The organism is Mesotoga sp. UBA5557, assembly GCF_002425715.1.
Classification (GTDB): domain Bacteria; phylum Thermotogota; class Thermotogae; order Petrotogales; family Kosmotogaceae; genus Mesotoga.
In genome coordinates this window covers 1-57,671 of sequence record NZ_DIMV01000067.1, presented here as the reverse complement: position 1 = coordinate 57,671, position 57,671 = coordinate 1, and the positions used below count along the sequence as shown (strand labels likewise).

The 57,671-nt window shown below is 47.5% G+C and carries 55 protein-coding genes, 3 tRNA genes and 2 pseudogenes (1 of these 60 running past the window's edge); 37 read left to right on the top strand and 23 right to left on the bottom strand.

Annotated elements, in window-relative coordinates; genetic code table 11:
- Window positions 1-921: the final stretch of an ABC transporter permease subunit gene (locus B3157_RS09185; protein WP_292590200.1), read on the top strand. The gene continues 1,113 nt to the left of window position 1, outside the view; the window shows 921 of its 2,034 coding nt (coding positions 1,114-2,034); its start codon lies off the left edge, out of view; its stop codon occupies window positions 919-921.
- Between the two features lie 67 nt (window positions 922-988).
- Window positions 989-1,807, top strand: a complete 819-nt coding sequence (gene surE / locus B3157_RS09180) for a 5'/3'-nucleotidase SurE (protein ID WP_214060104.1) — start codon at window positions 989-991, stop codon at window positions 1,805-1,807.
- A gap of 15 nt (window positions 1,808-1,822) precedes the next feature.
- Here surE and B3157_RS09175 read toward each other — a convergent pair whose 3' ends face one another.
- From B3157_RS09175 to B3157_RS09130, 10 genes are all read right to left on the bottom strand, one after another.
- Window positions 1,823-3,211 carry a hypothetical protein gene (locus B3157_RS09175; protein ID WP_214060103.1) on the bottom strand — a complete coding sequence of 463 codons (1,389 nt, stop codon included), beginning with the start codon at window positions 3,209-3,211 and terminating at the stop codon, window positions 1,823-1,825.
- 143 nt (window positions 3,212-3,354) lie between these two features.
- Window positions 3,355-4,644, bottom strand: a complete 1,290-nt coding sequence (locus B3157_RS09170) for a hypothetical protein (protein ID WP_214060102.1) — start codon at window positions 4,642-4,644, stop codon at window positions 3,355-3,357.
- Window positions 4,645-4,793: 149 nt separating this feature from the next.
- A complete protein-coding gene (locus tag B3157_RS09165) occupies window positions 4,794-6,110 on the bottom strand; it encodes a hypothetical protein (RefSeq protein ID WP_099829358.1) in 1,317 nt (438 codons plus the stop codon).
- 42 nt (window positions 6,111-6,152) lie between these two features.
- The gene (locus B3157_RS09160; RefSeq protein WP_292590197.1) at window positions 6,153-7,235 is read right to left on the bottom strand and encodes a DUF362 domain-containing protein; all 1,083 of its coding nucleotides are present in this window, start codon (window positions 7,233-7,235) and stop codon (window positions 6,153-6,155) included.
- 12 nt (window positions 7,236-7,247) lie between these two features.
- On the bottom strand, window positions 7,248-7,619 hold the full coding sequence (locus B3157_RS09155) for a DMT family transporter (protein ID WP_099829356.1): 372 nt from the start codon (window positions 7,617-7,619) through the stop codon (window positions 7,248-7,250).
- A 13-nt stretch (window positions 7,620-7,632) separates the two neighbouring features.
- On the bottom strand, window positions 7,633-8,517 hold the full coding sequence (locus B3157_RS09150) for a decaprenyl-phosphate phosphoribosyltransferase (RefSeq protein ID WP_214060649.1): 885 nt from the start codon (window positions 8,515-8,517) through the stop codon (window positions 7,633-7,635).
- A gap of 152 nt (window positions 8,518-8,669) precedes the next feature.
- Window positions 8,670-11,039: an HD domain-containing phosphohydrolase gene (locus B3157_RS09145; protein ID WP_292590226.1), complete on the bottom strand. Its 2,370-nt coding sequence runs from the start codon at window positions 11,037-11,039 to the stop codon at window positions 8,670-8,672.
- 118 nt (window positions 11,040-11,157) lie between these two features.
- Window positions 11,158-12,135, bottom strand: coding sequence for a 2-hydroxyacid dehydrogenase (locus tag B3157_RS09140; protein WP_292590196.1), 978 nt, complete (start codon window positions 12,133-12,135; stop codon window positions 11,158-11,160).
- Entirely contained in the window at window positions 12,132-12,569 is a 438-nt protein-coding gene (locus B3157_RS09135) for a GNAT family N-acetyltransferase (protein WP_292590194.1), read from the bottom strand. Before B3157_RS09135 ends, B3157_RS09140 begins: the two co-directional genes overlap by 4 nt.
- Window positions 12,566-13,198 (bottom strand): tetratricopeptide repeat protein, encoded by a 633-nt coding sequence (locus tag B3157_RS09130; RefSeq protein ID WP_292590193.1) that lies wholly within the window; start codon window positions 13,196-13,198, stop codon window positions 12,566-12,568. Before B3157_RS09130 ends, B3157_RS09135 begins: the two co-directional genes overlap by 4 nt.
- Window positions 13,199-13,691: 493 nt before the next feature.
- Between B3157_RS09130 and B3157_RS09125 the strand changes: the two genes are divergently transcribed.
- From B3157_RS09125 to B3157_RS12900, 3 genes and pseudogenes are all read left to right on the top strand, one after another.
- Window positions 13,692-14,114 (top strand): MarR family winged helix-turn-helix transcriptional regulator, encoded by a 423-nt coding sequence (locus B3157_RS09125; protein WP_292590191.1) that lies wholly within the window; start codon window positions 13,692-13,694, stop codon window positions 14,112-14,114.
- 26 nt (window positions 14,115-14,140) lie between these two features.
- Window positions 14,141-15,136: pseudogene (locus tag B3157_RS09120) on the top strand (ABC transporter permease).
- Window positions 15,120-15,338, top strand: coding sequence for an ATP-binding cassette domain-containing protein (locus B3157_RS12900; RefSeq protein WP_414674291.1), 219 nt, complete (start codon window positions 15,120-15,122; stop codon window positions 15,336-15,338). Before B3157_RS09120 ends, B3157_RS12900 begins: the two are co-directional and overlap by 17 nt.
- A gap of 24 nt (window positions 15,339-15,362) precedes the next feature.
- On the opposite strand, the gene B3157_RS09115 is transcribed toward B3157_RS12900, so the two are convergent.
- The 3 genes from B3157_RS09115 to mnmA all read right to left on the bottom strand — a co-directional run bounded on the left by B3157_RS09115 (window position 15,363) and on the right by mnmA (window position 17,157).
- Window positions 15,363-15,863, bottom strand: coding sequence for a hypothetical protein (locus B3157_RS09115; protein ID WP_292590189.1), 501 nt, complete (start codon window positions 15,861-15,863; stop codon window positions 15,363-15,365).
- Between the two features lie 148 nt (window positions 15,864-16,011).
- A tRNA-Pro gene (locus tag B3157_RS09110) sits at window positions 16,012-16,087 on the bottom strand.
- A gap of 14 nt (window positions 16,088-16,101) precedes the next feature.
- Complete coding sequence (gene mnmA / locus B3157_RS09105) at window positions 16,102-17,157, bottom strand: tRNA 2-thiouridine(34) synthase MnmA (RefSeq protein ID WP_414674176.1); 1,056 nt, start codon at window positions 17,155-17,157, stop codon at window positions 16,102-16,104.
- A 287-nt stretch (window positions 17,158-17,444) separates the two neighbouring features.
- Between mnmA and B3157_RS09100 the strand changes: the two genes are divergently transcribed.
- From B3157_RS09100 to hutH, 5 genes are all read left to right on the top strand, one after another.
- The gene (locus B3157_RS09100; RefSeq protein ID WP_292590186.1) at window positions 17,445-18,167 is read left to right on the top strand and encodes a basic amino acid ABC transporter substrate-binding protein; all 723 of its coding nucleotides are present in this window, start codon (window positions 17,445-17,447) and stop codon (window positions 18,165-18,167) included.
- Window positions 18,168-18,216: 49 nt separating this feature from the next.
- Entirely contained in the window at window positions 18,217-18,864 is a 648-nt protein-coding gene (locus B3157_RS09095; protein WP_099831112.1) for an amino acid ABC transporter permease, read from the top strand.
- The gene (locus B3157_RS09090; protein WP_099831111.1) at window positions 18,861-19,613 is read left to right on the top strand and encodes an amino acid ABC transporter ATP-binding protein; all 753 of its coding nucleotides are present in this window, start codon (window positions 18,861-18,863) and stop codon (window positions 19,611-19,613) included. The genes B3157_RS09095 and B3157_RS09090 overlap by 4 nt, the downstream gene beginning before the upstream one ends.
- 5 nt (window positions 19,614-19,618) lie before the next feature.
- Window positions 19,619-20,290, top strand: coding sequence for an amino acid ABC transporter permease (locus B3157_RS09085; RefSeq protein WP_300980089.1), 672 nt, complete (start codon window positions 19,619-19,621; stop codon window positions 20,288-20,290).
- Window positions 20,291-20,386: 96 nt separating this feature from the next.
- Entirely contained in the window at window positions 20,387-21,871 is a 1,485-nt protein-coding gene (gene hutH, locus B3157_RS09080; protein WP_292590181.1) for a histidine ammonia-lyase, read from the top strand.
- Window positions 21,872-21,970: 99 nt separating this feature from the next.
- On the opposite strand, the gene B3157_RS09075 is transcribed toward hutH, so the two are convergent.
- Window positions 21,971-22,058, bottom strand: a tRNA-Leu gene (locus B3157_RS09075).
- 49 nt (window positions 22,059-22,107) lie between these two features.
- Here B3157_RS09075 and B3157_RS09070 point away from each other — a divergent pair.
- Both B3157_RS09070 and B3157_RS09065 read left to right on the top strand, forming a co-directional pair.
- Window positions 22,108-22,851 (top strand): type 1 glutamine amidotransferase, encoded by a 744-nt coding sequence (locus B3157_RS09070; protein WP_292590180.1) that lies wholly within the window; start codon window positions 22,108-22,110, stop codon window positions 22,849-22,851.
- 333 nt (window positions 22,852-23,184) lie between these two features.
- Window positions 23,185-23,286, top strand: a pseudogene (locus B3157_RS09065) (GNAT family N-acetyltransferase); the annotation flags it as partial.
- Between the two features lie 20 nt (window positions 23,287-23,306).
- Here the strand turns inward: B3157_RS09065 and B3157_RS09060 are convergent.
- From B3157_RS09060 to tdh, 4 genes are all read right to left on the bottom strand, one after another.
- A complete protein-coding gene (locus B3157_RS09060) occupies window positions 23,307-23,456 on the bottom strand; it encodes a hypothetical protein (protein ID WP_292590178.1) in 150 nt (49 codons plus the stop codon).
- 105 nt (window positions 23,457-23,561) lie between these two features.
- The gene (locus tag B3157_RS09055; RefSeq protein ID WP_243392467.1) at window positions 23,562-24,530 is read right to left on the bottom strand and encodes a calcium/sodium antiporter; all 969 of its coding nucleotides are present in this window, start codon (window positions 24,528-24,530) and stop codon (window positions 23,562-23,564) included.
- A gap of 71 nt (window positions 24,531-24,601) precedes the next feature.
- A complete protein-coding gene (locus tag B3157_RS09050; RefSeq protein ID WP_102819226.1) occupies window positions 24,602-25,786 on the bottom strand; it encodes a glycine C-acetyltransferase in 1,185 nt (394 codons plus the stop codon).
- Between the two features lie 22 nt (window positions 25,787-25,808).
- Window positions 25,809-26,840, bottom strand: a complete 1,032-nt coding sequence (gene tdh / locus B3157_RS09045) for an L-threonine 3-dehydrogenase (RefSeq protein WP_180977961.1) — start codon at window positions 26,838-26,840, stop codon at window positions 25,809-25,811.
- Window positions 26,841-27,572: 732 nt separating this feature from the next.
- Between tdh and B3157_RS09040 the strand changes: the two genes are divergently transcribed.
- The 5 genes from B3157_RS09040 to B3157_RS09020 all read left to right on the top strand — a co-directional run bounded on the left by B3157_RS09040 (window position 27,573) and on the right by B3157_RS09020 (window position 32,199).
- Window positions 27,573-28,700 (top strand): ABC transporter substrate-binding protein, encoded by a 1,128-nt coding sequence (locus B3157_RS09040; RefSeq protein WP_099831105.1) that lies wholly within the window; start codon window positions 27,573-27,575, stop codon window positions 28,698-28,700.
- Window positions 28,701-28,802: 102 nt separating this feature from the next.
- Complete coding sequence (locus B3157_RS09035; protein ID WP_099831104.1) at window positions 28,803-29,690, top strand: branched-chain amino acid ABC transporter permease; 888 nt, start codon at window positions 28,803-28,805, stop codon at window positions 29,688-29,690.
- A gap of 5 nt (window positions 29,691-29,695) precedes the next feature.
- Window positions 29,696-30,742 (top strand): branched-chain amino acid ABC transporter permease, encoded by a 1,047-nt coding sequence (locus B3157_RS09030; RefSeq protein ID WP_099831103.1) that lies wholly within the window; start codon window positions 29,696-29,698, stop codon window positions 30,740-30,742.
- On the top strand, window positions 30,729-31,502 hold the full coding sequence (locus B3157_RS09025) for an ABC transporter ATP-binding protein (protein WP_292590175.1): 774 nt from the start codon (window positions 30,729-30,731) through the stop codon (window positions 31,500-31,502). Before B3157_RS09030 ends, B3157_RS09025 begins: the two co-directional genes overlap by 14 nt.
- On the top strand, window positions 31,495-32,199 hold the full coding sequence (locus B3157_RS09020) for an ABC transporter ATP-binding protein (RefSeq protein ID WP_292590174.1): 705 nt from the start codon (window positions 31,495-31,497) through the stop codon (window positions 32,197-32,199). Before B3157_RS09025 ends, B3157_RS09020 begins: the two co-directional genes overlap by 8 nt.
- Window positions 32,200-32,658: 459 nt before the next feature.
- Here the strand turns inward: B3157_RS09020 and B3157_RS09015 are convergent, their stop codons facing one another.
- From B3157_RS09015 to obgE, 3 genes are read right to left on the bottom strand one after another with little or no spacing between them, the layout of a single operon-like run.
- Window positions 32,659-33,600 (bottom strand): tRNA dihydrouridine synthase, encoded by a 942-nt coding sequence (locus B3157_RS09015; protein WP_214061404.1) that lies wholly within the window; start codon window positions 33,598-33,600, stop codon window positions 32,659-32,661.
- On the bottom strand, window positions 33,593-34,177 hold the full coding sequence (gene nadD, locus B3157_RS09010) for a nicotinate (nicotinamide) nucleotide adenylyltransferase (protein WP_099831099.1): 585 nt from the start codon (window positions 34,175-34,177) through the stop codon (window positions 33,593-33,595). Before nadD ends, B3157_RS09015 begins: the two co-directional genes overlap by 8 nt.
- Window positions 34,149-35,468: a GTPase ObgE gene (obgE, locus tag B3157_RS09005; protein ID WP_099831098.1), complete on the bottom strand. Its 1,320-nt coding sequence runs from the start codon at window positions 35,466-35,468 to the stop codon at window positions 34,149-34,151. Before obgE ends, nadD begins: the two co-directional genes overlap by 29 nt.
- A gap of 66 nt (window positions 35,469-35,534) precedes the next feature.
- Here obgE and B3157_RS09000 point away from each other — a divergent pair, with 66 nt between their 5' ends.
- From B3157_RS09000 to B3157_RS08925, 16 genes are all read left to right on the top strand, one after another.
- The gene (locus B3157_RS09000) at window positions 35,535-35,774 is read left to right on the top strand and encodes a DUF370 domain-containing protein (protein ID WP_099831097.1); all 240 of its coding nucleotides are present in this window, start codon (window positions 35,535-35,537) and stop codon (window positions 35,772-35,774) included.
- 8 nt (window positions 35,775-35,782) lie between these two features.
- Window positions 35,783-36,400, top strand: coding sequence for an ATP-dependent Clp endopeptidase proteolytic subunit ClpP (gene clpP / locus B3157_RS08995; protein ID WP_099831096.1), 618 nt, complete (start codon window positions 35,783-35,785; stop codon window positions 36,398-36,400).
- A 70-nt stretch (window positions 36,401-36,470) separates the two neighbouring features.
- On the top strand, window positions 36,471-38,924 hold the full coding sequence (gene mutS, locus B3157_RS08990; RefSeq protein WP_292590224.1) for a DNA mismatch repair protein MutS: 2,454 nt from the start codon (window positions 36,471-36,473) through the stop codon (window positions 38,922-38,924).
- Window positions 38,925-38,959: 35 nt separating this feature from the next.
- A complete protein-coding gene (locus B3157_RS08985) occupies window positions 38,960-40,036 on the top strand; it encodes a M24 family metallopeptidase (RefSeq protein WP_292590166.1) in 1,077 nt (358 codons plus the stop codon).
- Window positions 40,037-40,057: 21 nt separating this feature from the next.
- Complete coding sequence (efp, locus tag B3157_RS08980) at window positions 40,058-40,615, top strand: elongation factor P (RefSeq protein ID WP_099831094.1); 558 nt, start codon at window positions 40,058-40,060, stop codon at window positions 40,613-40,615.
- Window positions 40,616-40,634: 19 nt separating this feature from the next.
- A complete protein-coding gene (locus tag B3157_RS08975) occupies window positions 40,635-41,099 on the top strand; it encodes an Asp23/Gls24 family envelope stress response protein (protein ID WP_214078212.1) in 465 nt (154 codons plus the stop codon).
- 4 nt (window positions 41,100-41,103) lie between these two features.
- Window positions 41,104-41,550, top strand: coding sequence for a transcription antitermination factor NusB (gene nusB, locus B3157_RS08970; protein ID WP_099831092.1), 447 nt, complete (start codon window positions 41,104-41,106; stop codon window positions 41,548-41,550).
- Between the two features lie 10 nt (window positions 41,551-41,560).
- Window positions 41,561-43,228, top strand: a complete 1,668-nt coding sequence (locus tag B3157_RS08965; RefSeq protein WP_103134109.1) for a formate--tetrahydrofolate ligase — start codon at window positions 41,561-41,563, stop codon at window positions 43,226-43,228.
- Window positions 43,229-43,238: 10 nt separating this feature from the next.
- Entirely contained in the window at window positions 43,239-44,060 is an 822-nt protein-coding gene (locus tag B3157_RS08960; RefSeq protein ID WP_214061412.1) for a bifunctional 5,10-methylenetetrahydrofolate dehydrogenase/5,10-methenyltetrahydrofolate cyclohydrolase, read from the top strand.
- Between the two features lie 3 nt (window positions 44,061-44,063).
- Window positions 44,064-45,944, top strand: a complete 1,881-nt coding sequence (dxs, locus tag B3157_RS08955) for a 1-deoxy-D-xylulose-5-phosphate synthase (RefSeq protein ID WP_292590162.1) — start codon at window positions 44,064-44,066, stop codon at window positions 45,942-45,944.
- Window positions 45,919-46,266 (top strand): Asp23/Gls24 family envelope stress response protein, encoded by a 348-nt coding sequence (locus B3157_RS08950; RefSeq protein WP_014730630.1) that lies wholly within the window; start codon window positions 45,919-45,921, stop codon window positions 46,264-46,266. The genes dxs and B3157_RS08950 overlap by 26 nt, the downstream gene beginning before the upstream one ends.
- 15 nt (window positions 46,267-46,281) lie before the next feature.
- Window positions 46,282-47,946, top strand: coding sequence for a DAK2 domain-containing protein (locus tag B3157_RS08945; RefSeq protein WP_292590160.1), 1,665 nt, complete (start codon window positions 46,282-46,284; stop codon window positions 47,944-47,946).
- A gap of 22 nt (window positions 47,947-47,968) precedes the next feature.
- The gene (locus tag B3157_RS08940) at window positions 47,969-48,823 is read left to right on the top strand and encodes a glycine--tRNA ligase subunit alpha (protein WP_292590159.1); all 855 of its coding nucleotides are present in this window, start codon (window positions 47,969-47,971) and stop codon (window positions 48,821-48,823) included.
- A complete protein-coding gene (gene glyS, locus B3157_RS08935) occupies window positions 48,816-50,852 on the top strand; it encodes a glycine--tRNA ligase subunit beta (protein WP_292590158.1) in 2,037 nt (678 codons plus the stop codon). The genes B3157_RS08940 and glyS overlap by 8 nt, the downstream gene beginning before the upstream one ends.
- A 7-nt stretch (window positions 50,853-50,859) precedes the next feature.
- Window positions 50,860-51,756, top strand: coding sequence for a GTPase Era (era, locus tag B3157_RS08930; protein ID WP_099831085.1), 897 nt, complete (start codon window positions 50,860-50,862; stop codon window positions 51,754-51,756).
- A 15-nt stretch (window positions 51,757-51,771) separates the two neighbouring features.
- The gene (locus tag B3157_RS08925; protein WP_099831084.1) at window positions 51,772-53,079 is read left to right on the top strand and encodes an MFS transporter; all 1,308 of its coding nucleotides are present in this window, start codon (window positions 51,772-51,774) and stop codon (window positions 53,077-53,079) included.
- A 203-nt stretch (window positions 53,080-53,282) separates the two neighbouring features.
- Here B3157_RS08925 and B3157_RS08920 read toward each other — a convergent pair whose 3' ends face one another.
- The gene (locus B3157_RS08920) at window positions 53,283-53,975 is read right to left on the bottom strand and encodes an N-acetylmuramoyl-L-alanine amidase (protein ID WP_292590157.1); all 693 of its coding nucleotides are present in this window, start codon (window positions 53,973-53,975) and stop codon (window positions 53,283-53,285) included.
- A gap of 315 nt (window positions 53,976-54,290) precedes the next feature.
- Between B3157_RS08920 and rbfA the strand changes: the two genes are divergently transcribed.
- From rbfA to ribF, 3 genes are read left to right on the top strand one after another with little or no spacing between them, the layout of a single operon-like run.
- Window positions 54,291-54,662 carry a 30S ribosome-binding factor RbfA gene (rbfA, locus tag B3157_RS08915; RefSeq protein ID WP_103134101.1) on the top strand — a complete coding sequence of 124 codons (372 nt, stop codon included), beginning with the start codon at window positions 54,291-54,293 and terminating at the stop codon, window positions 54,660-54,662.
- A complete protein-coding gene (truB, locus tag B3157_RS08910; protein WP_103134100.1) occupies window positions 54,655-55,575 on the top strand; it encodes a tRNA pseudouridine(55) synthase TruB in 921 nt (306 codons plus the stop codon). Before rbfA ends, truB begins: the two co-directional genes overlap by 8 nt.
- A gap of 1 nt (window position 55,576) precedes the next feature.
- A complete protein-coding gene (gene ribF / locus B3157_RS08905) occupies window positions 55,577-56,464 on the top strand; it encodes a riboflavin biosynthesis protein RibF (protein ID WP_292590223.1) in 888 nt (295 codons plus the stop codon).
- Here the strand turns inward: ribF and B3157_RS08900 are convergent.
- Window positions 56,450-57,241 carry an alpha/beta hydrolase gene (locus B3157_RS08900; protein ID WP_292590156.1) on the bottom strand — a complete coding sequence of 264 codons (792 nt, stop codon included), beginning with the start codon at window positions 57,239-57,241 and terminating at the stop codon, window positions 56,450-56,452. The two genes, ribF and B3157_RS08900, sit on opposite strands and share 15 nt — an antisense overlap.
- 83 nt (window positions 57,242-57,324) lie before the next feature.
- On the opposite strand from B3157_RS08900, the gene B3157_RS08895 reads away from it, so the two are divergent.
- Window positions 57,325-57,399 (top strand) — tRNA-Glu (locus tag B3157_RS08895).
- Window positions 57,400-57,671 lie beyond the last annotated feature (272 nt).

Here is a 57,671-nt window from a genome sequence, read left to right as displayed (position 1 = left end):
CTGAGCGTTGCTCAAAATGGTATCAGTGGCGTCATTCCGGCCACCCTTCTAAGCGTGCCTATGATCCTTCTGTCTATAAGATACAGATTTCCTCACTTCGATTTTTCCATTCCCGGATGGCTTAAGAGAGCGCTTCTTATTGTCTGTCTGGTTCCCACCGCAGTGATAGTGATCTACATACTCTTTCTCTCCTTCGCTTCCGATTCGGACATTGTGCCTTCAATCTCCGAACTGACACTGGCAAACTACGGCAAAGTGATCTCCGACGGACTCCCGGGCAACATATTCAATACTCTGAAGATCGCTTTTTGGGCCTTTGTGATCGTTCTTCTGGCTGGAGTTCCCTTTTCCTATCTCTTCTCTTTGAAGAGAAACATATTTGTGAGGATTGTAGCTTCAGTGATTCTCTTCGGAAGCCTCTACAACGGAATGCATACGTTACTCCCTATGTACTTTGTATTCGACAAGTTGGCCCTCGTGAACAGCTTGTTCGGAGTTGGGATGGTTGTATGTATTCAGGCAATGCCGCTAACTATTTTGCTGCTGGGCGGCTTTTTTTCTTCTGTCCCGAGAGAGCTCCGGGAAGTCTCTCTCCTCGAGGGATTATCGGAAACCGGCTACTTATTGAGAGTTCTTATTCCTCTTTCAATGCCCATAATCGGCGGACTACTCATGTACACTCTAGTCTCAGCATTCAATTCCTTCTCCATGCCGCTAATCCTTCTAAACAGTCAGGAACTCATGCCTTTCTCTCTCAAGATCTACAGTTACGTGGGTGAAGTAAGGAGCTTCTACACCTCCTGGAATTTATTCGGAGCGGCCTCGGTAATCGGGGTTATTCCTCTCCTTCTTTTCTTCAGAAGCTCACTGAAGCTCATTTACAGCTCGAATCTACGTGATCAGGGAATAGAATATGACTGAGCTTCACTCGCGGCTTTCAGGAAAGAATCCTTCATTTACGATACAATATAGATGGTGGTGAATTCTTTTGAAAATACTTTTGACTAACGATGATGGAATCCAGGCGACTGGAATAAGGTCACTCGCGAAGAGACTCTCAAGGTCTCACGAAGTGATAATAGTTGCCCCCGAAAGCAACCGGAGCGGCGTAAGTCACTCAATTACATGGTTGACGCCGGTACGGATAAGAGAGAGGGAAACAATAGAGAACGTCTCCTCCTTCTGCACGAGCGGAACTCCAGCAGACTGTGTGGTTGCTGCTGCAACGATCAGCGGCATTGACAGGTTTGATCTTGTGCTAAGCGGCATAAACCATGGCCAGAATCTTGGGGTTGACATCAGGTACTCGGGAACATTATCTGCAGCACTGGAAGCCAGGGTACATGGGATACCTGCCATGGCAATCTCCGTGGTTAGCGAGGAGAATCCAGATTTTCTGGCAGCTGTGGACTTCTCTGAAAGTTTCGTAAGAGAGTATGACTGGAAGAAGCTTCCGAAGCATACCGTTCTTAACGTTAACGTGCCTGCGATACCTAGAGACAAGATCCGGGGAATCAGTTGCACAAGACCTGGTGGTCTCATAAAGAGACGCTGGTTTGAGAAAAAAGTAAATGAATGGGGTGAGGAGGAGTTCTGGATGCGAAAGGAGATCCTCCACGATTCTCACGATGAAGACCTTGACTTTGTAAATGTCGACAAAGGGTTCATCTCGGTAAGCCCCATCGATTTCTTTGGCTCCTGTGACGAAGCCTTCAGATCTTCTCTATGTGACGACCTGAGGATCTTCGAAGAACACTGGTTTGCAAAAGACAACGAGAAGCTCTCAGTTGCTTCTTGCAGAGAATGAGCCTCTCCGAATTAACTAGAATCTAAGGAAGCGCAAAACTCTTCCGTAGCCGATCTTGAAGCAAAACTCATTCTTGTTACCTATTAGAGCCGACGCTGAGAGGAATATCTCCTGATTCTCATCCGGGCTGTAATGAAAGTCAAGACTTACTTTGGCACTTCTGGTAATCGGTTCGGCAAGTCTATACCAATCAAATTCAAATGGTTCGCCGTAATAATCGTCGATTCGGTAAGAACCTTGTCTTATGTACTCAAGACGAAGCTCTGAGAGCACTCTGCGAGTTTCGAAAGTCACAGCTATAAGGTCCAGAGATACGTCAGGTCCGTATGGGAAACCGAAGAACCCATTAATCACAAGATAACCCCCGCCCTCAATATCATCAGCGTTGAAACGGATTGGGTTGATGTGCTTTCCTTCCTCGAAGCTCCTATTGTACAAATAAGGCGTGCTATGGTAGTGCTCATACCTTATCTTCATACCCCCAGACTCTTCAAAGAGAGTCTGTTCTCTGAGAGCATACTGATTGTCCCATAGCATAGGTCCCTTATAGTTTTCTCCACCGGTTATGCCATACTCTCCACCAAGAAACCAGCCTAAAGAAGTCGGATTGCTGGTTCTATCTCCCGGAATAAGGATGTCGTCTGTGTAGAGCATTCCGTACAAGCCCAGATCTCCAATGCCCTTCTCGAAGAATAACCCTGCATTAACGTTTGAGTTCTTGGCATAGTTGTTGTGGAATATGACGAAAGGGCTCATGTCTTTAAGGTCTGGATAGGTGTTGCTGATGAGGTTCGTTTCGACAAAACCGACTCTTGTAGACTCACCATGATACCCTATGCTGTGGCCGATAAGAGTCCGGGGACTGTCGAATATCGAACGATCCGAAGAGATTACGAAGAAGCTGTAGAAGTATTTCCCTGACAGTACGTCCGATGAGAAGTCAATCCAAATGTGCTCGAAAAAGGGCACCGCATCGGAGAGTACGAAGTTGTACGCAGCGGGACCAATATGAAGGCTTCTCTTGCCGGCAGAAAACCTCAAGAGATCGTTTTGAAACTCGGCGAAACCAACTCTAGGCAGATCGGTATCTATATACAGGGTATTCGAATTGTATCTGATGGGGAAATTCGACCAACTCCTGCCGCGAAGAAACGACGTTATATCTTGCCTGAAATCAAGCCTGAATAGCGCGCGATATGAATCACCGGAAAACTCAATGCCCGCAAGGGCAAACGGAGGATAAGAAAAGTTGTTCCGCAGATCTTCAAAGGTAGGTTTGTAGTCCCTGTCGTGCACAGCAAAGTTGTTGAGAGAAAGGGAGGGAAAGAAACCAAGGAAAAGACCGCTATTCGCAGAAAGCAAAACCGAAACCACTATCATGAGGCAAAGCAGAAGTCGTTTCATCCAGACAAACCTCCTTTTGTTCATATATGAATTATGCCATGACTGAATAGGAATTCACTCTCCGAAAAGCAATTGAAACACAAAGCCTTTACGGCAGCCAAGCGAAGTACCCGCGGAGATCGTCCCGGCCAATACTGAATACCTCATTCGGTTTCAACGGAACCTCTGGTCTCAGAAGCAAGAAGTCTGAGCAACCCAACACCTACAAGAGGGGTCATGAACGCCAGTACTGGTGTGAATAGCCTAACTTCAGCGGTTCTTGCCACCACGAAATTCATAGCGACAAACGGGAGTACCCAGAACCACGTTCTCTTGAAGAAATCGATATCTCTTATCTCTCTCACGAATAGCAGTGGAATGAAGAGAAACACAAGAGGATAGATCCATGACCAGAAGTAACCAATGTTATAGCCAAGTTGTATCAGATCGACCGAGTATTTGGCATCAGGAAAGAGAACAGTGCTGAATATATACATAAGCAGTACAGGAATCGAGCCGGCAATGAAGCTTTTCAACATAAGCCTCAATTTAATCTTGCCTGAGATGTCGCCTCTGAAATTGTACAGAAGATATATCAAGGGGAGGAATACCATATGGTCAGCTCTGAAAAGAGAACCCAGCGTAATCAACAAACACAAATGAAAGAATCTGCCGTTTCTGGCAATTACGAGCAACCCGCCTACAAAAAGAGCAAGGCCGTGAAAAGTCTCCCATCCAAAGTACATCGTAGTGAGCGGCATTATGGCCTGAAATGATACCACAGACAGTAACGATGCTACAGGTGAAGAGAAGATTCGGCAGAACGCATAAAGAAGCAGCAACGTTAACAGGTTGAAAAAGAATCTCGCCGTGATGTGCCCATTAAGAATACGATTCGCTTCGCTAGACGGATCTAGTGCAGCTTTGACATCTTCGGGCAGTCTCTCTCCAATTAGAAGCGCCGCGGTTGCAGGATCGGTAATGTACTCCTGCCACTTCAGCCCGGCAACCATTGCTTTGAGTGCATTGCTCAGGAGAATGCTGTTCCCTGCAACGGAGTCAACGAACTCGGCAATAGCCTTTTCAGCGTCAGAGACAAGGCTCTCCCTTTCATCCAGTGGAAAATAGGCATCAACCATGCTCTTCTTTTCAGACGTCCAATAATCGGCCGACAACAACATACTCGAAAGCTCTTCGCTGTTTTCATCCAGCCACTTGATCGGAAAGTATTTGAAGAAATTCTCGACAAGGTAGTAGCTGCCAAATCTATACTGATCAGGCGCGAAATTCTCTCCGGAAACCACTCTGTCATGCTGGTTAATTCTTAAGTACCTGGATACGAGCAAATACTTCCCGTCGGTTGTCCAGACGGTCATTGATGTGAAAATGTAGGAGAGTAACGCGAAGATAATTAACAGAAAAATCCCTCGCTGTATGGTTCTCTTGTCTTTCACACTTAATCCCCCCGACGGCGTTTCCAAAAGGAGATCGCCAATGTCAAAATCATATCATCGATCGTAAGAAACATTGCTTGTCCTTCTCAGTTATCTGCTCAAACCTGTATCAAGAGTTCCATTAATCAAGCGCGTTGTTGTCCAGATCCCTAAGACTCTCTAGAATCCGAAGAGCCAACCGAATCAACGCCGATTGCCAGCATTGCACCCCTAACTATAAGAGGAATGGAGTAGATTATCACCGGAAGAAAAAGCCTCACTTCCGCAGTCTTTCCAACAACAAAGTTCATTCCGATAAACAGTGGCATCCAGAACCACGTTCTCCTGTAGAACGTCAACTCTTTGATCTGATAGATGAAAGCAAAAGGCAGCAAAAGAAAGACAAGAGGAAAAACCAGGTTCCAAACATGCGTCAAATTGAACTCAAGCTGAAAGACATCCACATAGTACTCTGCCTCGGGAAAGAGAAGCCCGCTAATCAGAATTGTCGCAACAAGCGGGATGAAGAGAAGCAGAGCGGCGTAGACAGCCTTCGACCACTCCCTCCTTCTTAACGAATCTATTCCTCTTAACGAAGCGTATATTAGAGCGCCAAACAGCGCATGATCCGTTCTTGCGGTACAGCACAATACTGTTATCAGAATTAGAATGAGCCTGCTGCCGTCTCTCTTTGTTATTAGAATCATCGCTGTAAACAGCAACAGTGAAAGCAGAGTCTCCGCCTGCAAAAAGTCCTGAAGAGCAAACGGCGTAAGAGCAGTGAAGAGAACAACCCCAAAGAGCGCTTGGCCGGGGTTCAGGAACTCTCTGCACAGGAAGTAGATGATCGTCAGAAGGATCATGAAGAGGAAGAATCTCGACGTGAAATATCCGTTCACGAGTCTTGTTTCTTCGCTGTCCTCAAGCAAATGATTCCTGATATTTTCCGGTATCATCTCTCCGAGAGTGAGCAGGGTCTCTTCGACATTCGTCAAATAGCTCTGCCATTGCAGACCGTCTATCATACCCCGCAGAAGATTTTGAACAAAAGCATTGCCCGGGAAGAAGGATTCTAGAGTCTCGTCAATCACCCTCTGAATCTCGCCAATCATCTCTTCCCTGTCATCCTGGGGGAAGAATTTGTCCACGGTTTTCTGCATCTCTTCTGTCCAGGTCTCTTCGCTCGTAAGCAAATCGGAGAGACTGCTGTTATATACGTCATACCATTTCAGAGGAATGTATTTGAAGAAGTATTCCACAAGATAAAATCCACCAAAGCGATATTGCTCCGGAGCGTAACCCGTTCCCCTGATTAGATTTTCGTGACCGTATACCCTGATGAATCTCGACACTGTTATGAATCTGCTGTCTGTCGTCCAGACACTGACAGAGGTGAAAACGTATGACAGAACAAAGACAAACAGAAAAACCACTGCGCCTCGTCTTGCTTTCGAACTCAGGGCGAATTTCAAGTGATAATCGGCCATGATTCCCCCACTCAAGCTTTCATTCCCATAGTGAATTCTCTATCAATAGCTCTCCCACAGACGGCCCCAGGGGCTCTCTTTCTTCCACTCCTCGAAAATCCGAACACCGTGCTTCTTCCACCAGTGCTTATCGTGATAGGTATCTGAAGCGGCCACAAAGACTTTTACAAGCGGCGTGTGGAAGAAGAGTTTCTGAAAGACCTTCAATGGGCTGAACCAGAGCAGATCACCGACTCTGCTGGCAAAATTGTCTCCCACATGGAATTGCAGGTTCACTCCAGACACATCGTCCCCGACCAACTCTATGTTCTCAGGCCTGCCGTTCCCAAGGCCCTCTTCATCGGCCAGCCTTATGTATTTCAAGTCCATCGGATTGAAGCCCATCATCTTCGCCGCAACCGCGTCAATAGCGACCTGGTCTTCACTGGCGAGTATGTAGTCTGCCTTCACCGGGATCAGTGTTCTGGGACCGGGTCCGTTTCCCGCAGTCGTTCCATCCATTAAGGCAAACAACCCTGTGTGAATCTCCTTCTGTATCTTCAGCAAGTCAACCAGAGTTTCATGTATCCATGAATGAGTGTAATGCCTCTTCACGTTCAAGAGACCGCCGAATGCGTTTTTCATCGCGCCTGTGGTCGTCGTATAGATGTGGCACTTCATCGTCGGAAGCTGAATTATGTTTTTGCCGAAGAAGTAGTCAGGAAGCTTCACTCCCTCGGGAAAGATCTTAGGCAGAACCGTCAGTTTGCTTTTTGGCGTATATTCAATCCATGACATGTCTTTCGGTTCGAAGTTATACAGGACGGGGATATTGTATTTTTCATAGACGATGTCATACTTGTTCTGTTTCTCTCCGTACTTCGGCCTCGTAACCACAGTCTTATTCTCTACCGAAACGATGTCGTTCATGCCTTCATCCTTCAGTGCGAGCACCACGCCTTCTAGCTGCCACGGCGTGCTATTGGCGCCTGGCATTGGAAGATGCCAGGAAATGTTGTCCTTCAAGATTGTCGTGGCACTTACGTCCAAAGCCTCTTTCATACCGGCAAGTTTTGCAAGCCTTCTATAGTCATCCAGGACAGTCTCCGGTCTAGTCTTTAAAATCGCAACTTTCGTCTTTTTCATCTTCTACCTCCGCTATTTCGCTATCGCAACCAACCAAATCCCTACCGCAATGACGGCTATTCCCATGAGCTTCATTGCGCTGAGTCTTTCGTCAAACAGGAAAACCGCCGCAACGGTAACGATCGCGAACCCGGCACTCGTCATTATCGGATAGGCAACTCCCAGTTTCATCTTCGTCAGAACTACGCTGTAGAAAATGAAGGCAACTCCGAATGAGAAAAGTCCCAGCCAGACGCTGATGTTTGTGATTGAATTTATAAGCATCCCCTTAAGTCCAACGGTGTTTATGTCAGGCGCATTTTGCATCCCGTATTTCAACAGGACATTTGCTCCGGCGTTGAAGACTATTGCAACGACAAGTATCATGGCCTCAGTAAAACTCATAATTCGTCCCTCTTTACAACCAGATTGGCAGATAGATTGCCAGCATAACAGATACTAACCACAAAACAACGGTAACCGCTATTCCTCTGTCTCTTGTTACGACTTCCGTCGGGTCGCCCTCTCCATTCTTGAAAAGGAGAAGGAGGTATCTAAACATCCCATAGGTTACGAAAGGCACAGTGTAGACAAGCTTATCAGTACTGAATTTCACAATCGTCGCCGGATCAAGACAGTAGAGAGTATAGGCGATGATAGTAACAGAGGCCGTAGCAACCATAAGGTAGTCTAGATATCTGTCGTCGTAAACGCTCAAAACCTTTCGGTGATTGTTGCTTTCTTCTTTAAGTGAAAGCAGCTCGTTTCTCCTCTTTCCAAAACCCAAAAAGAGCGAGAGAAAGAAGGTTGTAACCACTATCCATCCTGTAGGAGTTGCATCGATAGCGTAAGCCCCTGCCATTACTCTTATCACGAATCCCGCAGATATGCAGAAGGCGTCAATCAATACGATCTCCTTGCCCTTCAGAGTATAAAAGATATTCTCAACAACATAGAGAAGTAGGAAAACAAGAGCAAGGTATGGAAGAAAGAGAGCAATCAGGACCGCAACAACACTCATCACTGCTGCGACTGTTGCTGCATCTCTCACACTGATCTCACCGGAAGCAATCGGCCTATTCTTCTTTCTGGCATGATGCATGTCGCTTTCACGGTCTTTGATGTCGTTGAAAATATAGACGCTGCTTGAAACGAGGCAAAATGCAACGAAGATCAGCGTAGCTCTCAGAAGAGAGTTTGGGTCGACAAGACTCGAAGAGAATATCAGCGGAGCAAAAACGAACAGGTTCTTTATCCAGTGTCTTATTCTTATCACTCTGAGCGCGATAGCTAGATCTACCATCTTTTTCTCCTGAAGAAGCTTGTGATTATTTAAGAGTCGAGTATCTCATAAGTGCCAAGCTCTCATATATTAACATACAGGCTTGAAAAGTCGATACCACTCTCTCTTGAGTAGATTTAATTATGATGCATTACACCAATGCGGAGTTGAAATCATTCAGTGAAGTTAAACCCTTCATCGAACAGCTCGAGACAGGCATCTACGACTCTTGCATCATAGAGCTTTCCCTTACCGCTTCTGATCTCATCAAGCGCCGCCTGAAGACCGAGTGAAGACCTATACGGTCTGTGAGACGCCATCGCTTCCACAACATCGGCAACGGCTATTATTCTAGCCTCGAGAATAATCTGATCCCCCGAGATTCCTTCGGGATAACCGCTTCCGTCAAGTCTCTCGTGATGCTGCAAGATTGCGTCTGCCACCGGCCAGGGGAATTCGATATCTTTGAAAAGCTCACATCCCGCCGTCGGGTGAAGTTTGATCAAATCGAACTCGAGATTGGTCAGCTTTCTTGGTGTGTTGAGTATCTCCGCGGGAACCTGTATCTTTCCCACATCATGAATCATCGCCGAAAGCCTCAGTCCCGTAAGCCTGTTCTCTTCGAATCCCAGCTTTTTGCCGATTGCAACAGAAAGCTCTGCGACTCTCCTTTGATGACCTGAGGTATAAGGGTCCCTGAGATCTACGACCGAAGCGAGAACGTTCACCGATGCCTCCATCGTTTTTGAAACAGTCTCCAGACTCTCTCTTAGCTCTTCGGTACGTTTTCCGACTTCTCTTTCAAGATGGAAGCTTCTATTACCCAGTGACCCGATCAGAACCGCAAGCGACAGAGTTACAGTCAGTCCGATCGCGAGGATGAAGATCCAGTAGTTCATGGGGTACACGACGCTGAAATCCGGCCCTGGATGGGCAACAATAACGAAAAGCCGCCCGAACAGCATTACCGGAAGGGCGATGTTTTGTTCATTTTCCGGATAGTGCCATATGGAAGCCTCCGCAGACTCATGTACATGTAAACCAGATTCCTGCGCCGAGGAAAACAGCAGTACTGGATTTCCGTCCGAGTCGATCTGATAAAGCCCCAAAATAACTGTTGGATCTCCATTACTGGGGAGAATCGGAACGGCACTGTGAAACGCTTGTGAATGAAAGATAGCCCCTACGAATCCAGTTTGACCCTGCGGTCTCTCCTCGACAATCGGTCTGAAGACAAAGAAGTGGAGACCTTTCTCTTCGTCCGTCGGAACGACGACAGGATCGCTTGCCCACATCAGTTTTGAAGCAGCTGCCTTTTCAATTGCTTCCCCGACCAACTCGAGAGATCCCAGGTCTAACCCCAGCAGATTTCTGTTGCTCTCTAGAGGCTCAATGTACTGTATCGGGTAATATGACTCGCGATCCAGAACTCTTTCCTTTGCGCCAGATTCACCGGGTTCCCAGACGAAGAAGTCCGGAAAGCCTTCACTTCTGATACTTTCTTCGAACGACTCTATCTCGCCCGGCGAAACCCTCTCAATCCAGAACCATGAAATCAGTTCGTTGTTTTTCGAGAGTGAACCTACGTAGTTCAAGAACTCCTGCCTGTAAACAAAGCTGCTTGACTCAAAGAACCTGGCAAGAGCCTCGACCTGAAAGTCTTCAATATTCTTCATCGCCCTGGAAAGCGAAGTTACATGAGTCGCGGCCAGATCTGCAAAGGCGTCATTTCGCGCTGCCTCCTGTCTGTCATGAACTAGAGATGAGACCATGATGGTGACAGCGACTCCAAATGCGGCAAAGGCGATAGCCTCAAGGTACCTCTGAACTCTCTTTTCCTTCTTCTCTTGTGGCAGCTTGTCCTTGCGGATGATGAAGAATCCCGAAAGTATCGCCATCAATATCAGAACCAGAGAGAAAACTACGGGCTTAATCGCATATGATAAAATCCCTTTCCGGAAGTCGTTGGCTTCAACGTCTATCCCGAGTACGGCAAGGAGTCTGCCTGAATTTTCATCAATTACGGGAACCATTACCGATACCCATGTTCCCCAGCTGTCAGTAATTACTGGCAGCACTCTGGCCTTCTTCTCCCTGAAGACTTCAAAATCGTACTCAGTAGCATCGGCGTATATATCTCCCGGAAGAGATTCGTCACCTAAACCGGGAGGCTCGGAATCAATGAAAAAGAACAATTCTCCAGATTCCTTCTGTCCCATTAGGTAGATGAAGCGGTATTGAGGAAATAGCGCACTTACTTGCTCCAGCTGGCTCTTGAGTCTCCAGTATTCAGGCCTGTCCAGATCATCTATGCTCCCTGAAAGCCTCGAAAGCTCGTCCAAATTGAGACCGCTGTGGACAAATCTTGCCTGTCTCAAAAGCATGTCCGAAAACTCCCTTCTTCCCCTGGCTATCTCGGCAAATGAAAGCAGAACACCCATAAGAAGAATCAGAACGACAGAAATAACAACGACGGCAAGACCGGATAGTTTAGCAGCAAAGCCAACCAATCTTTTGGAAAGACCAAAGCTGGGACCTCTCATCAAAGGCACTTATGGACACCCCTCTTCGAAAAACTTTCTCAACCAGATTTTAACACAGGATTTCTCTTCAGCCACAACGTGCTCTTTGAAGAGACCGCGACTTCACTTCTTCAAGCGGCTAATACAATTCGTCAAGATCGATCTCTTCCTCCGGCTTTCCTTTAAGAAGAAAACTCTCGATGTTCTTTAACGCGCCATTCACCATTGACTGCATACTCTCCACCGACCAGCTTCCGACGTGCGGTGACATGACGACATTGGAAAATCTATGAATTGGATATCTCGATGGAAGTGTTGCGGGCCGATCACTTGAGGGATACTCGTACCAGGCATCTATTGCCGCGCCGGCGAGAGTTCCGCTTTTCAGAGCATCATACAGAGCCTGCTCCTCAATTACTCTTCCCCTGCTCACATTGACCAGGTACTTGTCCTTCATCTGACTTAGCAGATCGGAACCGATGATCCCTGCCGTCTTTTTCGTCAGCGGAAGAGCAACGAATACAAGATCTCCGGCTCGAACGGCATCGTAAATATCGTCTGTTATTCTCTTCACGTAAGGGAACCCGCTGCCAGGCGTTCTCTTGAATCCCGTTATTTCGCATTCAAAGCCGCTGATCAGTTTTGCTATCGCCTGCCCAATTCTGCCTAGGCCGAGAATAGAGCACCGCTTCCCGATGATGGAGTACCAGGTCGCCTCCTTATTGGATGGCCGACCCAACCACACTCCCTGAGCAAGATCGTTATGAAGTTCGACCACTCTTCCCGTAACAGCTAAGGCCAGAGCTACGGCTCTTTCAGCAACGACCTCGGCATTCTCATGGGTGTTTGAAACAATGACACCACGTTCTCTTAACCGCTCGAGAGGCAGACCATCAACGCCTGTCCAAGGGACCACAACCATTCTGAGATTTCTAGCCTTATCAAGGTCGGCTTGCGAAAGATTCCCTTTTACTATTACCTCGGCATCGGAAATATGGGATTTCGGATCACTGTTGCTGGAGTACGAGATGAAAGAATGTTCGGGAAATGCTCTCGCAAGCTCATCTACTTTTCCTTCCCAGTATCTGTCAAGTCTATTTAGGAATAGGATCTTCACGTTTCTTGCCTCCCACGGGATTTAGCGCGAGAAAATCGGAGTTTGTAGCGAACCAGTCCATTCAGAGTCTGGATTTCATTCACAATATTGAATCCTATCTTCTCATAAAAACCGACGGCATCCTCGTCTGTCCACACTGCAAGAGTATCTATGATAAAGGCATCTATCATTGTCTTTCTGAGAGTGCGGCCGAAGCCTCTCCTTCGCTTGTCTTTCCTGACAGCAAGATGTAGAAGCTCGGGCTCTTCAAGCTCATGGAGCTTCAAACCGGCTACAGCAACTATGCTTTCTCCCTGCCTCATAGCAAAGAGTCTTCTCTCTGGAGCCCGATACATCTTCAATACTTCTTCGGACTGCTCCGGTCTTCCCAGACATTCGGAGAAGATCTCCGCAAATCTTGAAGGCAGGTTCTTGATTTCTACTTCCCTAATCATCTTTCCAACTCCTCACCAGCCATAATCGTTGCTTGAGAATCATGCGCGTTTTCCTTCAACCACTCGTAATGAGTTGCAGCTTTATCGTTCATGCCATTGCGCATATAAAGCTGAACAAGCTTAAGCCTCGCGTTCAGCTGTATCTCTATACTCAAGCCTTCCTCAGCTAAAACCTGAACTATGATCTCAAAATCAGAAATGGCTACATCTAGCTTTCCGAAAAAAGCCGGTATATTCGCGTAAGCGTTAGCCCTTATGACTCTTATTAAGATATCGTCAGGATTCCCTTCCACTGCCCTATCCAGGTGATCGATCCCCTGGTTCAGATTCAACAGCTTTCCAAAGGGGTTCCAGTCATCTCTCGCTCTGAGGAGGAATGAGGACCCAAGATAAGCTCTGGCCAGTCCCAGGTCTCTTCTTTTGAGAACATCTTCGAGGATTCTGATAGCCTTCGTGACGGAATCTTTGTCACCTTCCAGACCGGCATCGTGGTAAGCAATTCCCAGCTCGATGGCAAGATCGATGTTTTGTGGGTCTTCTTTGTGAAATCTCTCCAATTCGGAAATCGAATAACTTGCACATACAAACACTCCGGCAAGCAAGACAATCAAAATTAAGGTCCTTCTCATTTTCTCCCTCCTCTGTAAATATTAGCATATGAAAAGACCTCCGAATCGAGTCACTGTCACAAAGCACCGCTTCCATTGACTTCGATCGGAGTAATTCCGCCGGCATGAACCAATAGTCTGAGCTCAGAACCTTCCTCGAAAACAGTAAGCTGCCTTTGGCGTGTTCATTTGCTCAGACGAACACTAGGACTGCCAAGAAACTTTAAGGACCTCGATATAAGCCTGTTTTCGAAAGCTCCACATAACGCGGGCCTCCATCGAATCGATGCGAACCTCTCCACGGCACTTTGGAGGAAACAAAAAAAAGCAAAGCGAGAGGCCACATAACTTCAGTTGTTCACTTGCCTCGTCTGGAAGCGGATTGAGACGATCTGAAATTTAGCCAGGAGAGTTTGTTGCCAAAAGGGGGAATTCCAGGATAGGCGTTTATAGAAATCAGAGAAGAGATCTACTACAACTTAGCCGACTAGATATTTGTTTTGAGGATGAGACAGTGAAAGAGAATATGAGTTTGTACAAACTGCTTCTGGAAGTCTGCAGAGCGAGCTTCATCAAGAAGCGCGAAATCTTCTCCAGGTTCGGTCTTCACAGAGGCAAACCTCCGCTGCTTTTCATTCTCTTCGAAAGAGATGGAAGAACTGTGGGAGAGATCTCAAAGGAGATGGGGCTCTCTCCTGCCACAGTCAGCAAGATGATTCAGAGAATGGAGCTGTCCGGGTTTATCCACAAGAGGCAGGATAAATCGGATATGAGAGTCTTCAGGATCTACTTGACGGCAAAGAGCAGAGAGATCCGGGTCGAACTTGAGCGAACAATGCTTGACGTAGAAAGACAAACCTTTTCTACCTTTTCTGTCGAGAAGCGCGACCTGCTCGAGCGGTTATTGATGAAACTGAAGGAAAGACTCTCGAAGTGATAATCAAGACCTGACCTACCTAAACGATGGGATGCGGGGTGGAAGACTGGATGAAAAGACTCTTCAAATTCCTCGAACCATACTGGATCTTCGTCGTTCTGGCTCCTTTAGCAATGTTCCTAGAAGTTGCCATCGATCTCTTCCAGCCGAAGTTGCTTGAAGAAATCATAGACGTCGGAATCATGAATCAGAACCTTGACGTAATCGTGAGCGCGGGAAGCAAAATGCTAATGATAACTTTTGTCGGTGTTCTACGAGGAATCGGCTGCGTAATATTTTCGTGGATAGCGGCTCGAAACGCAGGCGCAGATATCCACAGGAGCATTTTTACGAAGGTACAATATCTGTCACGCGCAAAGCTAGACAAATACGGAACCGGATCGCTTATCACAAGAATAACAGATGATATTGTTCAATTTCAGCAGTTCGTGATGATTCTTCTAAGGATGTTCGTTAGGGCTCCAATGCTGCTCATTGGAAGTCTCATAATGTCATTCTGATAAGCTGGAGACTCTCGCTTATCTTCCTTGTGATAATCCCTCTTGTCACATATCTTACTTTCGCCATTATGAAGAGAGTAATGCCTCTTCTCTCGAGTGCAGCAGGAAATGGACAACGTGAACACTCGTATAAGAGACAACTCGTCTGGAATAAGGGTCGTGAAGTCTTTCGCCTCTGCCGAGTTCGAGTCAAGCAAGTTCAACGGCGCAAATGAAAGCTACACCGCGACTGCAATGAAGGCGGCGAGAACCATGGTGATTATCATGCCGCTTCTCTCACTCATACTGAATCTCGGCATAGTTGCCGTGATATGGTTCGACGGAATTCAGGTGGAAGCCGGAGGAATGCAGACTGGTCAGATAATGGCTTTTGTAAACTACCTGGGCAGAATGCTTATGTCGATGATGATAGGCATGATGTTGATCTTTGTTTCGAGAGCTCAGGCCTCCGCCAAACGAGTTACCGAAGTCCTTGAAGAGAGCGAAGAAGAAGATGTGAAGGGGCATATCCCATGGCCTTAGGGGTCCGATTGTCTTTGAGAATGTTGATTTCAACTACGATGGGGGAGGCAACAAGATTCTCCACAATCTGAACTTCAAAATAGACCAGGGTGAGACAGTCGCGTTCCTTGGAGACACCGGTTCGGGAAAATCATCTCTTGTCAGTCTTCCCCCAATTCTACTTGAAGCTGGGCTTTGTCGATACGGGCGAGTGGGAGGATGAGGAAAAGATATTGATGAAAGACCTCTAGTAACCGTCTTCGGGAAATAGATGGTCGTTGACCCTATCTAGCTTCCCTGCCATCGTTGTAAGCTGATCGGCCTTCAATGATATTTCATATGCCAGAGTAAGGAGGCCGACTGCATCCAGCACATACGAGAGCTTCGAAAGCTCCTCTGCAATATCGCCAAGAACGGGGTTTTTGTACTCCATGAGCCTCAGAAGCTCAACAATCAGAGGAACCGTCTCTTCGAAGATCTCGAGGATCGTTTCCCAGTTGTCGATTCTCTTGTGTTCTCCGAGAACCATGAAAGACCAGTCTTGAAGAGGATCCATCACTTCGGTTCTCATGTTCGCGAAATCCCTGTTCATACTCCAGCTAGCAGCGTAGAGATCGAGATCTGAAATTGGCAATGAAGCCAGACGCGCTGCTCCCGCCAGCGACTCCTCAAGCTCTCTGATCACTGGTTTTGTGAAATTGCTGTAAGTGAGGTCGTGGTAAACGACCTGCCTCAAAACAAAAAACAAGACGCCCTCCGAGAACTTTGAAACACGCCCAAAGTTCGGGCAAATTTGGGTTCAAGTCCGGCTGCTAACATAAAAACTAACCCGATTCCAAGAATACCAAGATTACCTTGAAATCGGGCTTAGATATATGTGTCAGGGGATAAACAGGTGGTCAGGAAGCGGGGACTTGAACCCCGGACCTCTGGTTCCCGAAACCAGCGTTCTACCAACTGAACTACTTCCTGTCTCGAGAATTCTATCACGTGTCGTCTTCACTTTCAAGAACGCTATTTCCTTCAATAAAGGCGCTGCCGGCTACTAAATCATCGACATAGAATACCGCAAGCTGTCCCGGTGTAACCGCCCAAACTCCTTCGGGGAAGTCTACCCTGACTCTATCGTCACCGATTAAGAATACTCTTGCAGAAACGGACCTCATCGAGCTCCGAATCTTGCACTCGCAATCAAACGCTTCAGCCGGATCAACAAACCAATTAAGATCTCTTCCCGTGAGAGAGTAGGACACTAATCTCTCCCTCTGTGAGAGGACAAGCCTGTTCTTATCAGTATCGAGCCTCTTCACGTAATAGCGTCCCTCGCTCGAAATGCCGATCCCCTTTCGCTGCCCAATCGTATAGCCGAAAAGCCCGGTGTGTCTTCCCAGAAGATTACCCATTTCATCCTCAATAGGCCCCGGTTCATCCTTCACGCCACGAGACTTGAGAAAGCTTCTGTAATCCCCGTGAGGTATGAAACAAATCTCCTGAGAGTCCTTCTTTGAATGAACGGGAAGAGAAAGCCGACTGGCTTCTTGCCTCACTTCCACTTTTGTCGTGTCGCCTAGAGGGAAGAGAATTCTCCCGAGCTTGCTCTTCCTGATTCGCGAGAGGAAATACGACTGATCCTTTGAATTATCAAGAGCTCTCGCAATGAATAACTCATTATCGTGCGCGACCAATCTCGCGTAATGGCCGGTCGCTATCTTTTCAACTCCAAACGAGCTCATTTTCTCCAGCAGCAACCCGAATTTTATCGAATCGTTGCAAACCACGCACGGATTGGGCGTCTCTCCCCTCATATACGAACAAACAAAGTATTCGAGAATCGATTCGAATTCTTCTCTTAGATCCACGATCACCAGCTCTATTCCGAGGTGTTCGGCAACGCCTTTTGCCTCTTGTACAGCCGGGTTATCGAGTGAACTGCCCGGAATAACGATCATGTGATAACCAATTACATCGTTTCCCTGTCTAATTAACCGAGCGGCCGCGACGGCACTGTCGACACCCCCGCTCAATGCTATACCTAATTTCATGATAATCACCATCTCTATATTAACAGCTGTTTTTTGGCTCAAGTGTTGCTAAAGAGTATAATATCAATGAGCGATCCGCTGCGCACTCTGATTTTCGGCACCGTTTCGGTACCCGTTGATGACAACAGTCGAGCTCGAAAACGGATTTTGAAAGCCCGGGCGATCGATTTTCAACTGCGGTGGTTCTATTTCGTATTGAACCCATAGCGCAAGAAGAAAGTCAGGTTCTCAGTATTGAAAGCTAATGGATATACAATCAATTCATCTTCAGTTTAAGGAGGGGTATCATGAAGAAAACATTGCTAGTAATGCTTGCTCTGGTGATTTTGGGAGGCTTTGCCTTTGGAGCAAAATACGTTGTCGGAACGAGCGCTGACTTTCCGCCTTTCGAGTCTGTGGAAAACGGGGTGTTTGTAGGCTTCGACATCGACCTAATCAACGCTATTGCAGAGGAGATGGGCTTTGAAGTCGAGATCAGAGATATGAGCTTTGATTCACTTATTGCCGCGCTCGTGTCGGGAAACCTCGATATCGTTATCTCCGGAATGACTATTACAGATGAAAGAGAAGAGGTTGTCTCTTTCTCGAAGCCATACTGGACAGCAGATCAGAGCGTAGTCGTTCGAGAAGACAGCGAAATGAGCGTCACTGTGTTGTTTGGCAAACACAACATAGGGGTACAGACAGGTACGACCGGAGACATCTGGGTAGAGGAAAATCTTGTTGAAACGAAGATCCTCACAGGCGATTTCAAGAGGTACGATACTTACGTTCTCGCCATGACTGACCTTGTAAACAGGAATGTGGATGCGATAGTCCTGGACGCACCGGTTGCTGAAAGCTTCGCTGAGGTCAGACCAGTGAAAATCGTGGCTATAATCAAGACTTACGAGGATTACGGAATAGCAGTAAACAAGGCTAACAAGGAGCTTCTTGAGCTTATCAACGAAGGGATTTCCAGGCTCGAAGAATCCGGAAAACTGAACGAACTTAATCTAAAGCACTTCTGATTGAAGGGCGGAGGTAGCCATAGATAAACTCGGATTAATAGTCGATTCTTTGCCCGCACTTCTGAGAGGATTGTGGGTAACACTTCAAATAACGTTTCTAACTCTGGGGTTGGGCCTGATTCTGGCCCTCCCCATTTCTTTTGGTCAAGTGTACGGCAATAAATGGCTTAAGGTATTCATCGCGGTCTACGAAAAGGTTCTGCGGAGCATCCCTGAACTTGTGATCCTCTTTCTCATATTCTACGGATTTCCTAGAATTGGAATAAGATTCTCTCCCTTTGCCGCGGTCGTAATCGGGCTTGGCTTCCGATCATCTGCCTATCAGTCCCAGATCTTCAGGGGAGCTATAAACTCCGTAAGTTCTACTCAGATGAGAGCTGCGAGATCATTGGGAATGACCAATTTTAATGGATTCATCAATGTCGTACTTCCCCAGGCTGTGAGGATCGCTCTTCCACCCTGGACAAACGAGTTCACCATCGTACTGAAGGACTCCTCGCTGGCATACGCTCTAGGAGTTACAGAGCTTCTCCGTCAGGGAGGATACATTATTGCCACGAAGTATGAGCCCATGTTGATCTACCTCACAGTGGCCGCAATGTACTTCGTCGTTACGATCGTTATTAACAAGAGTTTGGGAAGCGTGGAAAAACGCCTTGCAGTACCCGGATTCGATATAAAGGAGACGGTAAGATGACCAACGATAAAGTCGTGCTAAGAGTCGAGAACCTGAAGAAATCCTTTGGCGATAATGAAGTCCTTAAGGGTGTATCTTTCGAAATGAAAGAGGGAGAGACCAAAGTGATAATCGGCCCGAGCGGAACCGGAAAGAGCACTCTCCTGGCCTGTATCAACATGCTAGTCTCTCCAAACGACGGCAGAATTTGGCTTGAAAATGAAGAGATCACTTCTGCAAAGAACATAAACAAGATTCGTCAGGAGATAGGGTTTGTGTTCCAGGATTTCGGCTTGTTCAATCATCTTACAGCTCTCAGAAACGTTATGGTCGGCCTGACAAAAGTCAAGAAGATGGAAAAGAGCGCAGCAAAGGACCTTGCAATGGAGGAGCTGAAAAGAGTTGGGCTCGAGAAGGAAGCGAAGTTGTATCCTGCTCAGCTCTCTGGCGGTCAGAAGCAGAGAGTCGGGATAGCACGTGCGCTTGCCATGCAACCGAAGATTATCCTCTTCGACGAACCGACTTCTGCACTCGATCCAGAACTGATCGGCGAGGTCCTCTCAGTCATGAAGAATCTGGCTGAAAGCGGCATGACGATGCTGGTAGTCACTCACGAAATGGGATTTGCCAGAACCGTTTCGGACGAGATCATCTTCATGGAGCACGGTCACATAGTCGAGCAGAGTTCTCCGGAAGAGATGTTCAAGAACCCCAAGAACCCTCGCACAAAGGAATTCCTCTTTAAGCTCAACGAGCTGTACGGGGAGTGAATGAATTGGAGAGAATCTGGAAGATCGTTGTCAACCACTGGCCAAAACTCCTTGAAGGGCTCGGCGTAACGCTGGAAATGACTCTTATAGCCGTGGTCATAGGCTTTGTAATTGGGGTGATTCTTGCAATCGCAAGAGTATATGGAAACAAGTTCTTCTATGCTATTTCTACGGCGATTATTGAAGTGATCAGGGGAACTCCGCTGCTTGTTCAGCTGTTTATTCTGTACTACGGCCTTCCGCCCCTTGGAATGAACCTAACGCCTTTCACCGCGGCGATAATCGGTTTCGCAATAAACAGCGGATGTTATCAAGCAGAGTATTTGCGAGGCTCTATTCAGTCCATTGCGGGGAACCAGATGAAAGCCGCAAGATCCCTTGGAATGACAAAGTGGCAGGCGATAATGCAGATTATTATGCCCCAAGCGTTTAGAAGAGTTATCCCGGCGTGGACAAATGAGTTCATATACCTCCTGAAATACACCTCTCTAGCCTATATAGTTGGAGCACCGGAACTTATGGCCCAGGCAAAGTTCATAGCTTCTAGAAACTTCCAGTTTTTCGAAGTCTATCTCGTGGTTGGCGTTATTTATCTCGTTGTGGTTCTCTTCTTCACAAAGCTTTTCAGCATACTCGAGAAGAAGGTCGAAATTCCGGGCCTCGAGTGGGTTAGATAGAGCGATTGTGGTAAGTCTTTTTCTGATGGAGACTGCCTGATGATGAAAGATCGAACATACTCTTCAATTTTGATAACTCTCTCTGGAGGTGGGTAGGTGCAAATCGATGGAGAACATTTGACACTCTCTGGTCTCTACAATGTAGCATTCGGAAATGAGTTCTGCTCAATCAATGAACTCTCTGCCAAACTCCTCGATGAAAGAAGAGAATCTCTGGAAACGAATAGCATGAAGAAGACGATTTACGGCGTGAATACGGGATTTGGAGTTATGGCCGATCATCGGATCTCCCCGGAAGACCTGGACGCACTGCAGAGAAATATCGTTCTCTCTCACGCGGCCGGAGTGGGCGAACCACTGAAAGAAGAACATGTCAGAGCGATAATGTTGGTTAGAGCCAATTCACTCCTGAAGGGCTATTCAGGAGTTAGAAAGTGTGTGGTTCAGAGAATTCTCGATCTGCTAAATAATGGAATCGTACCGATTGTCCCGGCAAAGGGTTCCGTTGGAGCGAGCGGCGATCTTGCCCCTTTGGCACATATAGCGATGACGCTTATTGGTGAGGGGGACTGCCTCGTTGACGGAAAGCTCGTTTCTTCCTCGCAGGCTCTTGCCAGCAAATGCCTTGAACCGCTTGTTTTGAAGGCCAAAGAAGGCCTCAGCCTTCTGAATGGAACCGCCCTGATGGCCGGATTGGCCGGGTGCTCAACCTATACTGCGTCGAGGCTACTCGATCAAGCTATCCTTGTAGCTGCGATGTCCGTCGATGCGCTGATGGGCAGTACCTCTCCATTTGACGAGAGAGTTCACAAAGCAAGACCTCATCGCGGTCAGACATATGTTGCGAAAAAGCTTAGAGAGTCTCTCGAGGGAAGTGAGATAAGGACTTCTCATCTCGATTGCGATAGAGTTCAGGACGCATACACGCTCAGGACTATCCCTCAGGTTTACGGAGCGGTGAAGGATACCATCGAATACGCAGAAACCGTCCTTGAGACCGAGATCAACTCGGCGACCGATAATCCTTTGATATTCGAAAACGGGGACGCGATTTCCGGAGGCAACTTCCACGGGGAGCCCGTAGCTCTAGTGGCAGACTTCCTCTCAATAGCTCTTACAGACCTCGGTAATATGATTGAGAGAAGAATAGACAGACTCGTAAATCCAAAGCTAAATGATCTGCCCGCCTTTCTGACAAACGGAGAAGAAGGTCTCAATTCCGGATACATGATCTGGCAGTACACGGCTGCGGCACTGGCTTCAGAGAACAAGACCCTTGCGCATCCGGCCTCTGCCGACTCGATTCCCACATCCGGCTTCCAGGAAGACCATGTGAGCATGGGAGCCTGGGGAGCAAGAAAACTCTGGTCGATACTGGACAACGTTGCGACCCTTATCTCTATTGAGGCGCTTCTCGCATTCAGAGCTCTGTCGTTTCGACATCCCAGGAAGTCCGGTTCTGTTATAGAGCAGCTGTTTGAAGAGATTGCAGGCATCGTTCCCGATCACAGAGAGGATCGTTATTTTGGAACGGAGTTTTCAAGTGTAAGAGAACTTCTATTTAAGAGGGCCGGTCTATAAGTAGATTGGTTTTCATAGAAGGAATTATCGATGAAAAGTTTTAATTGCACGCTAATTCCAGAAAAAAGAGGACGGATAATCGTCCTCTCGTGGAATTCTTGGTGCCGGGGGCGGGACTTGAACCCGCACAGGCGGTATGCCCACATGAACCTGAATCATGCGTGTCTGCCAATTTCACCACCCCGGCATCGCACAAATAGTAGTTTATCATTCGCTGTGAGAGGTGTCAAGAGTCAATGAAGGAAGAGACTGCTCAGTCAATTATACGTTTGTTTGCACTGGTTATCTTTGCATGTTTCTTTCCAACTATGCTTACTGCTTCGTACGATAATAGAGGAGTCGTTGCCCTCTTTCTGAACGACCCGGCATATGAAGCCAAGCTATCACCGATAGAGCGTTCGCTTGCGGAACAGGGTATCAGGTACAGGATCTTCAAGATATTCAACGATGAGCTTCCCGAAGATGAAAACGAATACGCAGGCGTTATTATTGCAGGCGGCGATTCAATGAGGAACTACATCGACTGGAACAATAAGGTCTATCAGGGCGGAGAAATAATACTGAGGGGCGAAGTCCCGATACTTGGTATTTGTCTGGGTCATCAGATAGTCTCGAGAGTGTACGGTTCCGTTCTATATTACAGTGAGGAGCGCCGCTGGCACGAAGTAAGTTTTGTGAAAGAGGACAGGGTTCTCGAGGGCTTTGACGGAAGCCTTCTCGTATGGGAGAATCATGCCTACGCCGTCGCCTCGATTCCAGATCAATTCGAACTCTTTGCTAGGGGGAACGTAACCCCTATTCAAATGATCAAACACAAAGAAAAGGAGATCTACAGCGTTCAATTTCATCCGGAAACCCAGGCAGGTTTCCTCGGTAACCCGCCAGGCTGGAAGCTCATAAAGAACTTTGCAGAACTGGCAAAAGCCACTATCGAAGACCCGCCGCTGCCGACGGATAGAAGAAGAGTATTCCCCTACTGACCTTTCGACGATTGGCAAGTCCTTAATGGTCAAATGAATTCCGTTTTGTCCGGCCAGAGATTTTGCAAATGGGGAGGAGTGCGGAGAGATGGAGATAAGAGAAGTCAATCCCTAATCACTCTCCGGGAGAGTTGTAAGGTATGAGTATTCAAGTGATAGATACTTTGACCTTTCAATAGAACGTAAAGCGGCATATGGACGATTCAAACCTCCGTTAAGAGATTTTCAGCCCAATACATAAAAGGCTTTGCCCACAATATAAAAGAACCATTCAAGGCGTCGCCCATTGTTTAAGCGCTCACGAAAACGGTAAGGAGCTGGGGCTTTTGCTCTTTCCGAGAATGGAACGATTCTCTCCGTATCTGGGACATCCTTGTCTGGAAGGAGTATAGACGGACAGGCGTTGGCACGGAACTTATGAATACCGCAAAATAGAAGAAAAGGGATTGAGACGTCTAGTACTGGAAACTCAAAGCAGCAACTTTCCCGCGATCTCTTTCTACCTCAAGTATGGATTCGAGCTGACCGGGTTCGACACTGCCTGCTACACAAATAGAGATATCGAGAACCACGAGTTCCGCATGGAATTCCACTATCTTCTTCATATAGGGCTAGCGTCCTAGAGAGTCTTCTCGCTTCTGGTCTTGTCTGCAGTTGTCGGGATTGGTCGCACCTCGCATCATGTATGTAAATCTCTCAGCAGCCCTTCATCAGCCGCTAATTATTGTCGATACGATGAATGCACAGTAGATAATCATCAGCAGAACACCTTTTGGCCTGTCAAGTCTTTTTGTTCTGAGCAGAAGCAACGGCAGAACTATGGAGAGTCCCAGTGCAAAAGAGATTTCGACAACGAGAGACCTGTGGGCCAATATAGGCGATATCGTTGCCGAAACTCCCAGAACAAGAAGCAAGTTGAAGATATTCGATCCCACCACATTTCCTATGGCGAGATCACTGCGGTTCTTCTTCCCCGCCGCAACAGTGGTTACAAGCTCCGGAAGAGACGTCCCAAAGGCAACAATAGTCGTTCCTATAACCATATCGCTGACTCCGAAAACGCGAGCTATCGACGATCCCCCGTTAACCACAAGATTACCTCCGATAATTACACCGGCCGTTCCCCCGATAGTTGCCAGCCAGGCAAGTACCGGATACTTCTCAAAGAGCTCTATGTCTCTCTTTCCTTCTACTTCAACAATGTCGGAGATCTTTCTGTCTCTCTTCGCCATTGCGAACACATACATCATAAAGATGACAAAGAAAGTAGTCAACACTATTCCGTCGCTTCGCTGAAGACCGTTGCCATTTCCAAGTATCAATGCTCCGCTTGCAACAGTGATCAATATCACAAATGGTATTTCATAGCTCATAGTTGTCTTGCTTACGCCAAGAGGCGTCAAGAAAGCCGCGACTCCGAGGATTAGCGCCATGTTGGCGATATTAGATCCGAGAACGTTACCGAGAGCGATTCCGGAGCCCTTGACGGCTGCCTGAACGCTCACCGCAAGCTCCGGTGCGGAAGTTCCTAGAGCGACAATGGTCAGTCCGATAAGCAATTCAGAAATCCCGAGATTCTTGGCAATCGCCACAGATCCATCTATAAGAAAATCGGCTCCCTTGATCAGCAAAATAAAACCTGCGGCTAGCATCAGTAGGGCTATAAACAACGGCCACACCTCCACGAAAAGCAGCGGCATCCGTCGCCGCAACAAGACCATTATATTCAGTTTCGGTGAAGGAAAGGTTCTTACTTTATGACAGCGAGTTCCTTCCCGATCATCTCGAACTTTGAAACCGCAAAATCGAGATCCTTTCTTGAGTGAGCGGCACTTATCATGACTCTTATTCTTGCCTTTCCTTTCGGGACAGTAGGAAAACCGATAGAACTTGCGAATATCCCTTCTTCAAAGAGCCTCCTGGAAAACGCTGCGGAAAGCTTTGCATCGTAGAGCATCACAGGAGTTATGGGTGTCTCGGTATGCCCCGTATCAAACCCCAACGCTTTCAGCTGGTCCTTGAAGTAATCCGCGTTATTCCAGAGAGTCCTGACCAACTCATCGGATGAAGAGAGTTTCCTGACGGCCGCTATTGCCGCAGCGGTTTCGGCCGGAGAGAGGGATGAACTGAAGAGAAACGGGCGCGCCTTCTGCTTCAGGTAATCGATCAGAGTCTTCTTGCCAGCAACGAATCCTCCGACTATACCAAAGGCCTTAGAAAGAGTTCCGACTTCAATATCCACGCTTTCATGCAATCCGAAGTGGTCGACTATTCCTCTCCCGTGGCTCCCAAGGACGCCTTCGCCGTGAGCATCGTCAACCATCAGAATCGCACCGTATTTGTTCGTCTTTTCGACGATTGCAGGCAGCGGAGCAAGATCACCGTCCATCGAAAAGACGCCGTCAGTTATTACTAGCTTTCTCCTTGCCCCATCGGACTCGGCCTTTTTCAGTTGAGTCTCCAGATCATTTACATCTTTATGCTTCCATACATATCTTTTGGCCTTTGCAAGCCTTACTCCATCGATTATGCTGGCGTGGTTAAGTTCGTCAGAGAGAATCGCATCTTCTTCGGATACGATCGGGGCAATCACCGCCTGGTTTGCATTAAAACCGGATTGGACGACTAGTGTAGATTCAACTCTCTTGAAAGCCGCAAGCTCCTTTTCAAGGTCATTGTGCAATTGAAGTGTCCCGGCGATCGATCTTACAGCTCCAGGCCCGACACCCCATTTTCTGACACCGTCGATCGCGGCTTCCTTAAGCTCTTCATCAAAACATAGCCCGAGATAGTTGTTTGAGCACATGTTGAGGACCTTTTTCCCCTCGATATTCAGCCAGGCGCCCTGGGGAGATTCCAGTGTTCTGATCTTCACCAGCAAACCCTTTTCTTCTAGCTCTTCCATCTCCTGCTTGAGTACATTAAAGTCAAACATCTAAACACCTCCGTAAAACCAATCAGAATTCGAGGACAACTTTTCCAGAAATTCCCTTCTTCATCGCGTCGAATCCCTCTTCGAATCTCTCAGCTGGAAGAATATGTGTGACAACCGGAGAAAGGTCGATCCTCTTGTTCTTGAGCAATTGAGTCGCCACCTGCCAGGTCTCAAACATCTTTCTTCCTGTTATGCCGTACATAGTTAAGCCCTTGAAAGTGAACAGGCCGTTTATATCAAATGACACATCACCTGGAAAGACCCCTAGCAGCGAGACAACGCCTCCGTTCGTAAGACTTCGAAGTCCCTGCTCAAAGGCGGTTGAATTGCCGGACATCTCCAGAAAAACATCTGCTCCGTTTTCTTCGGTTATCGACCTGACTCTCGAAGGGACGTCTTCCTTTGTGGGATCGATTATTGTGTCCGCTCCCATCTTTCTTGCCAGGCCCTTTCTAAACTCTTTTATCTCCGTCACAATAACCTGTGCCGCTCCGGAAACCTTCGCCACTGCAACTGCCATAACGCCTATCGGTCCGGCACCGGTGATCAAGACATTCTTTCCAGTGAGATCCGTTACCAGCGCAGTGTGGATTGCGTTTCCAAATGGTTCCATAATCGATGCATACTCCAGAGGAATCGAAGGATCGACTTTCCACAAAACCACTTCCGGTACCCTAACATATTCAGCGAATACCCCATCTCTATGAACACCGAGGATCTCCATGTCTTTGCAGATATGCATCTTCCCGGTCTTGCATTGAAGACATTTCTGGCAAGGAATATGGGTTTCCGAGACTACAGAATCCCCGACAGAAACTGATGAGACCTCTCCGCCAATGTCTACGACCTCTCCGGTAAATTCATGCCCTCCTATCTGAGGCGGCCTGATTCTCTCCTGCGACCATTTGTCCCAGTCGTAAATATGAAGATCGGTCCCGCAAATGGAAGCGCGCTTGACCTTCACAAGTACGTCGTGCGGACCGAGTTCACGCGGGACCGGAACCCTTTTCAGCGTCAGGCCCGGCTCCCGCCTTTCCTTCAATATTGCAACCATAGTATCCGATTCCAACAAAATTCCCTCCTTTCATTCAAAACTCTACATTCCAATTGTAAGTTAAGGTTTGGGTTTCAGAAAACTCACCGCCGGTCATCTAAAACCAATTGATGATGTTGACGGCGCTCGACTTGTTTAATCCTTCTTATAGCTTACCGAATAGAAAACATGAGAGAACATGGCTTCCACATGAAGAGGCCGGACAAAAACACAAAGGACAATAGACCGATCATTATCATAGTGAACTCTGTTCAGGGACTGTTGAAACTATTTGCCGGCAGTCTTCAAAAAAAGAGTACGGAACAATCTCTCCCAATTCTTTATCTTACTCGATTCATAACAAAAACGTTAGTGATCTGTGACTGCTTGTCTTTGGTTTCCAGATAGATAGAAACCGATTATCAGGTTTCTTCGCTCCAATTGACCAATAAAGGCGTTTTTTGAGAAGAGGCCATTATTACTTCACATGGTATTATCATTTCGAGTAGTGCAGTGTTATGTTTTATTTTAATCTAATGAGTATTACATGCCCTACTCTGTCCTGAGTTAGTGATCGGGTACCGGTTTGTGATGAAGCCCACTGCTGCAGTCTTGATTCGCACCCATTTGTTACTCTCATTCTGCATAGCTGACAAGTCTAATATGTTAATGCTTAAGCTGTGCTTTGAGTAACTATTGATTATTCTGGGGTAGCTTCGGCTCTAGACGATCATAATTGTGGAGGTGAGGCAAGTGAAGAAAATTCTCGTTCTAGCCGTAGTTCTGCTTCTGGGATTTGTGTTGTTTGCAGTTGACCCGATCGTTATTGGCGTCTTCGAACCTATGACTGGGCCTTACGCAGCCGGAGGCCAGCTTACCATGGAAGGCGTTACTCTCGCCGCCGAGCAGGTAAAAGAAGTTCTTGGCCGACCGATCGAGCTGGTTCTTGTCGACAACAAGAGTGAGAAGGTGGAAGCATCAAACGCCGTCTCAAGGCTGATCCAGTTCAACAAGGCATCGGTAATCATCGGTAGTTACGGAAGTGCCGTTGCAATACCCGGCAGTGAAGTGGCAAATGCTGCAAAGGTACCGATGATAGGATGTTCACCGACCAACCCGCTGGTTACTTTAGGGAAGCCTTATGTTTTTAGGGTCTGTTTCATTGACCCATTCCAGGGAAGCGTAATGGCGAAATTCGCTGTTGATGAACTCAACGCGAAGACGGCTGTGATCATTCAGGACATCGCTTCAGACTATTCGGTTGGACTCTCGCACTACTTCCAGAATTCCTTCAAGGCACTTACTGGAGACAACAAATCGATCAGCGGTGTCATCTCTTATCAGACGGGTGACCAGGACTTCACTGCTCAACTGGCATACGCCCAGGGTAAAAACCCAGATGTAATCTTCATACCTGCTGCTTCTTATGGAGAGGCGGCGCTCATCATTAAGCAGGCTCGCGAACTGGGAATTGAGTCTCAGTTCTTGGGCGGAGATACTTGGGAAGTCCCCGAATTCCTGCAGGTTGGCGGTGCAGCCGTCGAAGGCAGCTACTTCAGCACACACTTCGACGTAGCAGTAGCACCGACGCCAAAAGCCGCCGAGTTTATAGAAGCTTTCAAGGCCAAGTACGGAGTCGAACCGAGCGCCTTTTCCGCTCTGGGATACGATGCGTTCATGCTGGCTGTAGACGCTATTATCAGGGCGAATTCGGCTGTTCCTGAGGATATTAAGAACGCTCTGAGCGCAACTGTGAATTTCGAAGGAGTGACGGGGTACATAACAATAGACGAGAACGGCGACGCGGTTAAGGATGCGATTGTTAGAAAAGTCGAGGATGGAGTCTTCAAGTTTGTAAGTGTTGTAAAACCAGTCCAATAGATGAGGCCAAGACATTGATTTTCCAGGTATCGGAGGTATCGGACGCAGGCCAATGCCTGCGTCCTTACTAAGGGCGGCAGCTAAGCTAAAGGTGGTGGCAGGATGAGCTCTAGCGTTTTTTTGCAGCACCTTGTTAACGGAATCTCATTGGGTTTCATATTCGGACTTATAGCTATCGGCTACACTCTCGTCTATGGAGTAGTCAAGCTCGTTAACTTTGCTCACGGAGATGTATTCATGATGGCTACCTTCTTTGTCTTCTACGGCTTCACTTTGTTCATGATGCCCTGGTGGCTGGCGGTTCTGTTCGGTATAATCGCGACTATCTTGCTGGGAGTCGGGATAGAGCGTGTTGCATATAGACCATTGAGAGACGCACCAAGAATCTCATCGCTCTGTGCTGCAATAGGTATGTCCTTTCTTCTCCAGAACATTGCCACGGTTGTCTTCGGCGGAAGGCAGAAGGCCTTCTATGTGCCTCCATCACTGACCAGGACATTCATTATTGGTGGAGTCAGAATTCAGGCGATAACCATAACTACTATTGTGGTTTCAATAGTAGTACTCCTTCTGCTAACATTTCTGGTCAAGCGTACGAAAATGGGATTGGCTATGAGAGCCCTATCTGTAGACTTCGAGACAGCCAAGCTAATGGGAATAAACGTAGACAGAACAATCGCATTCACATTTGCGATAGGTTCGGCACTCGCGGCACTTAGTGCAATTCTCTGGGCTCTCAGATACCCACAGATATGGCCTTTCATGGGAGTCTTCCCTGGCTGGAGGGCCTTCACTGCAGCGATAATCGGAGGAATTGGAAGTATTGTGGGTGCTCTTGTCGGTGGATTAATGCTTGGCATGGTTACGATTCTGCTGGTCGCCTTTTTCCCCGAGGCGGCAGGTTACAGAGACGCTATAATCTTCGTTCTTCTCGTCATGATTCTTCTTGTGAAGCCAACGGGTTTGTTCGGCGAGAAGACAAGTAGGTGAGTTATATGGATCGCAGAATGAAGTTGGTCTTAACCATAGTTAGTCTTCTGATCTTCATTATGTTGCTCTGGCTTGCCGAGAACTATATCGATGCTTTCATCAAGAGAATCTTGAATGTTGCGGCTATCTACGTGATACTGGGAGTCAGTCTCAACCTTATAAACGGCTTTACCGGTCAGTTCTCTTTGGGCCACGCGGGTTTCATGGCTCTTGGCGCATACGCCTCGGCGTTACTGTACATGTCGCCATCTCTAAAGGCAATGAACTTCTTCATACAACCGATAATATGGCCGTTAAGCGAAATAGAGATTCCCTTCTTCTTTGCACTACTTGTTGGCGGTGCTGTTGCGGCCATTGCGGGCTTCGCTGTTGGAGCTCCGTGCCTTCGAGTCGGAGGAGATTATCTTGCCATAGTAACCTATGGCTTTGCAGAGATAATTCGCGTAATACTCAACAACCTCCAGAGTGTTACTAACGGACCACTGGGCCTGAAAGGACTTCCCACCTATACAAATCTTTACTGGAGCTGGGGTTGGGCATTGTTCACGATCTTCTTCATAAAGAAGCTGGTGGACAGTAGCTACGGTCGAGCGCTGAAGTCAATAAGAGAGGATGAAGTTGCGGCGGAAGCAATGGGAGTGAATCTCTTCAAACACAAAACTATGGCCTTCGTCATCGGCGCTTTCTTCGCTGGAATTGGAGGCGGACTACTCGGCAGTCTGCTGATGACAATCGATCCGAATTCTTTCAACATCTCCTTGACCTTTCAAATTGTTATGATTGTCCTTCTAGGAGGGCTTGGAAGCATAACCGGAAGTGTTGTGATGGGCATTTCGGTTGCCTTCTTGATGGAACTGCTCAGGTTCGTGGAATCGCCCATGACGATATTTGGCTTCACGATACCCGGGATTTCCGGCATGAGGATGCTGATCTTTGCTCTGATCCTCGTAATTACTGTGATCTTCTTCAGAAGAGGCCTTTTTGGCCACAAAGAGTTCACATGGGAATGGATATTCAGATCAAGAGGGAGGAATGCAGATGAGTCTGCTTAAACTTGAACAAGTAACTAAGAGATTCGGCGGACTCACTGCGGTCTCGGATTTCAATCTCGATCTTCAGGAGGGAGAGCTGGTAGGACTTATAGGACCTAATGGAGCCGGCAAGACAACTGTGTTCAATCTAATAACAAATACATATTACGTAAGCGAAGGCAGGATTCTCCTCGACGGAAAAGACATCACCGGAATGAAGACAGATAGAATCACCGCAGCCGGTATCGCTAGAACATTCCAAAACATCCGCCTCTTCGGAGAGCTGACAGTTCTGGAGAATGTGCTTACGGCCTGCCACCTGCGCCTGAAGTCCTCTGTTATTTCTGCCGTCTTTGGGCTGCCGGGATACAGGAGTGAAGAAGTGCAGATGCACGGCAAGGCAAGAGCCCTGCTCAAGACACTTGGCCTAGACAAGTATGAGCGAGACCTGGCCGGATCTCTTCCCTACGGCCTTCAGAGAAAACTCGAAATTGCCAGAGCTCTAGCGACGCAACCGAGAGTGTTATTGCTGGACGAGCCGGCCGCGGGGATGAACCCGGAAGAGACGCTTGCCCTGGCGGCTCTGATCCTTAGAATTCGAAAGGACTTTCAGCAGACGATTCTGTTGATTGAACACGACATGAGCCTTGTCATGACCATATGCGAGCGGATTATCGTCCTTGATCACGGCGTCACTATCGCAAAGGGGCTTCCAGAGGAAATTCAGAACAATCCTGATGTAATAACCGCCTATCTCGGAACGGGTGATTTGTATGCTTAGGGTAGAGAACTTAAACGTGTATTACGGAGGCATCCATGCTCTGAAGGGAATCTCTTTCAACGTTGAGGAAGGGAAGATCGTCGCGCTTATCGGTGCGAACGGGGCCGGAAAATCGACAACTCTGAGAAGCATCTGCGGCCTCAAGAAAGTGAAAGATGGCGAGATAGTCTTCAAGTCAAGGAGTATTACAAACAAGTCCACAAATGAAATCGTGAGGGCAGGAATGACTCTGGTCCCTGAGGGAAGAAGAATCTTTCCGAACCTCACGGTGATCGAGAACCTTATGCTTGGGGCATTTCAAAGAAAAGACTCTGAAGAAATCGAAAGGGATCTTGAATGGGTGAACACTCTCTTTCCAATACTGAGAGAGAGAAAGGATCAAAAGGGCGGAACTCTCTCGGGTGGTGAGCAGCAGATGCTTGCCATAGGCAGGGCGCTGATGTCTAGACCGGATCTTCTTATGCTCGACGAGCCATCGCTTGGACTCGCTCCAGTAATAGTCGGCGAAGTATTCAAGGTAATTCGAAAAGTTCACGAAGAGGGTAAGACGATTCTCCTGATCGAGCAGAATGCCCTCGGTGCACTGAAGCTGGCCGATTATGCCTACGTACTTGAAACGGGACGGGTCGTCCTTGAAGGGAAAGGAGAGGAATTGCTTAACAACGACCTTGTGAAAAAATCATACCTTGGAGGTTAGTAAAGCTTGTATTCGACAACTAACACTCTTTCGGAAGATGTCCGGCATACGATCAGTTGTGAGAGATCGATTAGACAACCCGAGGAAACGAAATGCTCGTAGCCGAGCTGAAGTTTAGAAGCGAGAAACTAACAACAGCTGCTTAAGAACAAGGGAGTCCTTTATCAGGCAGATCGAATACAGAGCACAGATAACTTTGGGCCGCACTCCAGCCAACCCGTATTCACCGCCGAGCTCTTCACGCTTTCTCAAAACGGACAGTAAGTGAGTATCGCCATTTCTAGAACTCAACGCAACAGCAATGCCTTGAATTCATCTTCCCGGGCAAGTGGCCGCATCATAGGCGAAAACCTTCACTGCCTCGTGAAATTCTCCTTATCCCGACTTTGCAAGCGGGCAGCGTGCGGTGCTAAGCAGATCTTGAAACACAATAAGCATTTGAATTTCTTGAATAAGGAGTCAATATTTGGAAAGTTGCCGCTCTGGAATGTAATTTCTGAAAAGTTCCTTGACTTCTGAGAGAGAGTTGCACTTCATGTATTCACTTCTGAGATTCGATGCATGCCTTATGTTCCGTGTGTAACCGGCAAATGATTTCCTAAGATCTCTGACGGCTTGTTCTTCACCAACCGCCTCGGCCAGCCTTCCGAAGTGTATAAGAAAGTAATTGAGTCTTTCGGGAAGCGTGAGATTATCGTATGAGCCAAACTCAATGAGGTCTCTCGCCTGTCTGAAGATCCAGGGATTGCCGATCGCTCCTCTCGCAACGACAACGCCATCTACCGAATACTGTCTCAAAGCCTTTGCGATCGCCTCAGGGCTATACATATCGCCAGAACCGTAAGAGAGAATGCCTTCCGAATGAAGAATCTGGGTGATACGCTCGATCTCTTCCCAATTCGCTGCCCCCGAATAGCCTTGCGATACGGTTCTGCCGTGAATGAAGACCGCTTTGGGTTTTGCTTTCAATATCGGGTAGATGATCGCTTCCGTTTCGATGTTTTCGATGCCGAGTCTTATCTTGACTGAAACAGGAATATCGATCGTCTCTTTCAGTGCGACAATCATCTTAGCGATTTTTTCAGGTGTTCTTAGCAAGGCGCTCCCTGCGCCTCTTCTCGTTACTTTTCTTACAGGACAGCCGGCGTTAATATCGATCCAGGTCGCTATGCCGTTAAGCCGGGCGGCTGCCTTCGCCATTCTCGATACGCATGAACCAAAGAGCTGTATTCTCGTAGGGGCTGACGGGATTATCTCGTCTGTTTTTCCCGATCCCCTTAGGACACCTTCTACGCTAATCATCTCACTGAAAACAAAATCCGCTCCCCATTCGAGCGAAAGCTGCCTCATTACCTCATCCGTATATCCAGCCATGGGAGAGAGACCGATTTGCTTATCCATAGTAAGTCGTTACCTCGTCCAGAATTGAATCGGGAACCAACCCTTCAATCGACTTGCCTTCCACAATCTTCTTCCGAATCTCAGTCGATGATAAGTCGAAACGAGGTGCGTCCAGCCAGACAACTTTCTCGACGGAGGGCAAGTCCACACTGCCTTCACTTCTCGGATAAACCACTATTGTCGCTTCGTTCAGTAGAGCTTTGTATTCATACCAACTCTCCAGAGTAACTAAGCTGTCCTCGCCGATAACGAGAAACGGTTTGCAGCCATGAACCTCTGCGAAGTGCCTGACCGTGAAGAGTGAATAAGAGATTCCTCCCCTTTCTCTTTCATAATCAGACACACACGCTTGCTCGACTTCACAGAAAACCTTCTTGAGCCAAGATCTTCTCAGGTCGTATGGTGCAACCGTACTGGAAACTTTGTGAGGAGGAATGTACGCTGGAATAACATAAAGCTTCTCAAGCCGTAGTTTCTCGATCGCCCGAGTCGCTACAGCCACATGTCCCATATGAACCGGGTCGAAAGAACCTCCGAAGATGCCTATCTTAATCTTTGAACACATATTCTTTGTCATCAATAACTACAGTGTCTCCTTCCTCAATCCCCGCATTCCTAAGTTTTGAAGAGAGTCCTCCCTTTTCCAGCTTGTCCATTATGAAACGGTCCCTGTATTTGAAAGCTCTGATTTTTCTCGTGTAGAAATCAACGGCCGGTCCAAGAACAACATATCTGCCTTCAGAATCTTTCTCAACTCTGAAGTCTTCCGGATAGGGAGCGGTAAGCACAACCGGTTCGACCTGGGGCAATGGAAGCTCTTCTTCAACCTTCATCGACGACAAGTAGGAATGATCGCTTTCAACGTTTTTCCAGATCGTCTCTTTCAACGCATTGACTCCCTCGCGAGTAGCAGCCGAGATTGGAATAATATCTTTGCCGATCTTCTTCCTGAATATCTCCAGCTTGTTTTCACGTTCTTCTTGAGGAAGAAGATCGCACTTGTTTGCAACTACTATCTCGGGCTTATCGGCCAGCTCCTTCTTGTAGAATTCAAGCTCGTACCGAATATCGTCATAATCCTGAAGGAAGTCTCTTCCCTCGCTCTCAGAGATGTCCAGGAGATGAACTATAGTCTTGCATCTCTCAATGTGCCTCAAAAAGCTGTGGCCGAGACCGACACCCTGATGTGCTCCTTTGATTAAACCCGGAACGTCTGCCACTATGTATCCCTGTTCGTCATTTGCCATGACAACTCCGAGATTGGGCGAGAGGGTTGTAAAGTGATAATTTGCTATCTTCGGTCTAGCATTCGACATAACGGAAATGAGCGTCGATTTTCCGACGTTTGGGAACCCGACCAGTGCAACATCAGCCAGAATCTTCAGCTCCAGCCGAACAAAGAGTTCCTCTCCAGGTTCACCGTTTTCTGCTGCCTTGGGCGCCTGATTCGTTGAAGAGACGAACCTCGCATTGCCCCTTCCACCCTTTCCGCCTCTGGCAATCGCAACGATTTGACCGGGATTGCAAAGGTCGGCAATGATCTCTCCACTCTCCGCGTCATATGCAATCGTCCCAACGGGCACTCTTATAACCAGATCCTTTCCCTTCTTTCCGGCCATATTTGAACCGTGACCGCTCTCCCCGCTTTGAGCGATGAATTTCTTCTTGCGTTTGAATTCATAGAGCGTGTTTATTGAATTGGTCGATCTGAGAAAGACATGGCCACCCCTGCCGCCATCGCCGCCGTCAGGACCTCCAAAGGGTATGTACTTCTCTCTTCTGAAGGAAACTGAACCATTTCCTCCATCTCCTGCCTTAACGTATATGCGCCCCGTGTCAACGAGACTTTCCTGATCGTTAGCTAGCACTGGAACACCTCCGCCGTATCTCCATTATGTTATAATAACATTGTTATTGAAAGGAGGAAAGTAGAAGTGGATCACGTTGTCAACGTCGGTTTCGAGTCCTTTGTTGTAAGGGATAGGATTCTCGCCGTTCTTCCTATCGAAAGCTCAGCTGTTCGTCGTCTTAAGCAGCTCGGCATGGAGACAGGCAAGATCGTCAACCTGACTTTCGGAAAGAGAACGAAGGCCGTATTGATAACAGACAGCGGTCACGTAATTTTCTCCTTTCTTCCGCCAAAGAGAATTATAGAAAAACTCTTCAATAATTAGGAGGCTTTATGGACATAAACATGGCACCTTTCGTCCCTTACGTAGTTGAAGACAGAGGGAGGGGTGAAAGAATCTTTGATATTTACACTAAACTGCTTTCAGAAAGAATAGTGTTTCTCGGGTGGCCCATCGATGATGAAGTTTCAAATATAGTCGTGGCTCAACTCCTCTTCCTTGAATCTCAAGACCCCGAAAAGGACATAAGTCTATACATAAACACCCCGGGTGGTTCGATAACTTCCGGATTGGCGATATACGACACAATGCAGTATGTAAAGCCCGACATCTCTACGATTTGCATTGGGATGGCAGCCTCGATGGGCGCGATATTGCTTGCCGGAGGAACAAAGGGAAAGAGATTTGCGCTACCTAACTCAAGGGTAATGATTCACCAGCCTTTCGGTGGTGCAGAGGGAGTAGCCAAAGACATCGAAATCCGGGCGAAGGAGATTCTTTACCTGAGGGACGAACTGAATAAAATCCTTGCCAAACACACTGGACAATCAATAAAGAAGATAGAGAAAGATGCCGACAGAGACTTCTTCATGAGTTCTGCCGAAGCTGTTGAGTATGGGATGATAGACAAGGTAATCGAACAAAAGACGAAAGAAAAAGCAGAAGAATGATAGAGAGAGATTAACCGGCCGGCGCTGAGCGCCGGCTTTTGATGTATCCGGAGTGGATAAAGTGGCCGAAATGACACCGATGATGAAACAATACCTTGAAGTCAAGAGAAATTACAAGGATTGTCTGGTTCTTTTTAGGCTTGGTGACTTCTACGAGACTTTTCTCGATGATGCTAAGCTAGTTTCAAATGAACTGCAGATAGTTCTAACTTCAAGAAACGGGGTGCCGATGGCGGGCGTCCCCTACCACTCAGTTAACGGCTATCTCAAGAAGCTTGTGGAAGCGGGTTACAAGGTTGCGATTTGCGAGCAGACAGAGGATCCCGCGCTTGCGAAGGGACTCGTGAAGAGAGAGGTTACCAGGGTAGTTACTCCTGGAACTCTTGTAGAAGACGAGTTACTACCCGAAAATGCAAACAACTACATTGTCTCTATTGGAAAAGCCGAAGAGAACTTCGTTCTGGCAACGGCAGACGTATCTACCGGCGAGGTACTCCTCTCAAGCGCCGACGACATCGTCTCGTTGAAGGACTCTATCGCAGCTATCGGGCCGTCTCAAATACTACTGAAGGAAAGTCTGAAGAACCTGAAGAAGGAGATTTCGTCGGCATCGTTTGCAATGGTAGAGATAGTCGAAGACTGGCATTTTGCACTTTCTTCGAGCATTAATTACATCAAAGAGTTCTATTCGATAGTCGCTATCGATCATCTCGAACTGGATGATACTCAGATCGAGGTTCTCGGAGCTCTGTTCAAGTACCTTGAGTCGATCAATCTCGGTCCCATGAGACATCTTTCGCTTCCAAGGGTTATCAGAAAGTCCGACTCTATGCAGCTCGATGCTTCCACTATCGAAAACCTGAATCTCTTCAAGCTCGAAAGAAAGGGTTCGCTCTTCGAGATACTTGATGAAACTGTTACTGCAATGGGAAGAAGAAGGCTGAGACGGTGGCTGTTTTCGCCCCTTGTCGACAAGAATAGAATCGAGGAAAGGCTGGACACTGTTCAAGCGCTAAATTCGGATCGCCGGCTTTTAAATGAACTCAGAGAATATCTGCAGCATGTATTCGATATCGAGAGAATAAGCACCAGACTTTCAATAGAGAAGGCCGCACCAAGAGACCTGCAGTCACTTAGAACCTCCCTCTCGGTGCTACCCTTTATCAAGGAGCTACTCTCGAGCGAACCGGCTCTTGAAAGACTGAGCGACCGGGTCGAACTCTTTCCTGAAGAGCTCGATCTTCTTCAGCGCAGCATCATGGATGAACCCTCCTCAACAGCTGGAGAAGGAAATGTAATCAGAATGGGGTTCAACGAAGAACTGGACGTCCTTCGAGATCTCCTTGACAACTCGGTTGAGAGGATGAAGGCGATCGAAGCTAGTGAAAGAAAAGCAACGGGAATCTCTTCTCTGAAGGTCAAGTTCAACAAAGTCTTCGGTTACTTCCTCGAAGTCCCGAAGAGTCAGACTAACAAGGTCCCCGAGAGCTATACCAGGAAGCAGACTCTTGTGAACTCCGAGAGATATATTACACAGGAACTCAAGTCGTTTGAAGACAAGATACTGAGCGCAAACGAAAAGATAGAGACACTCGAAAAAACTCTCTTTTCGAGTGTCTGTTTACAGCTTGCTAGTTCACTGGAGAGATTCAAGAGTGTAGCGCTGGTATTATCTGAAATCGACGCTTCTCAGTCGCTGGCATCTGTAGCAAGAAGAAACAACTATTCTCGCCCCCGCTTTTCAGAGCATGGAAAAGTGAAGGTTTCTAGTTCGAGACATCCTATTGTAGAGAAATTTGTGGCTGACTTCACGCCTAATGACATATCCATGAGCCGTACAGAGAATTTCTTCATTGTAACAGGACCGAACATGAGCGGAAAATCCACTTTCATACGGCAGATTGCCCTGCTCTCGATCATGGCTCAGATCGGCTCCTTTGTGCCTGCAGATGATGCGATGCTATCAATCTATGACAGGGTCTTCACAAGAATCGGTGCAAGGGACGAACTGGCAAGCGGGAAATCGACTTTTCTAGTAGAGATGATGGAGACGGCAACGATCCTCTCCAAGGCGACGGAAGACAGCCTGGTGATCCTGGACGAAGTGGGCAGGGGAACAAGCACCTTTGACGGTATTTCAATAGCATGGGCGGTTTCAGAGTTCATATACGAGGCGGTGGGATGTCACACGATATTCGCCACTCATTTCACGGAGCTAACCGAACTCTCTAATATGTACACGGGCATCAAGAACAAGACTGTCCGCATAGTTGAAACCGAAGAAGGAATAGTATTTCTCCACAAAGTTGTGGACGGAGTTGCAAACAGATCCCACGGAATAGAGGTTGCCAAGCTTGCAGGAATTCCCGAGGCAGTTCTCTCCAGGGCAAAAGAGATTTTGAAGGTGATCTCCAAGCAGTCTGCCCTGGACAAAGCGGTCAGGGTATTGACAGCCGAAGATCTCAAGGAGATAAGGCAATCAAAGAAAGGAAAGATGAACAGAAATCAGATCACTCTATTCTGATGCTGATAAGACATTCTGCATTCCGGAGGTTGGGCATGTCGAGAATCGAAAGGTTTAGAGAAAAGCTTAGAGAAAGCAAGCTTGACGGGTTTGTTCTTTACAACATGGAGTCCAGCAATCGCTCCAGTTCCTGGTATCTATCCGGGTTTTCCGGCTCTTTCTCAGTTCTTATTGTGACCCCGAGGGGCGAGTACATAGTGACTGATTCGAGGTACTTCACTCAAGCCGAAATTGAAACGCACTTCAAGCTGATCCCTTTCAACAATGGCGACGAACTCAAAGACGTAATTCAGGCGACGCTGGCCAAAGATGGAGCCAGCCGTGTGGGATTTGAGGAAGAGACGATCAGCTATGGTCTTTACAAGCGAGTCTTCTCCCAGCTAGGCGTCGAACTTGAACCCGCAGACAGTATTCTCAAGGATCTTAGGATGGTAAAGTCTCCGGAGGAAGTCGAGAAGATGAGACTGGCAGTCAAGATCGCCGAAGATGCGCTTACAGAGACTTTCAACTTCATTCGTCCGGGAAGGACTGAGGAAGAAGTATGTGCGACACTCGAATATGAGATCAGGAAGCGAGGAGGCTACCTTGCCTTCGAGACGATAGTGGGCAGCGGACCGAGAAGCGCAATAGTTCACGGCAGACCGTCCAATAGAACTCTCCAGGAAGGCGATTTTCTCTTGATCGACTACGGGGCAAGGGTAGACGGCTACAACTCGGATATTACAAGAACTTACAGTATAGGGGAACCGTCTGACGAAATGGTGAAGGTTTATGAAGTGGTTCTCAAAGCGCAAACAGAAGCTAAGAACGCCTCAAAGGCAGGGGTTATAGGAAGCCAGATACACGAAGTTGCAGCAAGTATAATTAGAGAGGCGGGTTATGGCGACTACTTCGGTCACGGCCTGGGCCACAGTCTGGGAATGGACACTCACGATGGCCAGGGGCTTTCTCCTAAGAACTGTAATCCTATCCCGGCCGGAGCGGTCATTACAATAGAGCCGGGCATCTATCTTCCCGGCAAATTTGGGGTTAGAATAGAAGACGATTGTTATTTTTGTGAAAGCGGAGTAGAAGTTCTGACAAATCTAGATAGAGAGTTGAAGATTCTTTAGCAATCCGGAGGTGGCTTCTAGATGATAGAAGTTGGAAAGATTAGAAAAGGAACGCCTCTTATCATTGATGGAGATATCTACATCGTGACTGAAGCAAATAAGCACTCAATGGGAAGAGGAGACGGGATAATTCGGACGAGGATGAAGAACATCAAGACCGGCCTCGTTAGGCAATTCACGTTCCAGGCAAGCGAGAAAGTGGAGGAAGCGGCGCTTTCATTCAGACATGTGCAGTACCTTTACTCGGAGGATGAGATGTTCCACTTCATGGACCTCGAAACATTTGAGCAGTATACAATTGGTTTAGACGAGATGGGAGATGCCCTGGACTACATAAAGGAGAATGAAGTGGTGGATCTTCAGTTCCATGAAGATAGGCCGATAGGTATTGTTCTTCCGAACACTGTGGTTCTGGAGGTGAAAGACACCGCTCCCGCTTACAAAGGCGACACGGTTTCGGGAAGCGGCAAACCGGCCGTTCTGGAAACGGGGCTCAAGGTGACGGTTCCATTCTTTGTCGAAAACGGTGAGTTGATTCGAGTAGACACAAGAACCGGCGAATACATCGAGAGAGCATAAGGAGAAAGGAGGGAGAATTATGGATTTTGAAGAGACTGATCTCGGCAGAATCGAGATCTCGGAGGCAGTGATCCGGGATATCGCTATTCACTCCTACATTGAATTTCTGAAATTCGATCCTAAGGAAGCCAAAGCACGAAAAGAAGCCAAGTCTACGGTAGATATCGACCTCGACGAAAAGGTCGACGGTACGAAGACTGTCAAGATATCAGTAAACACAAAGATCAAGTACGGTGTCTCTATACCCTCATATGCCAGAAAGATGCAGGAGAAGCTGAAAAACGATGTTGAAAGCTTCAGCGGCATAAAGGTTGAAGACGTTTCCATCACTATCGAAGATGTCTTTGAAGAGGCCCAAAAACCAGTGGTCATTGAGGAAGAAGAGCTCGAAAAGAGCGAAGCAAAACCTGAACCGGAAGAGATGAAACCAGAAGCGACTGAAGCGGAAGAGCCTGAAGACGAAGAGAAAAAGAAAGAGGTTTGAAGACGTGAAGGCAGGTCTAAATAGAAGCAGACGAAGAATGAGGGAAATTGTTTTCAGTGCGATCTATCAGTATGACTTCAACGAAGACGTGGAGACTTCATCTGATTACCTCGAAAGGGAGTTGAGCTTCTTCTCGATGGAAGACGAAATGAAGTTGAGAACACGTAAGTACTTCGAGAGCATCTTGAAGTATCGAAGCGATATTGACGAAGTGATACGAAAACACCTTATGAACTGGACATTCGAGAGACTTGCCTCGATCGATAAGAACGTCCTTAGGCTTGGAGCGTATGAGATCATTTATGAACCCCAGATACCAATTGAGGTGACACTTAACGAATCGATCGACATCGCCAAGAAGTACGGTTCGGAGCAGGGCGGGAAATTCGTAAACGGCGTTCTCGACAGAATTGCTCGGGAGTGCGCATCAACAGAGAAAAAGCATTTATGAGGAGGAGACCATGCTGACCGATCTGGAGATAGCACAAAAAGCAGAACTGAGGGAGATTGACGAAGTTGCCTCATCGATTTCGATTCCCGACAAACACTTGAGGAGATTTGGAAAGTACGTAGCGAAAATCTCTCACCTATACCTCAATGAGCTGCAGGATAGACCTGATGGAAAGCTGGTTCTTGTTACGGCCATAAGTCCAACAAGCGCAGGTGAAGGAAAGACGACAACTTCTGTGGGTCTGGCAATGGCACTAAACAAGATCGGTAAGAAGACCTTCGTAACTCTCAGAGAACCATCCGTTGGACCGATAATGGGAATCAAGGGAGGGGCTGCCGGAGGCGGCTACTCTCAGGTGCTTCCGATGGAAGAAATCAATCTGCACTTCACAGGAGATTTTCACGCGGTATCGATGGCACATAATCTTCTTTCGGCTGTTATCGATGCACATATTAACTTCAAGAATGAGTTGAAAATAGATCCGACGCAGATATACTGGCCGAGAACAATGGACATGAACGATCGGGCTCTCAGGCAGATCATCGTGGGGCTAGGCGGTTCGGCAAACGGCTATCCCAGAGAAGATTCATTTGTAATAACCGCCGCATCTGAGATCATGGCTATCATTTGCCTTTCGAAGAACCTCGTTGACCTGAAAGAGCGCCTCTCGAAAATCATTGTGGCTAGAAGTTACGACGGAGAGTTCATAACAGTTGAGGATTTGGACGTCCAGGGCGCGATGGCAACTCTACTCAAAGACGTTCTTGATCCGAACCTAGTTCAGACTCTTGAAGGAACTCCGGCTTTCGTTCACGGAGGCCCGTTCGCGAACATCGCTCACGGAACAAACACTTTGACTGCCACAAAGATGGCTCTCAAGCTTTCCGATTATGTGATTACCGAGGCAGGCTTCGGAGCGGATCTAGGCGCACAGAAATTCCTTGACTTCGTCTGTCAGGTCGGCGACCTGAATCCAAGCGCAGTGGTTCTCGTTGCTTCGATCAGAGCGCTGAAGCTAAACGGAGGTGCTTCCAAGAACGAAATCCAGGAAGAAGATATCGAGAGCCTGAACTATGGGTTCAAGAATCTCAAGGTTCATTTCGAAAACCTCAGAAAGTATGGGATCCCTGTAGTTGTGGCTCTAAACGAATTCCCAACAGATACGGCGAAGGAAAGGGAAACGTTTGACGCTCTATGCAAGGCTGACTCCATACCTTACGAATTGTCGAAAGTGTGGGCCGAGGGCGGTGCAGGTGGAATCGATCTCGCAAAGAAGCTACTTGAGGTCATTGATCAGCCCAATAGCTACAAGCCCCTGATACCAATGGAAGCTCCGTTTGAGGAAAGGCTGGAAAAACTTGCAAAGGAAATCTACAGAGCCGGAAGAGTAGATCTTGAACCAGCGGCTAAGAGCAAACTCAGGCTCTTTAAGAAGAAGGGTCTCGACCGTCTTCCGATAATCGTCGCCAAGACCCAGTACTCAATTTCTGACGATGATAAAAAGCTTGGAGCGCCGGAAGGCTACACTTTCAAAGTACGAGATCTCAATCTATCGGCAGGTGCCGGATTCATAGTTGTGGTTGCCGGCAAGATAATGCTGATGCCCGGACTCGGGAAGGATCCCAACGCGAAGCACATAGATATCGACGCAGACGGAAAGATCAGCGGGCTCTTTTGAGGTGATGAAGATGATACTTGATGGAAAGATCGTTTCAGAGAGTATTTATTCTGATGTCAAAGAGAAGATCAAAGAGAGAGCGGGAAATCTTCCTTCGCTCGTTCTCTTCTGCGATGAGCCCGATGCTTCTAACAAGTCGTATATGAGATCAATAAAGAAGCAGGGGGAAAAACTCGGCATAGAGGTCATTGTTCACGACAGCGGGATCAATCCCATCGAAGAGATCTCGAAGATGAACAACGACAAAAGCGTTGCGGGAATAATGGTTATGCATCCTCTTAAAAACGCCGATGAAAAGGCGGTTCTGGCCGCTCTCGATCCGGGAAAGGATCTGGAGGGTCGGACGGTATCGAACCTCGGCGGAATAATCAACGACGAGGAGTTTTTCGCTCCTCCAACTGCCGAGGCCGTGATGGAGATTCTGAGTTACTACGGAATCGAAGTCAAAGGCAGGGACATAACTATTGTTGGAAGATCAAACACGGTCGGAAAGCCTCTGGCACTGCTGCTTCTCAAAAAAGGTGTAGACGGTACGGTTACCGTTTGCCACTCGAGGAGCAGGGACATCTCCGAAAAGACTTTCAACGCCGATATAGTGGTTAGTGCCGTTGGAATAGCGAAATTCGTGCATCGAGAGATGATCAAGCCCGGGGGCATTGTAATAGATGTGGGAATCAACTTTGTTGACGGCAAGCTGGTTGGAGACGTTGACTTCGATGAAGTCAGCCAGATAGCGGCAGCGATAACCCCTGTTCCCGGAGGAGTGGGCAGCGTAACGACGGCGCTCTTGTTCAGGCACTACACAAAATCCCTTGAAAGATTGGAGTCTTAGCAGATGAATGAACAGCCACTATTCAGGCGACTAAAAGACTACTCCTATGCCCAGCTGGAGGTTCTTGCCAGCGAAATTCGTGACACGATAACGAGAGTAGTTTCCTCTAACACAGGTCATCTGGCTTCCAACCTGGGTACCGTCGAGCTGACAATTGCGTTATATAGAGTGTTCGATCCCGATGAAGACGTTTTAATATGGGATACGGGACACCAGGCATATACTCACAAGCTGCTTACGGGGAGATACGGTTCCTTTGGCTCCTTGAGGAAGAAGGGTGGAGTTAGCGGTTTCCTTAACAGGATTGAGAGTCCGTATGACTTCTTCGGTGCCGGCCATGTAGGCACGGCTCTTCCTGCCGCAATGGGTATAGAGCAGGCAGATAACATATTCCGAAGCTCAAGGAATGTCGTTGTTGTTGCCGGAGACGGTGCCTTGACTTCGGGAATGGCACTGGAAGCTTTGAATCAGATGAAGGACATAGGTTCGAAGATAAAGGTGATCGTTAACGATAACGGAATGAGTATCGGAAAGAATGTGGGGAGTCTTTCGTCTTCTCTTGCCGAACTGAGACTCAATCCTGTGTACAGAGAAATGAAGGGCGATCTCAAGAACACCCTTGAAGCGATGAAACTGGTAAGCCTGGAGCAGTTCCTGTCGAAAATCAAGAGCGGCCTGAAGGCCTCAATTCTAGGCGGAAACTTGTTCGAAGACATGGGGCTAAACTACATTGGTCCGGTTAAAGGCCACGACTTCCAGGAGATGGAGGCCGTGTTTTCGGCAGTCAAGCAGCTCAGGGAACCCTTCCTGGTACATGTTGTCACAAAAAAGGGCAAAGGTCTTGAGTATGCAGAATGCAACCCTACCAGGTTCCACAGTGTCAGCAAGATCGACCCGGATAGTGGAGAGAAGATCTCGAACAGCGGCGAACTTTCTTACAGCGAGGTCTTTGGAAAGGTCCTGACAGAGCTTGCGGAGGAAGATCCTTCCATATCGGCAATAACCGCCGCGATGCCAGACGGAACGGGACTGGCAGAGTTTGCGAAGAAATATCCTGCCAGATTGTTCGACCTTGGCATAACGGAGCAGCTTTGCACCACTTTCGCCGCAGGGATGGCAGCAGCGAAGACGAAGCCGGTCTTTGCAGTATATTCGACTTTCTTGCAAAGAGCCTTGGATCAGTTGATCCATGATGTGGCCCTTCAGGATCTGCCGGTGTTATTCGCAGTAGACAGGGCAGGAATAGTTGGGCAGGACGGACCGACCCATAACGGAATCTTCGATATTGCTTTCCTTTCGATGATTCCAAATATGCAAATTCTTGCACCTTCGAGCCTGAAGGAACTGGCGAACATGATCTTCACTCTCTTCGCTGAGAAATGGATGGACCATCCCACTGCGATAAGATATCCGAGAGAGACGGAACTCCAGAGCATCGACGAGATTCTCTCGAACCTGAGGAAGATAGAGCTGTTCAAGTGGGAAAAGGTGATCGACGGAAAGGAAGCCGCCATTCTTGCAACAGGAGCAATGGTTTCCAGGAGCAGGGAGGCCGCTCTCTTGAACGGATATGCACTCTATAACTGCCGATCAATAAAGCCGTTCGACAAAGCGGCTCTAGGACAAATCTTTGCCGATTACGACCTGATTGTGACGGTTGAAGAGGGAATAAAGAGCGGGGGCTTCGGCTCCAACGTAGCACTTGAAGCTATTAGGCAGAATTACAATGGTAGAATCGATATTATTGCAATTGAGGACCGTTTCTCTTCTCACGGCACAAGGGAAGAGGTATTGAATGAGCTGGGGCTAGATGCCAGGGGAATAGAGAATAGAATCTCTAAACTGAGAGGTGAAAAGAATGCAAGTAACTACAGAATTCGGTAAGATCGATATTTCTCTTCAGGCGATATCTTCGATAGTCAAAAAGGTTGTATCTGAGTCTTACGGACCGGTGAACGTCGGATCGCCCCAAACGGGCTTTTTGACAAAGCTTTTCGGCACGGGAGAGGATTCCAGAAAGGGAATCAAAGTAACCGAGGAGATCGACGGCACGCTTGAGATAGACATCGATTTGATTCTCGAGTACGGAGTAAGAATTCCCACAGTCGTTGAAAACATCCAGGAAAATGTATTTCACAAGCTGAAGGAGCTTACTGAAGCAACCAATATAAAGGTGAATATTCACGTTGTCGGCTTGCAGGATTGATGGGAGGCAAAAGAGATGAAACGTATCAACGGCAAGTTTTTTGTCGCCGCCTTCCAGAAAGCCGCTGAACGACTTCTGGCAAATAAAGATGAGATCAACGCGCTTAATGTCTTTCCTGTTCCAGACGGAGATACTGGATCTAATATGGCGGCCGCTATGATAGAGGCATGCGAGTATCTCGATAGATTGAAGAAAGATGATTTGGTGAGCGTTCTGGAAGCGGTTAAGACCGGCATGTTGATGGGTGCCCGTGGGAACTCCGGTGTTATTCTATCTCAGATATTCAGAGGATTCGCCGAGGGAATCGGAAACAGAAAGTTTGTTGGCACAAAGGCCTTCACCGAGGGCCTGCAAAAAGCAAAAGAAGTCGCTTATAGATCCGTAATGAAACCGGTTGAAGGTACAATGCTTACAGTTGTGAAGGTTACCGCAGAGACTGCCAACGAGCATTACGGAGACATTGAAGATTTCGAAGAGTATTTCGAGAATCTTATCAAAGTGGCTTTTGACACGGTGGAGAAGACACCGACCCTCCTGCCTAAACTAAAGGAAGCTGGAGTAGTAGATTCTGGAGCAAAGGGATTGGCTCACATATTCGAAGGATTCCTGCTGGCAATAAAGGGCGAGTTGGAACTCGAAGGACCTATTCAGCAAATGCCGCAGGCAATGGGTTCTTCAACTGAACGAATCGTCGAGATCGTAAGGGAAGAACTCAAGTTCACTTACTGTACAGAACTGATAGTCAACCTTAACGACTCCGAGAACCCCGAAGAAACTTCGGAAGTAATGAAGGCATACCTTGAAGAGATGGGCGATTCAATCGTCATGGTTCACCAGGATGAACTGATAAAGATTCACGTACACACAGATCATCCCGGAGATGTAATCGAGAAGTTTCTGGGAATCGGTTTTCTTCAGAAGGTGAAGATAGATAACATGAGGGTCCAGCATGAACACATAGTTGACATTCAGTCTAGAGGGCCCGAGATGTACGGCAACGGAAAACATCACGGAGTCATTGTGGTCTCGCCTGGAGACGGCCTGGCAGATGTTCTGAAGAGTCTTGGAGTTGATTTTGCAGTAAAGGGCGGCCAGACCATGAATCCGAGTTTGAAGGATCTTTACGAAGCTATCAGCCGAGTTACGGCCGACAAGGTAATAGTGCTTCCGAACAATCCAAACATAATTCTTACCGCAAAAGAGGCGGCGAATGCAATTCACGACGACAACCCAGAAAAGCAGGTTTACATCATCCCTACACGCACCGTTCAGGAAGGGATAGCGGCTATGACCGTCTATAACGACGAGATGGAAACCGAGTCGTTGATTGCCGAGATGAAAGAATCGGCCGAAGCAGTTTTTCCGATCTCTATTACATATGCCGTGCGTGACTCAAGCATGAAAGGAAAGAAGATAAAGAAGGGTGAATACATCGCGATAGGAAGAGAAGGCTTGATAAGCTCGGGCAGGAAGCTCGAGAAGCTTGTCCATGACTCGATTAAGATCGCTCTTGGCAAAGACACCGACAAGGAAGTGGTCACGATTTTTTACGGATCGGAAGTCTCCGAGGAAACTGCCGGGAAGCTCCTTGAATCTCTTTCAGGAAACTTCTCGGATCTTGAATTCGAAATCCACAGCGGTGGACAACCATACTATTACTACCTGATTTCAATTGAATAGATTACCATTTCAGGAGGGAACGATGTACTTACAGGACGTAGTAGTAAAACTTAACTCGTACTGGTCCGGTCAGGGGTGTATAATCGACCAGCCGTATGACCTGGAAATGGGTGCGGGAACATTTCATCCCTCGACATTCCTAAGATCGCTGGGCAAGAAGCCCTGGAAAGTCGCCTTCATCCAACCAAGCAGAAGACCCACAGACGGTAGATACGGCGAAAACCCGATGAGGGTTCAGAGGTATTTCCAGTATCAGGTGATTATCAAGCCCAACCCTGAGAATTCCCAAGAACTCTATCTTGGTTCACTTGAAGCTCTCGGAATAAACCCCGTGGAACATGATATTCGATTTGTGGAAGACAACTGGGAATCTCCGACTCTGGGAGCCTGGGGAGTGGGCTGGGAGGTCTGGTTAGATGGAATGGAGGTCAGTCAGTTTACGTATTTCCAGCAGGTTGGCGGAATCGACGTAGACCTCGTTTCTCTCGAGATCACCTATGGACTCGAAAGAATCACAATGTATCTTCAAAAGAAAGCGAACATATTCGATATAGACTGGAATGAAGAGTTCAAGTATGGAGATGTATTCCTGGAGAACGAGAAAGAGTTCTCGGCCTACAATTTTGATGTGGCAAATACTTCCAGGCTCTTCGATCTCTACGGATTCTATCGCGAAGAATTCGATCTATGCATGAAAAACGGACTTGTAAGACCTTCTTACGACTATATGATCAAGTGCTCTCACGCCTTCAATCTTCTTGACGCCAGGAATGCCATCAGCGTATCTCAGCGTCAGAGCTACATTAAATCTATAAGAGAGATGGCAAAAACAGTTGCCGAAGCATATGTAGCCAAGGAGACCAATTCAGATGAATGATCATAAGGCACTGCTTGAAGTCGGAATTGAAGAGCTTCCTTCAAGTGAGGTTCAAGGAATGAGAAAACAGCTCTTAGAGAGAATAGAGAAGTCTCTCGAGAGTAATCGTTTGGGTTATGGAGGAATCGAGATCTTCGTTGCCAGCAGGCGATTCGGAGTGTTAATTCGAGACATAGAATCCAGTCAGGCGGACTTTGTGGAAAAGAGAAAAGGCCCGTCAGAGAAGATCGCCTATAGGGACGGCGAACCGACCAAGGCGCTCCTTGGATTCCTTAGGGGAAGTAACTCTCAGCTTGACGAAGTGAGTATTGAAGACGGATATGTATACGTAGAGAGACATATAAGGGGAAAGACTGCCAGAGAACTCTTGCCTCAGATCTTCTCAGATATGTTGCGATCGCTGGATTTCAAGAAGCCGATGCGTTGGGGAGACGGAACTTATAGATTCGTGAGGCCGGTCAAGTGGATAGTTGCTATGCTTGACTCCGAAATCCTCGATATGGAGCTCTTCGGAAAGAGATCGTCAAACAAGTCCAGGGGACACCGTTTCTTCTTCGATGAAGTTGAAGTATCGCCTGAGAATTACTTTCAGAATTTGAGAGATGCTCTGGTGATCGCTCGAGAGAGCGACAGAGAAGAAAGAACTCTCTCTGAAATCAGAAGAATTGAATCGGATATTCACAGCCAGATTCCTGTTGATGAAGAACTGCTTGCCGAAGTCGTTTCTTTGACAGAATACCCAACGGCAGTTCTGGGAAACTTCATGGAGAAGTACCTCTCACTCCCGCCTGAAGTAATCATCGTAACTATAAAGCACCATCAGAGAACTTTCCCGGTCTACAAAGAAGGCAAGCTGACTAACGGCTTTGTTGCCTTTCAAGACGGACCAGATGATCCGCTGGGAAACATTCGATTAGGGTACGAGGAAGTTATAAACGCAAGGCTCGAAGACGCCTACTTCTACTTCGAGAAAGACAAAGAGAAACCGATCGAGAACTACGTAGACGGATTGGAAGGAATCCTCTTTCAGCGAGGGCTTGGCACTCTGAAAGACAAAACCGACAGAACGATAGCACTTTCAGAGGCGATCTCTAAGAAACTCGGAGCCAAGAGAGAAGAACTGCTGGAGGTTAAGAGAACCTCTCTTCTTGCGAAAGCAGATCAAACCACAAGAGTCGTGCAGGAGTTTCCGGAGCTTCAGGGGATAATGGGAAGAATCTACGCTGAACTGTCCGGCGAAGATCCCGACGTCTGTACTGGAATAGAGGAGCACTACCGTGACAATGTGGTTCCGGCAACTCTGGCCGGTGCCGTGACCGGTATATCCGATCGTATAGATACTTTGGTCGGTAATTTCATGATAGGGAACATACCCTCTGCATCGAAGGATCCCTACGCTCTGAGGAGAAAGACTTCTTTCATATTCAAGACAATGCATCATCTCGGATGGAAACTCGATCTTCTCGGTCTAATTGAAGAAGCTTCCAGTGCCCTTGCCGGGGTGAATAGTGAAACACTTGATGCCATCACCGACTTCTTCTCTAACAGATTCGAAGCGTTCCTTCTTGAGAAGGGCTTCTCGATGAACATAGCGCGATCGGTGAAGGTGTGGTGGAGGTTCCCCTATCTCGGAGTTCGCGCGGCCGAAGCGATCTCAGAGTATGTAAAGAAGGAGGATTTTACAGATCTTCTAGTAGCTTATCAAAGGGTCCACAATATAAGCAGAGGTCATTCGAGCAACTTTTTTGACGGTTCTAAGTTCGTCGAGCAGGCCGAACGTGACTTACTGAACAACTATTTGAAATGCTTCGACGATGTAATGGAAGCGCTCGAGCGCGACGATTTCGAGAAATCGCTCCTGTTACTGACATCTCTTAAGCCTCACATAGACAGATACTTCGACGATGTCTTTGTTATGGCCGAACAGGAAGATATCCGCCTCAACAGACTAGGCTTCCTCAAATCTCTAGATCAGCTCTTCTTGAAGATAGGCGATCTCTCGCTGCTTCTCGAAGAAGAGAGAGCGTGAAGCGTCGGTGAAGTCCGGGACTGTTGCTTTAGTGGGAAAGCCCAATGTGGGAAAGTCCACATTGATAAACACCATTATCGGAGAGAAGATTGCTATCGTCTCCGATAAACCGCAGACAACGAGAAACCGGATCGGCGGAATACTAACGACTGAGGAGGGCCAGATCGTCTTCTACGACACGCCCGGAATTCACAAACCTCTTCACAGACTTGGACAATACATTCTAAAAGTCGCGACTTCATCGCTGGCCGGATCGGATCTTCTGCTGGTTATAGTCGACCCGACGGACGGGCTTCGCGAGTCGGACAGGCTCGTTGCCAATCATGTTAATCAAAGCAGAATTCCTGTCTTTCTTGCCATCAACAAGATTGATGAATACAAAAACGAAAGGCTTATTCAGGACTTCAAAGCAAAGGCCGAAGAGCTTTTCGAAAACGTTCGAAAGACTTTTTTAATCTCTGCTAAGAGCGGAGATGGTGTTAAAGAGATAATTGAAGATGTCTTCGACTTTCTTCCAGAGGGAAAGATGCTTTTCCCCGAAGACTTGATAACTGATCGTTCTTCCAGATTCATGGCATCGGAAGTAATTCGAGAAAAGGTTCTGCAGAACACCAGACAGGAGATCCCCCACTCGGTGGGAGTTGTTGTTCGGGAGTTCAAAGACGAAGGTAGTATACTGAAAATAAGAGCCGATGTAATCGTAGAGAGGAGCAGTCAGAAACCGATAATTCTCGGCAAGGGCGGCTCGATGATCAAGACCATCGGCACTGAAGCGAGGACGGATCTCGAATACATATTCGACCAGAAAGTCTTCCTCGATCTCTTTGTCAAGGTAAGAGAAAAGTGGAGAGATAAAGATTCCTTTATACAGGAGTTCACAAACCTAAGAGACGAACTTCAGTAGACCGGGGGGATGTAAATGAAAAAGGGAAAGGCGACTTTCGTTCTCTTTCTTATGCTCTTCATGATGGTCCTTCTAAACGCGGACCAGATGGTCATGTCTCCGAACATCGGGGAAATCGAGACCGAATTTGGAATAACAAAAGCAGACATTGGCCTCATCCAGGGTTCATTCACTATCGTCGGCGCCCTCATTTCACTTCTATGGGGCTTCCTGGCAGACAAGTACAGTAGAAAACACCTTCTGCTATTCAGCGTTTTGGTGGGCGAGATCCCATGCTTCCTGTCTGCCTTCGTGCAGACTTTCCCTCAGCTCTTCATTACACGGGCTTTGACGGGGATCGGGGTAGGAGCTCTCTTTCCAGTCGTCTTTTCGTACGCCGGAGATGCTTTCAAAGAGTCTCAGAGAGCAAAGGTCAATTCCTTCCTCTCTACGGCAATATCTTTGGGAGCCATTGTAGGGATGGTAATTGCCGGCTTCACCGGCACATCTCTTGGCTGGAGAACGCCCTTCATCATCGTATCTCTTCCGAACATTGTCCTCGCGTTTCTATTCTTCCTGTTCGCTGAAGAACCAAAGAGAGGAGCCGCCGAAGTGGCTGTCGGCGAACTCGTGGATCAGGGGATAAATTACATCGGAAAAGTTAGACTGTCCGACTACAAGGAACTCTTCAAAGTGAAGACGAATCTGATTCTCTTCATACAGGGTATTTTGGGAACGATTCCCTGGGGAGCAATACCGTACTATCTTGTGAACTACTTCGAAACCTCGAAAAACCTCTCAAAGGAATCGGCCACTCTGATTTTCATTTTCTTTGGAGTCGGAAACGTGCTTGGAATATTCTTCGGAGGTCTTGTCGGTGGTCTATTGTATAAGAAGAAGCCGTCATACATGCCTCTCTTCAGTGGAATAACGACAATAATCGGCACTTTCGTGGCTCTTCTGGCCCTGAACTTCCCTCCAGTTGAGGGAGCCGGCAGCTTCATAATGCTGGGAGCGCTTGGAATGGTGGCTGCCGCTTCAGCGTCTATGACCGGACCAAACATGAAGACCATGCTGATGAATGTCAATCCCCCGGAAAACAGGGGAAGGATATTCTCGGTTTTCAACTTGACAGATTCTCTCGGAACGGGATTTGGGCAGTTCTTTGCAGGAACCCTGGCCACGGCAGTAGGCTCGCTGGGAGTCGCAATGAACGTTTCCGCGCTCTTCTGGCTTCCTTGCGGACTGGTGCTTCTTACTGCAGTACTGGCTTTCCCTAGAGACATCGACTCCCTTCACAGAAAGATGAAAGAGACTGCTCTCACTATGGGGAGGGGAAAATAGAGGCTTGTCAAGGGGTCGAAATTGATTACAGGACTGCCTTTGACTTGGAATATCGAAAAGAAAGTTGTATAATCTAATTGCTGAAGTAACCCTCAGACCGCTTCGCTGCCCTCGAAAAGGGCAGCAATTTTTATTTATAATGGTTATTTGCATAGATTTCTTCTTTGGGCTTGCTCGAAGTGCAGCGATTTTAGGAACGATACTTACTTGGTGAGAAAATAACCTGCGATTCCCGTAACCAGGGCCTCAACAAGCTTTTCTCTGTAATCACTGGTAGAGAGAAGGACATCTTCTTCGGGATTTGACATGAACCCCGCTTCGAAAATCAGCACGGGAACTTCAGACCAGTTGAACCCCGTCATGTCGTCACGAACTCTGATTCCGAGAGACTTGATCCCGCTTATTTGAAGCAAGCTCGCATGGATCTTCTCGGCAGCCTTCCTACTCTCTTCGTAGATCGGTGCAGTGTATTTGGACGATGAAGAAGGAATAATCAGCATGAACCCCTTCAGATAATTATCAGAGCTATAATCTGCATGAACACGAATACATAAGTCCGCATTAGCCTCATTTGCGATCTTCGCTCTTTCGATATTGCTCAAATTGACATCATGGCTCTCTCTGGTCATCACGACGTCGTACCCTTCCTCAAGAAGCCTATCCCTCAGCATGAACGACAATTCCAGATTGAAAACATACTCGGGGATTCCCGTAGATACGCCGCGAGTCCCCGTGGAAACCTTCGCCTTTGTTGTCTCGGAACCGGGAGCGATCGGCTCATGAGTCAGATCGGCCTCCTTCTGATGACCGGGGTCGATGCAGATAGTTAGCGAGAAACCAAGACCGGCAAACAACATTACAACTATTAGAAGTACTAATCTGTTCTTTGAATGCATGGAACCACTCCTAATTATTAGTCAATAAAGATTATAACTTCATTACGAATCGACAAGGTTAAACCTCAAGACTTGTAGTTACATTCACGGTCCACTCGGAAACGGAGACCCATTGACGGTGAACTGTCATACGCTTCCAGACGTGTCGGCCTCTCCTCCTGCCGAAGTCGGCCTTACTTCGTCGTGCAGCGAGCATCACTTCCCCGGACGATCCTCCGGGCCTCCGTCCCTGGGGAACTTAGCAATGCTTTCATTTCAATCCGGCATCTTCCCATCCTCGCTTTGTAGGTTATAATTATCAAGGAGGTGAGAGCTATGGCAAGCACTTACAGAAAAGAGATGCTGGAGTCAGAGATAATGAAGGTTCTCACAGTAGCTCTATCATCTTACACAGGCCACAACGACTCGCTTGGAATGACTTCCATTGTTAGGGTAGAACTCAGCAAGGACAAGAGATTCGCAACGATATTCGTCAGCTTGATGGGTCCTGACGATAGAAAGAAGAAACTCGTTGAGAAGCTGAATGAAGACAAGGGGATCTTCAGAACGGCTATTGCAAAGAATATCAGGCTATTCAAAGCTCCCGAAATACGCTTCAAGGAAGATATTGGAATTGAGGCAAGCCTCAGGGTAGCACAGTTGCTTGAACAGATCGAAAAGGAGAAAAAAGAGCCGAATAATGAGTGACGGAATAATACTCGTTGACAAGCCCGTTGGTGTAACCTCTCACGATGTTGTCAACCTTCTTCGCAAGAAACTGAATACAAAGAAGATCGGTCATGCGGGAACACTTGACCCTTTTGCAAGCGGACTTCTGATTGCCGGAATCAAAAAGGGAACCAGATTGCTCGAGTATTTCCTTGAAATGGATAAGACATATAGAGCGGAGCTTGAACTGGGGAGGATAACCGACACCTTCGATATCACAGGAAAGACAGTTGAAGAGAGAGAAGTTCCCGAGATCTCGATTGACGACATAACTTCGGTTTTGAAGTCGTTCGAAGGAGAGTATTTGCAGGTGCCGCCTGCATACTCTGCAAAAAAGCACAACGGAGAAAGACTGTACAAACTAGCTAGAGAGGGGAAGATCATAAACCTTCCACCGAAATCAGTGAAGGTTCACTCAATAGAACACATAACTCTCTCACAGAACAAGGTCACCTTCACCGCAAGGGTCTCGAAGGGAACTTATATAAGATCGCTAGTCATGGACATTGGCTACAAACTTGGCTGTGGAGCGACAACCACTAACCTCCGTCGAATTTCGCAGGGCAGATTCTCGGTAGACAACTCATACAGTATAGATGATGTTTCGCAGATCTCCGTAATCCCAATGGAGGAAGCAGTGGATTTTTTGCCCGGTCTTCTCCTCAGCGAGTCCGAAAGCAGCAAGGTGTTACTAGGTAATCAGATCCATGCTAACGGAGTTGCCGGCATCTTAGGGCACTTCGAGAAAGACGAGATTATCAGGATAATTGGAAGCGACGAGCGGCTTATCGCAGTGGCCAAATCCGAACGCACCTCCTCATTCTTGAAGACGCTTATCGCGAAAGACTCCAAAGAAAGAGTGGCCAAACTCGTGAAGGTTCTCGGTGCATGAAATGTATGTAGCCTGTATAGGTAACTTCGATGGCGTACATCTTGGGCATAGAGCGATCATGAAAACAACGGTAGATGTTTCAGAAAACCTTAAGATGCAGAGCACAGCTATATCAATCGTCTATCCCTGGGGATACTACTTCCCCAATTTTCCCGGCATCATCTATCCTGTTGCCCAGCGTTTGGAGCTTATCCTGGCAACAGGTATAGAGAGAGTAATTACTGCCAACATGGCCGAGATAAGATACCTTGAGCCGGAGAAATACATCTCGGGCCTTGTGAAGCAGGGCGTAAAAGCCTTTGTAGTAGGTAAAGACTTCACATTCGGAAGCGGTGCGAAGGGAAACGTCGATCTTTTGGAGAGACTTTCCAAAGAGATGGATTTCGGCGTTGTAGTAGTTCACGATACACTTCATAACGAAAGAAGAGTCAGCAGTAGCTGGATAAGGGAGAGCCTTGTCAAAGGTGATATCGGATTGGCTAACACCCTCCTGGGGAAGAAGTACTCTATACGGGGAAAAGTGTACAAGGACAAACAGCTCGGTTCGAAAATCGGTTTTCCCACAGCAAACATAAGCAGGGGAGACGAAAAGCTGGTAACACCGAAGTCGGGAGTTTACATTGTCAAGTCGCAGATCAACTCAAGAGACTACTTTGGCCTGCTAAACATTGGATTCAGACCGACAATAAACACTTCCGAAGAGGTGAAGTACGAGATCTACTTCTTTGATTACTCGGGCAGCCTCTATGACAGAAATCTAGAGCTGGAGCTCCTCGAATTCATAAGGCCCGAGCTTAAATTCGAATCCCTCGACGACTTGATAGAACAGATCAGACATGATGTAAAAGTCTCAAAGCGCTGGCTCGAAATTCACTCAGATATGCTCTGAGAAGAACGATGAGATTGCCTCGAAGAACTGAGGCTTCCTCTCTTCATCTGCAAACATCTCGTGCTTTCCACCGGCTATCTCAATTATTCTCTTCTCTGACTCTATCTTCTTGTAGAGCTCCTGTGCCCCAGCGGGATCGACAACCCTGTCTGCAGAGCCATATACGATCAGAGTAGGGATTTTGATTTTGTTCGCATTGGCCATTGCCAGATCGATACTATCTTCAAGCCCAAAGAAGAGATTCGGTGATACCCTGTCATGAACATACGGATCATCTACATATCTCTTCACGGCCCTTTGATTATGCGAAAGATCCGATGGAGTAAAACGCGACGAACTACTGAACGTCGTTTTCGGCGCGACTCTTCTGACAACCGAAATCAACGGCAGCAACTTCTTCACGGAGTCCTTCGCTGAAAAGAGATGGGGTGCGCTTATAGCCAGAGCTCTGTAAGAATTTGGATACTCCTCGGCAACCCTGGTAGCAATAAGCCCTCCCATACTATGGCCAAAAAGAAAGACCGGGAGATCCGGCTGGATCCTTTTCACTCCTTCAGTAAGCTGCCTGACCGCCGAAATGAAATCTGTAAAAGACTTTATGAAGCCGCGCGTTCCGGCCTGCATTCCGTGGCCGGCAAAGTCCGTCGCAAAGACACCAAATCCCTTTTCGCTTAGATAAGAAGCAAAACCTTCATATCTTCCGCTATGCTCACCTATTCCATGACATAACACAACATTCGCCTTAGCCCCTGGAGAAAACCACCGTCTGATAAACACCGAAACACCTCCTCAAAATGATTATATCTCTTAAGCAGGGGTGTTTACAAAAGCCGGAGACCATGATAATATTATTTCTGTTCGGCCCCATAGGATAACGGCTAGTCCACCGGATTCTCAGTCCGAAGGTCGGGGTTCGATTCCCCGTGGGGCTGCCACCCTAAGTTCCTCAAGTGATACCTAAGGTACGTTGAAGGGTCTCCCGATAGGGAGATCCTTCGTTTTTTAATGCTGGTACCTTAATCTTCACTTGAGCGTAAGCGCTTTGAAATATGGTTCTCCGTCGGCTGTCCAAGAGCCAGGACCCGTCCTCCGAAAAGATCATTCGAGAAAGAGCTGGTAGAGACGTTCGCTTCCTCACGAAACGAGTGAAAACTCAGTCACTGCTGAAATCAGACGCAAGGTACCGAAAGAACATCGGCGGACGCAA

Bases quoted from the DNA above. Each gene is read 5' to 3' on its own strand.
- B3157_RS09150 (WP_214060649.1), bottom strand. From the start codon at position 8,517: ATGGTAGATCTAGCTATCGCGCTCAGAGTGATAAGAATAAGACACTGG.
- B3157_RS08965 (WP_103134109.1), top strand. From the start codon at position 41,561: ATGCTGACCGATCTGGAGATAGCACAAAAAGCAGAACTGAGGGAGATT.
- truB (WP_103134100.1), top strand. From the start codon at position 54,655: ATGAGTGACGGAATAATACTCGTTGACAAGCCCGTTGGTGTAACCTCT.
- B3157_RS09175 (WP_214060103.1), bottom strand. From the start codon at position 3,211: ATGAAACGACTTCTGCTTTGCCTCATGATAGTGGTTTCGGTTTTGCTT.
- ribF (WP_292590223.1), top strand. From the start codon at position 55,577: ATGTATGTAGCCTGTATAGGTAACTTCGATGGCGTACATCTTGGGCAT.
- B3157_RS08945 (WP_292590160.1), top strand. From the start codon at position 46,282: ATGAAACGTATCAACGGCAAGTTTTTTGTCGCCGCCTTCCAGAAAGCC.
- B3157_RS09070 (WP_292590180.1), top strand. From the start codon at position 22,108: ATGAAGGAAGAGACTGCTCAGTCAATTATACGTTTGTTTGCACTGGTT.
- B3157_RS09030 (WP_099831103.1), top strand. From the start codon at position 29,696: ATGGATCGCAGAATGAAGTTGGTCTTAACCATAGTTAGTCTTCTGATC.
- glyS (WP_292590158.1), top strand. From the start codon at position 48,816: ATGAATGATCATAAGGCACTGCTTGAAGTCGGAATTGAAGAGCTTCCT.
- B3157_RS09060 (WP_292590178.1), bottom strand. From the start codon at position 23,456: ATGAAGAAGATAGTGGAATTCCATGCGGAACTCGTGGTTCTCGATATC.
- B3157_RS09145 (WP_292590226.1), bottom strand. From the start codon at position 11,039: ATGAGAGGTCCCAGCTTTGGTCTTTCCAAAAGATTGGTTGGCTTTGCT.
- B3157_RS09020 (WP_292590174.1), top strand. From the start codon at position 31,495: ATGCTTAGGGTAGAGAACTTAAACGTGTATTACGGAGGCATCCATGCT.
- B3157_RS09015 (WP_214061404.1), bottom strand. From the start codon at position 33,600: ATGGATAAGCAAATCGGTCTCTCTCCCATGGCTGGATATACGGATGAG.
- efp (WP_099831094.1), top strand. From the start codon at position 40,058: ATGATAGAAGTTGGAAAGATTAGAAAAGGAACGCCTCTTATCATTGAT.
- tdh (WP_180977961.1), bottom strand. From the start codon at position 26,840: ATGGTTGCAATATTGAAGGAAAGGCGGGAGCCGGGCCTGACGCTGAAA.
- B3157_RS09155 (WP_099829356.1), bottom strand. From the start codon at position 7,619: ATGAGTTTTACTGAGGCCATGATACTTGTCGTTGCAATAGTCTTCAAC.
- B3157_RS08920 (WP_292590157.1), bottom strand. From the start codon at position 53,975: ATGCATTCAAAGAACAGATTAGTACTTCTAATAGTTGTAATGTTGTTT.
- B3157_RS09130 (WP_292590193.1), bottom strand. From the start codon at position 13,198: ATGAGAAGGACCTTAATTTTGATTGTCTTGCTTGCCGGAGTGTTTGTA.
- rbfA (WP_103134101.1), top strand. From the start codon at position 54,291: ATGGCAAGCACTTACAGAAAAGAGATGCTGGAGTCAGAGATAATGAAG.
- B3157_RS09090 (WP_099831111.1), top strand. From the start codon at position 18,861: ATGACCAACGATAAAGTCGTGCTAAGAGTCGAGAACCTGAAGAAATCC.
- B3157_RS08960 (WP_214061412.1), top strand. From the start codon at position 43,239: ATGATACTTGATGGAAAGATCGTTTCAGAGAGTATTTATTCTGATGTC.
- nadD (WP_099831099.1), bottom strand. From the start codon at position 34,177: ATGACAAAGAATATGTGTTCAAAGATTAAGATAGGCATCTTCGGAGGT.
- B3157_RS08925 (WP_099831084.1), top strand. From the start codon at position 51,772: ATGAAAAAGGGAAAGGCGACTTTCGTTCTCTTTCTTATGCTCTTCATG.
- B3157_RS09100 (WP_292590186.1), top strand. From the start codon at position 17,445: ATGAAGAAAACATTGCTAGTAATGCTTGCTCTGGTGATTTTGGGAGGC.
- B3157_RS09135 (WP_292590194.1), bottom strand. From the start codon at position 12,569: ATGATTAGGGAAGTAGAAATCAAGAACCTGCCTTCAAGATTTGCGGAG.
- B3157_RS08950 (WP_014730630.1), top strand. From the start codon at position 45,919: ATGCAAGTAACTACAGAATTCGGTAAGATCGATATTTCTCTTCAGGCG.
- clpP (WP_099831096.1), top strand. From the start codon at position 35,783: ATGGACATAAACATGGCACCTTTCGTCCCTTACGTAGTTGAAGACAGA.
- B3157_RS08975 (WP_214078212.1), top strand. From the start codon at position 40,635: ATGGATTTTGAAGAGACTGATCTCGGCAGAATCGAGATCTCGGAGGCA.
- mutS (WP_292590224.1), top strand. From the start codon at position 36,471: ATGACACCGATGATGAAACAATACCTTGAAGTCAAGAGAAATTACAAG.
- B3157_RS09035 (WP_099831104.1), top strand. From the start codon at position 28,803: ATGAGCTCTAGCGTTTTTTTGCAGCACCTTGTTAACGGAATCTCATTG.
- B3157_RS09050 (WP_102819226.1), bottom strand. From the start codon at position 25,786: ATGTTTGACTTTAATGTACTCAAGCAGGAGATGGAAGAGCTAGAAGAA.
- B3157_RS08985 (WP_292590166.1), top strand. From the start codon at position 38,960: ATGTCGAGAATCGAAAGGTTTAGAGAAAAGCTTAGAGAAAGCAAGCTT.
- B3157_RS09165 (WP_099829358.1), bottom strand. From the start codon at position 6,110: ATGGCCGATTATCACTTGAAATTCGCCCTGAGTTCGAAAGCAAGACGA.
- dxs (WP_292590162.1), top strand. From the start codon at position 44,064: ATGAATGAACAGCCACTATTCAGGCGACTAAAAGACTACTCCTATGCC.
- B3157_RS08940 (WP_292590159.1), top strand. From the start codon at position 47,969: ATGTACTTACAGGACGTAGTAGTAAAACTTAACTCGTACTGGTCCGGT.
- B3157_RS09160 (WP_292590197.1), bottom strand. From the start codon at position 7,235: ATGAAAAAGACGAAAGTTGCGATTTTAAAGACTAGACCGGAGACTGTC.
- mnmA (WP_414674176.1), bottom strand. From the start codon at position 17,157: ATGAAATTAGGTATAGCATTGAGCGGGGGTGTCGACAGTGCCGTCGCG.
- B3157_RS09025 (WP_292590175.1), top strand. From the start codon at position 30,729: ATGAGTCTGCTTAAACTTGAACAAGTAACTAAGAGATTCGGCGGACTC.